Source organism: Sulfuriroseicoccus oceanibius (genome assembly GCF_010681825.2).
Lineage (GTDB): Bacteria > Verrucomicrobiota > Verrucomicrobiia > Verrucomicrobiales > SLCJ01 > Sulfuriroseicoccus > Sulfuriroseicoccus oceanibius.
In genome coordinates, this window is record NZ_CP066776.1 from 3,052,684 (window position 1) to 3,110,354 (window position 57,671).

General features: G+C 58.8%; 46 protein-coding genes and 2 tRNA genes (2 of these 48 only partly in view). 20 read left to right on the forward strand and 28 right to left on the reverse strand.

Translation table 11 applies throughout. The features are described 5' to 3' along the window. The 8 genes from G3M56_RS12335 to G3M56_RS12370 form a co-directional block, all read right to left on the reverse strand. On the reverse strand, positions 1-2,935 hold the 5' portion of the coding sequence (locus tag G3M56_RS12335) for a cadherin domain-containing protein (protein WP_164364326.1). Its footprint begins 1,025 nt before the window's first position; only the first 2,935 of its 3,960 coding nucleotides appear in the window; it begins with the start codon at positions 2,933-2,935; its stop codon lies off the left edge, out of view. Between the two features lie 292 nt (positions 2,936-3,227). Beyond that, the gene (folE2, locus tag G3M56_RS12340; RefSeq protein ID WP_164364323.1) at positions 3,228-4,013 is read right to left on the reverse strand and encodes a GTP cyclohydrolase FolE2; all 786 of its coding nucleotides are present in this window, start codon (positions 4,011-4,013) and stop codon (positions 3,228-3,230) included. 234 nt (positions 4,014-4,247) lie between these two features. After that, complete coding sequence (rpsR, locus tag G3M56_RS12345; RefSeq protein ID WP_164364321.1) at positions 4,248-4,487, reverse strand: 30S ribosomal protein S18; 240 nt, start codon at positions 4,485-4,487, stop codon at positions 4,248-4,250. 39 nt (positions 4,488-4,526) lie between these two features. Next, complete coding sequence (gene rpmG / locus G3M56_RS12350; RefSeq protein ID WP_164364319.1) at positions 4,527-4,700, reverse strand: 50S ribosomal protein L33; 174 nt, start codon at positions 4,698-4,700, stop codon at positions 4,527-4,529. An 83-nt stretch (positions 4,701-4,783) separates the two neighbouring features. Beyond that, complete coding sequence (locus G3M56_RS12355) at positions 4,784-5,365, reverse strand: TraR/DksA family transcriptional regulator (RefSeq protein WP_164364317.1); 582 nt, start codon at positions 5,363-5,365, stop codon at positions 4,784-4,786. A 272-nt stretch (positions 5,366-5,637) separates the two neighbouring features. Further along, on the reverse strand, positions 5,638-6,597 hold the full coding sequence (gene tal / locus G3M56_RS12360) for a transaldolase (protein WP_164364314.1): 960 nt from the start codon (positions 6,595-6,597) through the stop codon (positions 5,638-5,640). Between the two features lie 137 nt (positions 6,598-6,734). Continuing rightward, complete coding sequence (locus tag G3M56_RS12365) at positions 6,735-8,783, reverse strand: TonB-dependent receptor domain-containing protein (protein WP_164364312.1); 2,049 nt, start codon at positions 8,781-8,783, stop codon at positions 6,735-6,737. 299 nt (positions 8,784-9,082) lie between these two features. Then, positions 9,083-9,472, reverse strand: a complete 390-nt coding sequence (locus G3M56_RS12370; RefSeq protein WP_164364310.1) for a hypothetical protein — start codon at positions 9,470-9,472, stop codon at positions 9,083-9,085. 258 nt (positions 9,473-9,730) lie between these two features. Between G3M56_RS12370 and nuoB the strand changes: the two genes are divergently transcribed. The 6 genes from nuoB (at position 9,731) to G3M56_RS12400 (ending at position 13,670) form a co-directional block, all read left to right on the forward strand. After that, positions 9,731-10,282, forward strand: a complete 552-nt coding sequence (nuoB, locus tag G3M56_RS12375; protein ID WP_164364308.1) for an NADH-quinone oxidoreductase subunit NuoB — start codon at positions 9,731-9,733, stop codon at positions 10,280-10,282. 39 nt (positions 10,283-10,321) lie between these two features. Beyond that, on the forward strand, positions 10,322-10,885 hold the full coding sequence (locus G3M56_RS12380) for an NADH-quinone oxidoreductase subunit C (protein ID WP_164364305.1): 564 nt from the start codon (positions 10,322-10,324) through the stop codon (positions 10,883-10,885). A 57-nt stretch (positions 10,886-10,942) separates the two neighbouring features. Beyond that, complete coding sequence (locus tag G3M56_RS12385; protein ID WP_164364303.1) at positions 10,943-11,830, forward strand: glucosyl-3-phosphoglycerate synthase; 888 nt, start codon at positions 10,943-10,945, stop codon at positions 11,828-11,830. Positions 11,831-11,842: 12 nt separating this feature from the next. Continuing rightward, positions 11,843-13,186, forward strand: coding sequence for a glycosyltransferase (locus G3M56_RS12390; protein WP_164364301.1), 1,344 nt, complete (start codon positions 11,843-11,845; stop codon positions 13,184-13,186). Positions 13,187-13,325: 139 nt separating this feature from the next. After that, positions 13,326-13,397, forward strand: a tRNA-Lys gene (locus tag G3M56_RS12395). Between the two features lie 201 nt (positions 13,398-13,598). Then, a tRNA-Lys gene (locus G3M56_RS12400) sits at positions 13,599-13,670 on the forward strand. A 23-nt stretch (positions 13,671-13,693) separates the two neighbouring features. Here the strand turns inward: G3M56_RS12400 and G3M56_RS12405 are convergent. Continuing rightward, positions 13,694-14,209 (reverse strand): hypothetical protein, encoded by a 516-nt coding sequence (locus G3M56_RS12405; protein ID WP_164364299.1) that lies wholly within the window; start codon positions 14,207-14,209, stop codon positions 13,694-13,696. 213 nt (positions 14,210-14,422) lie between these two features. Beyond that, a complete protein-coding gene (locus G3M56_RS12410; protein WP_164364297.1) occupies positions 14,423-15,658 on the reverse strand; it encodes an LL-diaminopimelate aminotransferase in 1,236 nt (411 codons plus the stop codon). A gap of 366 nt (positions 15,659-16,024) precedes the next feature. Between G3M56_RS12410 and G3M56_RS12415 the strand changes: the two genes are divergently transcribed. Together G3M56_RS12415 and G3M56_RS12420 are read left to right on the forward strand one after the other, a co-directional pair. After that, entirely contained in the window at positions 16,025-17,803 is a 1,779-nt protein-coding gene (locus G3M56_RS12415) for a hypothetical protein (RefSeq protein ID WP_235203444.1), read from the forward strand. 21 nt (positions 17,804-17,824) lie between these two features. Next, the gene (locus G3M56_RS12420) at positions 17,825-18,556 is read left to right on the forward strand and encodes an alpha/beta fold hydrolase (RefSeq protein ID WP_164364295.1); all 732 of its coding nucleotides are present in this window, start codon (positions 17,825-17,827) and stop codon (positions 18,554-18,556) included. Between the two features lie 7 nt (positions 18,557-18,563). On the opposite strand, the gene G3M56_RS12425 is transcribed toward G3M56_RS12420, so the two are convergent. Continuing rightward, the gene (locus G3M56_RS12425) at positions 18,564-19,727 is read right to left on the reverse strand and encodes a transglutaminase-like domain-containing protein (protein ID WP_164364294.1); all 1,164 of its coding nucleotides are present in this window, start codon (positions 19,725-19,727) and stop codon (positions 18,564-18,566) included. A gap of 637 nt (positions 19,728-20,364) precedes the next feature. Here G3M56_RS12425 and G3M56_RS12430 point away from each other — a divergent pair. Beyond that, complete coding sequence (locus G3M56_RS12430) at positions 20,365-21,648, forward strand: NCS2 family permease (protein ID WP_164364293.1); 1,284 nt, start codon at positions 20,365-20,367, stop codon at positions 21,646-21,648. Positions 21,649-21,666: 18 nt separating this feature from the next. Here the strand turns inward: G3M56_RS12430 and G3M56_RS12435 are convergent, their stop codons facing one another. Next, entirely contained in the window at positions 21,667-21,984 is a 318-nt protein-coding gene (locus G3M56_RS12435) for a hypothetical protein (RefSeq protein WP_164364292.1), read from the reverse strand. 110 nt (positions 21,985-22,094) lie between these two features. Further along, the gene (gene hpt, locus G3M56_RS12440) at positions 22,095-22,637 is read right to left on the reverse strand and encodes a hypoxanthine phosphoribosyltransferase (protein WP_164364291.1); all 543 of its coding nucleotides are present in this window, start codon (positions 22,635-22,637) and stop codon (positions 22,095-22,097) included. Between the two features lie 109 nt (positions 22,638-22,746). On the opposite strand from hpt, the gene G3M56_RS12445 reads away from it, so the two are divergent. Both G3M56_RS12445 and G3M56_RS12450 read left to right on the forward strand, forming a co-directional pair. Continuing rightward, positions 22,747-24,132, forward strand: a complete 1,386-nt coding sequence (locus G3M56_RS12445; RefSeq protein WP_164364290.1) for a replication-associated recombination protein A — start codon at positions 22,747-22,749, stop codon at positions 24,130-24,132. 49 nt (positions 24,133-24,181) lie between these two features. Beyond that, positions 24,182-24,541 carry a hypothetical protein gene (locus tag G3M56_RS12450; RefSeq protein ID WP_164364289.1) on the forward strand — a complete coding sequence of 120 codons (360 nt, stop codon included), beginning with the start codon at positions 24,182-24,184 and terminating at the stop codon, positions 24,539-24,541. A 96-nt stretch (positions 24,542-24,637) separates the two neighbouring features. On the opposite strand, the gene G3M56_RS12455 is transcribed toward G3M56_RS12450, so the two are convergent. Continuing rightward, entirely contained in the window at positions 24,638-25,240 is a 603-nt protein-coding gene (locus tag G3M56_RS12455) for a LysM peptidoglycan-binding domain-containing protein (RefSeq protein ID WP_164364287.1), read from the reverse strand. A gap of 607 nt (positions 25,241-25,847) precedes the next feature. On the opposite strand from G3M56_RS12455, the gene G3M56_RS12460 reads away from it, so the two are divergent. After that, positions 25,848-26,942: a ribonucleotide-diphosphate reductase subunit beta gene (locus tag G3M56_RS12460; RefSeq protein WP_164364286.1), complete on the forward strand. Its 1,095-nt coding sequence runs from the start codon at positions 25,848-25,850 to the stop codon at positions 26,940-26,942. Between the two features lie 102 nt (positions 26,943-27,044). Continuing rightward, on the forward strand, positions 27,045-30,314 hold the full coding sequence (locus G3M56_RS12465) for a ribonucleoside-diphosphate reductase subunit alpha (protein ID WP_164364285.1): 3,270 nt from the start codon (positions 27,045-27,047) through the stop codon (positions 30,312-30,314). A 307-nt stretch (positions 30,315-30,621) separates the two neighbouring features. Here G3M56_RS12465 and G3M56_RS12470 read toward each other — a convergent pair whose 3' ends face one another. After that, a complete protein-coding gene (locus G3M56_RS12470) occupies positions 30,622-31,587 on the reverse strand; it encodes a glycosyltransferase (protein ID WP_164364284.1) in 966 nt (321 codons plus the stop codon). A gap of 27 nt (positions 31,588-31,614) precedes the next feature. Between G3M56_RS12470 and G3M56_RS12475 the strand changes: the two genes are divergently transcribed. After that, positions 31,615-32,859, forward strand: a complete 1,245-nt coding sequence (locus G3M56_RS12475) for a BaiN/RdsA family NAD(P)/FAD-dependent oxidoreductase (RefSeq protein ID WP_164364283.1) — start codon at positions 31,615-31,617, stop codon at positions 32,857-32,859. 431 nt (positions 32,860-33,290) lie between these two features. Here the strand turns inward: G3M56_RS12475 and G3M56_RS12480 are convergent, their stop codons facing one another. After that, positions 33,291-35,072 (reverse strand): cation:proton antiporter, encoded by a 1,782-nt coding sequence (locus tag G3M56_RS12480; protein ID WP_235203445.1) that lies wholly within the window; start codon positions 35,070-35,072, stop codon positions 33,291-33,293. 126 nt (positions 35,073-35,198) lie between these two features. Here G3M56_RS12480 and G3M56_RS12485 point away from each other — a divergent pair, with 126 nt between their 5' ends. Continuing rightward, the gene (locus G3M56_RS12485; RefSeq protein WP_164364281.1) at positions 35,199-36,758 is read left to right on the forward strand and encodes a phospholipase D family protein; all 1,560 of its coding nucleotides are present in this window, start codon (positions 35,199-35,201) and stop codon (positions 36,756-36,758) included. 41 nt (positions 36,759-36,799) lie between these two features. Then, positions 36,800-37,801 carry an ankyrin repeat domain-containing protein gene (locus G3M56_RS12490; protein WP_164364280.1) on the forward strand — a complete coding sequence of 334 codons (1,002 nt, stop codon included), beginning with the start codon at positions 36,800-36,802 and terminating at the stop codon, positions 37,799-37,801. 64 nt (positions 37,802-37,865) lie between these two features. Here the strand turns inward: G3M56_RS12490 and G3M56_RS12495 are convergent, their stop codons facing one another. The 10 genes from G3M56_RS12495 to G3M56_RS12540 form a co-directional block, all read right to left on the reverse strand. Further along, complete coding sequence (locus G3M56_RS12495; RefSeq protein WP_164364279.1) at positions 37,866-39,065, reverse strand: FtsW/RodA/SpoVE family cell cycle protein; 1,200 nt, start codon at positions 39,063-39,065, stop codon at positions 37,866-37,868. Between the two features lie 121 nt (positions 39,066-39,186). Then, complete coding sequence (locus G3M56_RS12500) at positions 39,187-40,011, reverse strand: LysM peptidoglycan-binding domain-containing protein (protein WP_164364277.1); 825 nt, start codon at positions 40,009-40,011, stop codon at positions 39,187-39,189. Positions 40,012-40,028: 17 nt separating this feature from the next. After that, on the reverse strand, positions 40,029-41,429 hold the full coding sequence (murD, locus tag G3M56_RS12505) for a UDP-N-acetylmuramoyl-L-alanine--D-glutamate ligase (RefSeq protein WP_164364276.1): 1,401 nt from the start codon (positions 41,427-41,429) through the stop codon (positions 40,029-40,031). A gap of 30 nt (positions 41,430-41,459) precedes the next feature. Continuing rightward, a complete protein-coding gene (gene mraY, locus G3M56_RS12510) occupies positions 41,460-42,560 on the reverse strand; it encodes a phospho-N-acetylmuramoyl-pentapeptide-transferase (protein ID WP_164364275.1) in 1,101 nt (366 codons plus the stop codon). Positions 42,561-42,575: 15 nt separating this feature from the next. Continuing rightward, a complete protein-coding gene (locus G3M56_RS12515; protein WP_164364273.1) occupies positions 42,576-43,949 on the reverse strand; it encodes a UDP-N-acetylmuramoyl-tripeptide--D-alanyl-D-alanine ligase in 1,374 nt (457 codons plus the stop codon). A 40-nt stretch (positions 43,950-43,989) separates the two neighbouring features. Beyond that, positions 43,990-45,465, reverse strand: coding sequence for a UDP-N-acetylmuramoyl-L-alanyl-D-glutamate--2,6-diaminopimelate ligase (locus G3M56_RS12520; RefSeq protein WP_164364272.1), 1,476 nt, complete (start codon positions 45,463-45,465; stop codon positions 43,990-43,992). Positions 45,466-45,505: 40 nt separating this feature from the next. Next, a complete protein-coding gene (locus tag G3M56_RS12525) occupies positions 45,506-47,347 on the reverse strand; it encodes a peptidoglycan D,D-transpeptidase FtsI family protein (protein ID WP_164364271.1) in 1,842 nt (613 codons plus the stop codon). Positions 47,348-47,393: 46 nt separating this feature from the next. After that, positions 47,394-47,780 (reverse strand): hypothetical protein, encoded by a 387-nt coding sequence (locus tag G3M56_RS12530; protein WP_164364269.1) that lies wholly within the window; start codon positions 47,778-47,780, stop codon positions 47,394-47,396. Between the two features lie 45 nt (positions 47,781-47,825). After that, positions 47,826-48,860, reverse strand: coding sequence for a 16S rRNA (cytosine(1402)-N(4))-methyltransferase RsmH (gene rsmH, locus G3M56_RS12535; protein WP_235203446.1), 1,035 nt, complete (start codon positions 48,858-48,860; stop codon positions 47,826-47,828). A gap of 221 nt (positions 48,861-49,081) precedes the next feature. Then, positions 49,082-49,531, reverse strand: a complete 450-nt coding sequence (locus G3M56_RS12540) for a division/cell wall cluster transcriptional repressor MraZ (protein ID WP_164364268.1) — start codon at positions 49,529-49,531, stop codon at positions 49,082-49,084. A 342-nt stretch (positions 49,532-49,873) separates the two neighbouring features. On the opposite strand from G3M56_RS12540, the gene cls reads away from it, so the two are divergent. Beyond that, positions 49,874-51,310, forward strand: a complete 1,437-nt coding sequence (gene cls / locus G3M56_RS12545; protein ID WP_164364267.1) for a cardiolipin synthase — start codon at positions 49,874-49,876, stop codon at positions 51,308-51,310. Between the two features lie 217 nt (positions 51,311-51,527). Here the strand turns inward: cls and G3M56_RS12550 are convergent, their stop codons facing one another. Both G3M56_RS12550 and G3M56_RS12555 read right to left on the reverse strand, forming a co-directional pair. Beyond that, positions 51,528-52,031, reverse strand: a complete 504-nt coding sequence (locus tag G3M56_RS12550) for a hypothetical protein (RefSeq protein ID WP_164364265.1) — start codon at positions 52,029-52,031, stop codon at positions 51,528-51,530. Between the two features lie 17 nt (positions 52,032-52,048). Beyond that, a complete protein-coding gene (locus G3M56_RS12555; protein WP_164364264.1) occupies positions 52,049-52,951 on the reverse strand; it encodes a hypothetical protein in 903 nt (300 codons plus the stop codon). A gap of 187 nt (positions 52,952-53,138) precedes the next feature. On the opposite strand from G3M56_RS12555, the gene kdsB reads away from it, so the two are divergent. From kdsB to G3M56_RS12570, 3 genes are all read left to right on the forward strand, one after another. Then, positions 53,139-53,942 (forward strand): 3-deoxy-manno-octulosonate cytidylyltransferase, encoded by an 804-nt coding sequence (gene kdsB, locus G3M56_RS12560; RefSeq protein ID WP_164364262.1) that lies wholly within the window; start codon positions 53,139-53,141, stop codon positions 53,940-53,942. 56 nt (positions 53,943-53,998) lie between these two features. Continuing rightward, the gene (gene pyrG / locus G3M56_RS12565; RefSeq protein WP_164364260.1) at positions 53,999-55,606 is read left to right on the forward strand and encodes a CTP synthase; all 1,608 of its coding nucleotides are present in this window, start codon (positions 53,999-54,001) and stop codon (positions 55,604-55,606) included. A 245-nt stretch (positions 55,607-55,851) separates the two neighbouring features. Further along, a protein-coding gene (locus G3M56_RS12570) for a M16 family metallopeptidase (RefSeq protein WP_164364259.1) crosses the window boundary here: on the forward strand, positions 55,852-57,671 show its 5' portion. It continues 1,081 nt past the right edge of the window; only the first 1,820 of its 2,901 coding nucleotides appear in the window; its start codon is at positions 55,852-55,854; its stop codon lies beyond the right edge, outside the window.

Here is a 57,671-nt window from a genome sequence, read left to right on the forward strand (position 1 = left end):
CGCCATCGGTCTCACCGTAGTAAACCGTCACTGCCGGAGCGTCGCCACCGTCATCAGTGACGGAGTAAGCCACGTCCGCTGAGGTCTGGGTGATCGAACTGGCACTGCCGGTGGCAATCACAGGCGCGGTCACTTCCACCACATCGGTCACATTCACCGTAACCGCCGCGGCATCGCTGAGCGATGGGGTTCCGTCATCGGTCACCGTCACAGTGAGCGCATAACTCGTGGTGGTTTCATAATCCAGGGGCGCAGCCGTGGTGATCTCACCAGTGCTGCTGTTGATGGCAAACTCACCACCGGCGTTGCCTGCGGTAATGGCATAGCTCAAGGTATCACCAGCATCCGGATCGGAAGCCGAGACCGTTCCTACCGTGCTACCAATCACCACATCTTCAGCCACTGCGAAGGTCGCATCGGAAGCAACTGGCACCTGGTTCACAGGGCCAGCTGGACGAACGGTTACCAACTTGAAGTTATCGAACTCGTTCCAGTTTCCACTGTTCACACGGAGTGCCAGCTCTTGACCAGCGTACTGTGACGCCACCGTATAGTCCAAGCGGATCGTGCCCCAGCTGCTCCAGCCGATTGGCTCCGTGGTTTCAGCCATCAGCTGATAACTTCCACCGCTCTTTGCGAGCAACTGCACACTGCGCACATAGCTTCGTGAGCTGTCGTAAGTCAGAGTCAAAGCCTCCCCAGCGGTCAAGGTATATCCAAGATCCTGAGTCAGTTCAGAGCCCGTCCCCATATAAACAAACTGGGAACCATGGGAACCTCCTGCACCAACACCCAAACCGGCACCGGCAGCAGTAAGTGTCCAGCCCGTCGGCGCACCCGAAGTTGCCGGCCCATCTTCAAAGCTCCGGTTCGCGATAGGAACCAGCGCTTGCTCATTAGTCGTGAACTCCCAAACGTCGCCGGCAAGCGTCCCCGAAGAGGTCACCGAATCCACACGCCAGAAGTAGGTCGTGTTCGGATTGAGAATAGGGTCCGCGAGTGACGCGCTGGTCACCTGCCCCTGATACTCTGGCGAAGCCGTCGTCGCATTCTGCACCGCAACTTCATTGGTTCCGACATACACATCATAACCGGTGGCTGCCGCGTACGCATTCCAAGTCAAGTCCTGCGGAGACGTTCCATCGGCCGTATCAAATGGGCTCGGACGCGACGCCCCCTTGATCGACGTGATCTGGAAGTTATCGAACTGGTTCCAGTTGGCACTGATCATCCGCACGACCAATTCCTGTCCGGCGTACTGCGACTCAACAGCGTACTGCAACGTAATTCCGGTTGCCCATCCACCCCAGCCTGTCGCCTCGGTGGATTCCGCCATCAGCGTATAGCTCCCACCACTTTTGGCGAGCAGCTGAATGTTACGATCGTAGTTCCGATCACTATCATAGGTCAGGGTCAACAACTCACCCTCGGTGAGAGTGTATCCCAAGTCCTGGGTCAATTCCGCCCCCGGGCCCATATACAAGAAATAGGAGCCATCCGAGCCACCTGCCCCAACACCAATTCCCGACCCCGCAACCGTGTGTGACCACCCATTCGGCACTCCACCAGTTGTACCATCCTCGAAGCTGTGGTTCGCGATCACCACCTGAGGATCGCTATACTGAATCGTTACATCGATCACGACCACGCCGGTTGCTGTGTTACCAGCCGAGTCGGTGATCGTGTACTTGAAGTAGTCCGCGCCGAGATAAGCGCCTTGGGCGGTGTAAACGAGATCGTCTCCCTGGCGAGTTACCGTACCGCCTCTTGCCGACACACTGTCGAAGCTCGAAAGCACCAGAGACTGACCGTTGGCGTCGTGGTCATTATTAAGCACACTGACGCTGACCGAAGAGTCGACCCGCTGGACAAACGTCCCCACATCCAAGCTCGCGTACGGCGGCAATTCCACAGAAGAATACGTCCCCTCTGCATCCAGGATTCCCCCGGCCGAAATCTTACTGTTACGGTGATTGAGAATTCGGTAAACCTCGGGTCCGCTCATGCGACCGGTACCATTGCCCCCCATGAAGCCAGTCCCCTCAGGAGAACCTCCAACATAGTGGCCGCAGTTCCAGTTGTGCCCCATCTCATGACGGAACACCACGTCAAACAATCCAGAACTACCACTATCGTTTACCGAATAGCCGCTGGAGGTTCCTACCACCCCGACCCAAGCCAAGCCCCCTCCGACCTTACCCGGAGTCACGCCAGCCACCAAGTCACTGTTCGAATCAGCATGATTGGCATTCCAATGAGTTCGCAGCGCACTGAGATAATCGCCTGCCCCAAAAGCTGTGTATGGATCCTGAGTCTGATCGGTTCGAACAATCACGCGCCCGAGATACGGACGAAGCAATGCGTCGCGCATATACTGGGCACGAGTAACGCAGATATTATACTCGATTAGCTCAAATGCCTTCGCCACGGAACTCCCTCCGGGACCGCTGTAGTAACCGTACTCAGCATCAATCCCCAAATCGAAACCGTAGGTAATCACCCCCGCCTGTCCCGCGCTCACACTAGGTGCCGACGGCACACTATAGGATGTAAAAGACTCCGGAGCATAACTTTCCGCTTGTGTTCCTACAACGGAACTCCCAAGCGTTCGCCAAGTCACCCCGCGATCGAAGAATACCGCTCCACGAAAGGTACCGTCGTCTTGCAGAACTCCACACGAAACCGCATCAGGATACTCGTCGACTGTCCCAAGGTACGACCGCTCCGCCACGGGCGTGATCACATCGTATCCTCCTGAGGCATTCTGAGCCAGCAGCTCAAAGTTGGAACCTCGAAGATCCTCTCTCGTCAATCGAAGGGTGATCGTTTCGTCGTTCCGTGTCACCGATTGCACCATGCTCTCAGGAGCACCTGTCACCACATTTGCCATCGCAGCAAATGCCGCAACAGCCAACGTCATTATAGCTCTAATCATTGTTATTCAGGGGTTGTTGTCCTGCCTTGGCAGCAATTGCCACCAAAGCCCCCCTCGACAAACGCGACTCAGCAGAAGCTCCATCAACAGCGAGGGGGTGAGGCTTAGGAATGACCTCCGAACCGTCCACCCGCTGTTTAAGCAGAAGAAAGTAGAGCGGCTCTAAAGCAATATTTCAAAACCCCGTAATCCGTTAACAATCAGGAACAAAAAAAACCACCACGTCAGAACAAAACACAAAAAAGCCCGTCTCCGCTAACTCGCAGAGACGGGCTCAAGATCAAATAACAACTTACTCGCCGCGGGTCCACTCGACCTCTGCGAATGCGTTGTGGTTGTGGATCGACTCGAAGTTCTCCGCCTCAACGCGGAACCACTTGATGTTCTCATCGCCCTGCGAGCGGACGGCGACATTACGCACGAGGTCTTCCACGAAAACCGGATTGTCATACGCGGTCTCGGTCACAGCCTTCTCGTCGGGACGCTTGAGTGCTGCGTACAACTCACAGCTCGCCGACTGCTCGACCAAGCGGATCAAGTCCTCGATCCAAATCGGATCACCGAAACGGACGGAATACGTCACGATACCACGCTGGTTGTGAGCACCACGCTCGCTGATCGCCTTGGAGCACGGGCAAAGGGTTGCCACAGGCACCGCCACGGTCAGCACAAAGTCCATTTCATCTTTGGTCGCATCAATGGTGAAGGTCACCTCGTAGTCGACCATGCCTGGAGCACCGGTCACCGGTGCCTTCTTCTCCACGAAGTAAGCGAAGGAAAACTCAACGTGCGCACGCTCGGCGTCCAAGCGGGTGAGCAGCTCATTGGGAATCGCACGCAGGTCGCGGACACTGAGCTCCGGCCCGTGTTGATTCAATGTCTCCACGAAGCGGCTCATGTGGGTGCCCTTATACTGGTGCGGCAAATCCACGGCCAACGAAACGGTTGCCACCGTGTGCTGCACAGCATCCTGCTTGTCGCGGATACGCACAGGGAAACGCAATGCACGCACGCCAACTCGCTTGATTGGCACGCCGCGGGGATCGATTTCGTTCTGGGTATCCTTCAATTCTTTCATGACTCCGGTGTCTGGCTGTTTAAAGCGAACTGATCCACCCTCATGCCCCGTACGTCAACCGCTGGAAGCCATCAATTGCCCTACTTTACGGGACTTGGAACGTCCGCCACGTCACCATGAAGGCACAAAAAAATCCAGGCCCGCGGAGAATTCTCCACGAGCCTGGATGGTAAGATTATTGAGCTCCCGTCGCTCGGCAACCGTTGGCACAGGGCCAAATCAGTTGCTCAATAATTATGGAAGGAGATTGAGCGCGCGGGCACGCTTGATCTCACGGGTCACCTTGCGGTGCATCTTTGCAGAAACCCCGGTCACACGACGAGGGAGGATCTTGCCGCTCTCGGTGGTGAACTTCTTAAGAATTTCGGTGTTCTTGGCCTCGATCAGTTCGACTGGAAGGTCGATACGACGACGAGGCATGATCTTGTTGGCACGACGGAAATTTGCGCGGCGCTCTTTGGTCTTTGGTTCCATAGGAATCTAAATAGGTTCGATTTGCAGGTTCAGACGCAATTAGCGCAACTCACGATGGAGTGTGCGGCGCTGGAGAGCCGGGTTGAATTTCACTTTCTCCAAACGACCAGGGGTCAGGAGGCTCTTCTTATTACGCGTGGTTACGTATCGCGAAGGGGATTTCCCTTCAGGACGTGCTTCCGTGCATTCGAGAATGATAATATCGCGAGGCATACAGGAATGGTGGTGTGTGATTAATTCGGTTGCACTCCGACCGATGATCGGATGCGACGGGTCGGCACCATAAGCGCAATTTCCTAGTCTTCAAGTATCCTCTCAAAAGTTTCTTGCGGAGCGGACCCTCCGTAGACCACACCACGCCCACCATTGCCATTGAGCGCACTCTCACGTTCCAGCTGGGACTGGCACTCCACGGTCAGCCGCGCAAAGGGAATCGCGACCAGCCGCTCCTCGGGAATCGCCTGCCCCGACATCTCACAAATCCCATAAACACCTCGCTCCAGTCGCCCGATCGCCTCGTCGATCTCATACAACGAGTCCTGCTCCTGCGAGAGCATGTTGAGCGCAAAATCACGATCGTAAGCATCACTTCCCGCGTCCGCCTGGTGCTGGCCGAATGCCGAGCCTCCTTCGGTCGAGTTGCGCAGATTGTCGCGCTGCACTCCATTCATCGCATCCACCAACACATCGCGCAGGTCTGCCAGACGCTGGCGCTGCGCCTTGAGGAACGGCGCCTTGAATGGCGATTTCTGGGCAGCCCCATTCGTCTTGGTCGCCTTGTCAGCAGTGGTCTTCTTTTCCGAGGAAACCGCTACTTTCTTCTTCTTTGCCGCAGCCTTCTTGGCCACCGCCTTATCTTCTGGGTTTTTATTCGCCATGATGTTTATGCGTAACAGCCAACCAACGAGCAACTTACGATGATCAGCCAGAGAGATTAATTCGCTCCTTCCGGAACGGCGGCAACTTTTAACGGTTGACCGTTCCCAGAGCAAGACGGAAATCGTCCGCCCCCAATACGCATCAGGATTCATCAGGACCACAAAAAATTTCGCTTATTTCGAACAGCGTCCAACTCGTCACAAAAAAGCGGCTCACAGGATCTCCCCGTGAGCCGCTCTGAAATAAGCGAATGCTTCATGCGAGCCGGCAATTAGCCAAGCATGCCGCGAATGATGCCTTCCAGCTTGATGATATCCGCCGAGAACTTGCGGATCCCTTCTGCAGTCTTCTCAGTCGCCATTGCATCGTCGTTGAACAGATAGCGGAAGCTCTTCTCATCGGTTGGAAGCTTCTCGATATCGGCGTCCTTGACGGCCTCTTTGTCCAACTTGAGCTCCACTGCGCCTTCGGTGCTCTGAAGTTCTTCGAGCAGGTTCGGGCTGATTGTGAGCAGGTCACATCCAGCCAGCGACAAAATCTGACCACTGTTACGGAAGCTTGCGCCCATCACTTCGGTCTCGTAACCGAACTTCTTATAGTAAGTGAAGATTTCACGCACGCTGAGCACACCTGGGTCGTTGTCGCCCACGTACTCTTCGCCGGTCTGCGCCTTGAACCAATCGTAGATGCGGCCCACGAATGGCGAGATGAGCTGAACCTTGGCTTCGGCACAAGCAGCTGCCTGGATCAGCGAGAACATCAAAGTCAGGTTGCAGCGGATCCCCTCTTTCTCAAGAATCTCAGCCGCGCGGATCCCTTCCCAGGTGGAAGCAATCTTGATCAGCACGCGATCGCGGGACACGCCCTCTTTTTCGTAAAGCTCGATCAACTGACGCCCCTTGGCGACGGTCCCCTCGACATCAAACGAAAGACGCGCGTCGGTCTCGGTCGAAACGCGGCCCGGCACGATCTTCAAAATCTCAAGACCAAAGAGAATCAACACACGATCGATCACCGCATCGACCAAGGCATCGCCGGTGAGATCGGAATCTTTGAACTCTGCCACGGCCTGCTCCAGCAGGTGACGGTACTCAGGCTTTTCGGCTGCCTGGAGGATCAGCGACGGGTTGGTGGTCGCATCCTGCGGCTGGTACTCCTTCATCACGGCAAAGTCGCCGGTGTCGGCCACCACGGTGGTGAACTGCTTCAGTTGATCGAGTTGGTTGCTCATAGGTGGATCATTGGTAATGCGAAATTATCCAGTGGTCAATCAACCACCCGGTCACAATCCACACGCCCAGCAGATAAAAACGCCCGCCCCCGGATTCACTCCGAGGACGGGCGCTCACGAACCCACTTTAACAGCGTCTAGAACCGCAAGGTCGCCCCGACATAGAGCGAACGACCGGCCGCCGGGAGCTTCTCCCCAACCGCCACATCGCTGCCCGCCACCCGATTGACTCCGCTCAGGTGATTGGTGTAGCGCTCGTCGAGCAGGTTCTCTACACCTCCTTCAATCTTCAGGTTGTCACTCACCTCATGCTGCAAACGCAACGCGAGCGTGGCATGACCATCGCTAGGCAACTCCCCCTGCACCCCGGAGACGCGGTTTTGATCCGCGGCCCAGTCGCACGCGAGCACGGCTCGCGTGGCACCATAGGTGTACCCCAGCGCGACGGTTCCATTCCACGGAGCGAGGCGGTACAAATCATCGCCATCCGTCCTACCACGGGTGTAGCTCGTCAAAACCGACGCATCCCAAGAGTCCGTCACCTGCCAGGCAAAATTGAGCTCAGCCCCAAACAGAGTCGCCGAATCAAGATTCTGGAACTGCAGCACGGCCAGCCCATTACGATCCACCCGGCCAACCGGCTGTCCCTGGATGTAGTTTTCCACGTAGCGGAAAAATGGCGTCACCGCGAGATCAAGCGAATCTCCAGCATATGCCCACGTCACCGCTGTCTCATACGTGGTTTCAGGATCCAGCTCCAAGTTCCCGAGGTACGTCCGCCCATCGGCACGGCCGGAGCTTGCGCTGATTGGTGTCCAGATCGAACGCTCTACCAGAGACGGGGCACGGTTCTTGCGAGCCAAGCCCAGCTCGAGGCTCTGGCGATCGCTCAGCGAATACGCAAGCGAGCCCACGGCATCCACCAGCCAGTCACTACGCTCACGGTCCGCCGCGTTGAATGCCATTGCATCCGCCATCACCATTGGCCCGCCAAATCCGGCGACCACCGCGTCGGCATCCGTTGACACGTAGTCGGCCCGCAGCCCGACCACACTCGTCCACTTCTGCGACCATTGGTTCTCCCACTCAGCGTAGGCGCCCGCCCGGGCACGGGTGGCGTCGGCAAATGTGTCGCGACGCGCACCAGTCATCGGCCCACTGACCAGCACCTGGTCCGCATCAAGCTCGCTAGCCAGCAAATCCACGCCCCAGCGCCACGTCGAATCCCCACGATCCAACACAACGTCAGAACGCCAGCCCAGATCCTGACTCGAGGTCGGAGCCTCCATCGCCATCATCCCGACAGGACGCAGCGTGAAGTTGTCCATCAAGTGATCGACTCCATGCGCGAAGAGCCGGTTTTCCAAGCTTCCCCACGCCAGTTCCTCGAACTGATGAAGATCCACCGACCAGGAATCATCCTCGATCATGTCCATCCCGAGTGCTGGTGTTCCCGCTTCCCGCGCTTGAGCGATCCCTCCGGAGATTGCCACAAATCCACCGCGAGTCGCCGCGGCGAGGCGCAACTCGTGATCCTGCGTTTCATAGCCAGTGGCTCGCACGCGACCACCAGGGAAATGCAAGTCACCGCCCTCGGCCGCATTCCCGCGATAATCAACCGCCAGCCTGGATGATGCCACCCCGGCCTGCAGCCCAACGAAGAACCCATCGTGATCACCACGCCAGCCGCCATTCACCACTCCACCAACCGCTACGGTCGCGTCCCCTTCCGCAAACTCAGGCTCGGCCCGCGAAACACTCACGAAGCCCCCCATGGCTTCCGCCCCCTCGCGCACCGGCACCAACCCAGCAAAATAGCGCACCACCGCATCCTCGGTCAGACGCGCATAGCGCAGCGGCGGGTCCATGTGGTTCGGGCACGCAGGAGTCAGCGTCGCACCATTCACCCGCACCCCGATCTGATCGCCAGTCAGGCCGCGCGTTTGCACGATTCCTGTCAGCGGACCATTTCCGACACGACTTGCCCCGGGCAGATAGCCAAGAACTTCACTCGCATCGCGAAAAGTCTCAGGCGCTGGCCCAGTGTAGCCAATCCACTGCGCCCACGGGGCATCACCCGATGCCCCCCGCACGCTAAGCGGTGGCAATTCGCCATTCACTTCCTCCGCTCCTGCGGAAACCATGCTCCCCAGAAGGGCAGCCCAACCAATCGAAATTGCTTTCATCTAAGTAAAATAAATTCATGTGGCACCGGTGTGACGGGCGGTCATCGCCACGCACCGGCAAATCAAGCGCGCCTGCTCATCAGCAAGCACGCGACCACGGAGCACCGACATCAGGCTCAAGCCGCAATTCATGCAGCGCCCCGCATTCATCAACCACCGGAGCAAATCACTCTCGTCCGGTCGTTTGGTACAATTAGAAGCCATCCCCACGCAGGCTGGTCATTACGCCAGCGCGTTCCCACCAGCGACACACGTCACCACGCGCCGCCAGGAGGTCAGTCCACAGCTTCATGAATTAGTCAAACCCGAGCGAACCGCGGCGGCGGCACATCAGGGCGGCCGCGACCACATCCATCGCTCCACAGAGGTTCGACAAATGCGAGCCCCGCATCCTTGGCGGCCGGAACGACCACTGCGTCGTCATTCTGCACGACGCGCCACAATGGCGGCTGCAACGCTTCGTCGCGACGGTTCTTCTGCGGCGTTTCCTCATCCTCCTTCTGGGCATCCGCAGCCGCATGACAGAAAGCACAGGGGCGAGTTCCATCAAAGGTCTCACGCACCCCTTGGACCACCCCGCCCTCAGCGGAGTAGCGCACCACCATGTTCACCCAGCCAACCTGCTGCAATAGCAACGGAAGCCCCTGCGCATGCAGCGCAAGCACCACCGCCACGCAAAAACGCAGCACAATCAGCAATCTGTGAATCCCCCGGTCGATCGCGTACCATGCTACCGATCGATGCCATCTCAAGCAAAATCCCCGCCGCCGCGTACGCGGAATCAGGGAATAAGCACCCCGCCTGAAGCCTCGGTTTTCCAATGCAACCTCGCCAGTCGGCTACAACCGGACGCGGGTTAGGGATTATCGCATCTTTCCCGCAAATCTGCTTGTGCCCCCCGCCATGCCTCGTAACGTACCCGATACTGGCACTGACCACACCTGATCATGGCTACTGAAATCATCGACTCCGGCACCGACCAGCTCACCCACGCGGCCTACGACTCCAAGGTTGAAGGAAACGTTATCTTCACCCGTTTGGATTCGGCCATCAACTGGATGCGCAAGAACTCGCTCTGGCCAATGCCTATGGGCCTCGCCTGCTGCGCGATCGAACTCATGGCCACCGGCGCCTCGCGCTTCGACATCTCCCGCTTCGGCGCCGAGGTGATGCGATTCTCGCCACGTCAGGCCGACGTCATGATCGTCGCCGGAACCGTCACGTACAAAATGGCGCTGGCTGTGAAGCGCATCTACGACCAGATGCCCGAGCCAAAGTGGGTCATCGCCATGGGTGCCTGCGCCTCATCCGGCGGCATGTACCGTTCGTACGCCACCCTTCAGGGCATCGACCGCTTGATCCCGGTCGACGTTTACATCTCGGGTTGCCCACCACGCCCGGAAGCGCTGCTTGAAGGCCTCATGCGCCTGCAGAAGAAGATCGAAACCGAAGAGTCCTTCGTCGCTCAGAAGAAAGAGCTCCTCGACCAAATCGGCTAAGCTTCCACCCGTCCACTCACCCTTTCCCGCATTCCTCCCATGAACGCACCTCTTGCAGCAGAAAAGCTCCAGGCCAAGTTCGGCGAAGCCATCACCAAGGTTAACGAGTTCCGCGATGAGACCACCGTCTACGTGGACCGTGCGAAAATCGTCGAGATCTGCAAATCCTGCCGCGACGACCTCGGCTTCGACCACTTGGTCGATATCTGCAGCGTCGACAACATGGGCGAAGACCCGCGCTTCGAGGTGGTCTACCACCTTTACTCCTACGCGGACCTCTGCACTCTCCGCATCAAGGCCCCCGTCCCTGAGGACGACGCCACGATCGACTCCATCACCAGCCTTTGGGATTCCGCCGACTGGCACGAACGCGAGACCTACGACATGATGGGGATCAAGTTCAACAACCACCCGGAACTGCGCCGCATCCTCATGTGGGACGGCTTCCCATTCCACCCGCTGCGCAAAGACTTCCCGCTCGCCGGCAAGCCAAGCGAAATGCCAGACGTCGCATTCTCCAATGCAGCCCCTCTCGAAGGCGGACCATTCGTCACCTGCAGCGGCGGCGATACCAAGAAGCGTGAACCACGCTCGCGTGCGTAATCCTCAGGGCAACGGAACATCGTCCGTTGCCCATTTTCTTTCCCGTTTTTCCGAGCCATGTCGTCCCACGGCTCAATACGACGCTTTGACTCGGCGGAACCTGCATTCTCCGCGGCCGCCCTTGTAGAGAACAAAGCGCTCACCGACACGCGTATCAGCGTGGCCATTCCAACGCTCAACGAGGCCTCCACCATCGGCGGGATCGTCTCGACCATCGTTCGAGAACTGATGGAAGCCACCCCGCTCGTCGATGAGCTCCTCGTCGTCGATTCGGATTCCGATGACGACACCGCGAGCATTGCCACCGCAGCGGGTGCCCAAGTTCTCCAGGCCAGCGCGATACAACCAGCCACCCCGGCCGTCCGCGGCAAAGGCGAGAACTTATGGCGCGCCACTCTCGCCACCACTGGCGACATTGTCTGTTTTGTTGACGGAGACCTGCGCGACTTCTCCCCCCACTTCATCACCGGCTTGATCGGACCGCTGCTGCAAGACACCTCGCTTCAGTTCGTCAAAGCCACCTACCACCGTCATCTGGCCAGTCCATTCGGCGCAGGTGAAGGCGGACGATCGAACGCACTCTTCGCCCGCCCATTGCTCGCGCTCTTCCTCCCCGAACTGAGAGACCTCGACCAACCGCTCGGCGGCGAATACGCATTCCGCCGTGATTTGCTGGAAGCACTGCCATTCGCCACCGACTACGGAGTGGAAATGGCGCACCTCGTCGATATCGTGGACCAGGTAGGTTCTGAGGGAATCGCCCAGTGCGACCTCGGCGAACGCCACCACCGCAACCGATCGCTCGACGACCTGGCTCAGATGAATGACACCATCGGTAGAAGGTTCTTCACCCGCCTCGCAGCTACCGGCAGAATGGATCCTGCCACAGCTCCAATGGACACCGCCCCGTGGCGCCCACCTCCGGGTTCCATTGCCTGCTGCTAACTGCCCGTCCTCATGCATATCGTCATCGCCCATTACCACCTCAAGCCCGGCGGCGTGACATCTGTAATCCTCGCCCAGTCCCGCGAACTCACCGAGGTCGGCCACCGGGTCACTATTGCAAGCAGTTGCCCGGCCACGGAAGTGAACCAGACGGCTCACACCACGGTTCCTGAGCTCGCCTATGCAGAGCCCTCAAGCGAATCCACAGCAGCCGGTGACACCATCGCACAAGGCCTACTCGCAGCCCGACCGGATCTCGTCCATTGGCACAACCCACTGCTAGGGAAAAACCCGGGCACTCTCGAAGCCATCGCCAAGATCCACCGCGCCGGTGTCCCACAGTTGCTTCATTGCCACGACTTCGCCGAAGACGCCCGTCCCGCCCTGCTCGCCGCACTTCGCGCAGTCCAGCCAGCCACGCTGCCCCTCGCCAACAACATTCATTTCGCCGCCCTGACAGAGCGCGACCGCGGGTGGCTCGCTCAGTGCGGCGTCCCATCCGCGCGCATCCACGTGGTGCCCAACCCACAAAGCGAGCATCCTCCTGCGCACCTAGTTTGCGAGCCGGAATTCTCGCCCCCGCACCTCGTGATGCCCGTCCGCGGCATCCGACGCAAGAACCTGGGCGAAGCCGTGCTTTGGGCCCGCGAGCTAAAGCCGCTCGGTGGCAAAGTCACGGTCACTCTTCCACCAACCTCGGAGGTGGACATCCCCGGCTACAACGCATGGCGCACATTCGCCAACGCCCACGCCATCCCATTCCACGCACCGCCAACCGGTGAGGTAAAGCCCCGCCCGATCGCCACGATTTTCAGCGAAGCCTCCGCCGTATTGTCGACTTCGGTTCAAGAAGGGCACGGCTTCGCACTGCACGAGCCGTGGCTCTACCAACGTGCCGTCATTTCCCGCACACTGCCGAACGTTCCACCGATCGCCCCCGCCCTGAGCTACCACCGCATCCCAGTACCACGAGAGCTACTCGACCTCGACGCACTTCGAGTTGAAATCACACGCCGCACCGGCCCGCGTGCCGAGGCAATTTGGCAATACCATTACGCCGGCGAATCGATCGACTTCGCCCAGCTCCCGACAACTGCCCAACAATCACTTCTCGAAAACCCCGACTTCACGCCTGTATTCGAAACCGAATCCGGCGACCCCGTGACGGCACGCGAGCTCGTCCACCGCGCCCAACATACTGCTCCACCGTCACTCCCACCGAGGGATCGCTGCGCGCTACTCGACGCCTTGGAAAAATGCGCAGAGTCTCCAACGTCCGACCTTCACTGGGCATCGAGCGCCCCGCTCGCGAACGACCTCTTGAAGCCCAAGCACTTCCGCATTCTCACCAGCTAAAAACGACTAAGCTCAGCAGCGTTCCGGCCTGGAAAAAAAGTGAAAAACCAGCGACAAATCAGTTGCACCAAATTCAAATCAGAGGTAATGGGGACGCCCGCACCGCAAGCGGCGAAGCAATTCGCTCGCGATGCAAAATGCGCAGATAGCTCAGCGGTAGAGCAACCGGCTTTTAACCGGTTGGTCCTGGGTTCGAATCCCAGTCTGCGTACTTCTCTTTCCTAAAATCCACGTCCTTCTTCGGACGTGGCTTTTTTTGTTGCTCCTGAATCTGACAGTCTCAGGCAGCCCGAGGCATTTTGTCCAAATTCCCTCCCATTATCGTCCACAAACCAGTTGCACGGACCAAAAATCGAGGGTAAATAGACGCCCGCACCGCATGAGGCGAAGCGATTCGCCCACGATGCAAAATGCGCAGATAGCTCAGCGGTAGAGCAACCGGCTTTTAACCGGTTGGTCCTGGGTTCGAATCCCAGTCTGCGTACTTCTCTTTCCTAAAAGCCACGTCTATCTCAGACGTGGCTTTTTTCGTGTCTCCGCCGCGCCACGATCATTGGCCGGAACCAGAACGGTGCTCCCACGCTCCGCGTCGAACAGAAGGAAGTACTCAACCGGCACACTGGGATCAGGCGACGCCCGTCCGCGCCCCAGCGCACAACTCCACGGCACCAAGCGAGTCGGTGCCACAAGCACTTTGCCCACCACCCGCAGGTTCGCTCCAGTCAGTCCGCCCGCCCCATTTGAAACTAGGTACTCCAACCTGTCCTGCGGTGCGGGGATCTCGACCTGCACACCCGCCGGCACGTGGCAGCACACCCAATACTCAATGTCATGCAGCCGCGCATAACGATCGATCGCATTGCGACCGGGGACCCGCGTGTCACCGAGCGGGAATTCTCCCAACTCATCTTTCTCGTAGCTGACCACACCACCGCTCCGGTTGCGCCCAACCCACTCGGAATTCCTCCCCGCCCAGTTCAACACAGCATCCCCGACCGGCACCGCCCCGGAGGGCCCGCTCATCGTTCCACAACTACAACACAAGAGCCCGATCAGGACATAGAGGCAAAAATGGTAACACCAACGCTCCATACCCAATACATCGATCGGGCACTTTAAAACGTTAGATTACACATCCCAGCCACGCATCTGCGCCTCCGCAACGAGCCACAAAAAATCCGCCCGCTGCCAACCATGGGCAACGGGCGGATCAGAATCATTCGCAAGCTGGTGGGATTACCACTTCAACTCGGCGATGCGCTTGGCGACTTCTTCCACGTTCGCACGCGAGTTGAACGAAGAAATACGGAAGTAACCTTCACCTGCCGCACCAAAGCCGGCACCTGGAGTCACCACCACGTTCGCTTCGTTGAGGAACTTGTCGAAGGCATCCCACGAACCGACGCCCTCTGGGCAGCCAACCCACACGTATGGCGCGTTCTCACCACCGTAAACAGTCAGGCCGCATGCCTTGCAAGCGTCGCTGAGGATCTTGGCATTGCCCATGTAGTGCTCGATGAGAGCGGCCACCTCGGCCTTACCCGCTTCGCTGTAAAGCGCCTCGGCACCACGCTGAACCGGATAGGATGCGCCGTTGAACTTGGTGCTCATGCGGCGGTTCCAGAGGCCGTGAAGTGCCACCTCCTTACCGTCCTTGGTCTGGGCGGTGAGTTCTTTTGGCACGATGGTGAACCCGCAACGGACACCGGTGAAACCACCGTTCTTCGAGAACGAGCGGAACTCGATCGCGCAGGTGCGGGCCCCTTCGATTTCGAAGATCGAACGTGGCACGCTGTCGTCCTGGATGAATGCCTCGTAAGCGGCATCGTAAAGCAGGATCGACCCGTTCTTGTTCGCGTAATCCACCCAAGCGGCAAGCTGCTCGCGGGTTGCGGTGGTACCGGTTGGGTTGTTCGGGTAGCAAAGGTAGATGATGTCGACCTTCTCCTCAGGGATCGCTGGCACGAAGTCGTTCTCAGCGGTGCATGGCAGGTAGACCAGACCTTCGTATGAGCCGTCTTCACGTGCGTCGCCGGTGTTGCCAGCCATGACGTTGGTGTCGACGTAAACCGGGTACACAGGGTCGGTGATAGCGATGGTGTTTCCTTCGCCAAAGATCTCAAGAATGTTGCCGGTGTCGCACTTCGATCCGTCGGACACGAACACCTCATCATCAGCCACATTGAGACCGCGCTCGCGGTAGTCGCCGGCGATCGCTTCGCGGAGGAACGAATAACCCTGCTCTGGACCGTAACCACGGAAGGTGTCGCGGTTGCCCAAATCATCCACAGCCGACTTCATCGCCTCGCGCACAGCCAGTGGAAGCGCTTCGGTGACATCACCAATACCGCAGCGGATCAAGCGCTTGGCGGCTTCCGGGTTCTCCTCGCAGAACACACTCACACGACGCCCGATCTCCGGGAACAGATATCCCGCCTTCAATTTCAAATAGTTCTCATTGACGTATGCCATGCCTCAATGAAGAGCGGATGCGACAAGAGGCAAGCGACGAGTCACGAGAAAGTTCATGCTGGGAATACCAGGTGAACGGCTAAATCGGCGGAATGGCGGAGAGCTTTTTCGAGTGAGGCAAGGCGCGATCGGCGATGCTAGCGGGCTACCAGAGCGGAGAGCAACACGGCATCACTGAAAAAGATCCCGCCAAGATCACATCATCCAATCCTGATCCTACTTATTCACTCCCTATCGGTTCCGCCTAGGTAGCCGTTCATCTGGTATGAATTCACCCAAAACGCCAATCACGCACGATTTGCCTTCTCAGCGAACACCTCATCACTAGGATTCTCCTAGCAGATTTAAGATCCGAAACCGACTCCCATGATGCTCCGCCATACCCTCCCCGCTCTCGCCGCGCTACACGTGGCCACAGCCGCCACAGCCGCCACAGAATCCCCCGCTCTTCCGGTAAAGGAAGTCACGATCTTCAAAGACGGCCACAGCTTCGTCCTCCATCAGGGAGAGCTCGCGGTGAACGCCGACGGATCCGCCACACTCGATTACCTGCCATCACCCATCCTCGGCACCTTCTGGCCCGCGTCCACCGACAAGCGCGCACAGCTCGTCTCGGTGACCGCCGCCAGCCACGAGATCAAAACCAAGCAGGACGCGGTGACACTTCGCCAGCTACTCGAAGCCAACATCGGCGACACCGTTCTTGTCCAAGAAAAGCCCATATCCCCCGCGGCAAACACCAGCCCGAACCCCTACAAGGCGACCATCCTCTCTCTGCCACAGCGTACGCCGGACACGCCGACTGCCCACCATTCAACCGATCCGTTCAATCCTCGCCCCTTCGTGCGCTCGGTTCAGCCAACTCCTGAGCCACCCGTAGAATCAGCCACCGACCTGGTGCTCCTGCAAACCGCCGCAGGGACAAAGGCGGTACAGATCAGCCGCATCGCCACAATCACATTTCCAAACGACCATCAATCCCTGATCGAAACACCCGAGTCCCGCCATCAGCTGACCTTCAACCTGAAATGGCAGGACGCCCCGCAGGAGACCGCCAACCTAAGCATGGCCTACCTTCAACATGGCCTGAAGTGGACGCCGAGCTATCACATCACGCTCACCGACGACCACAAAGCGGTGGTTAAGTTGCAAGGAACCCTCACCAACGACTTGATCGATCTCAACGACGTCACCGCCAACCTCGTCGTCGGTGTACCGTCCTTCACCTTCAGTGGATCGCTCGACCCAATCTCACTCCAGCAGGACATCGCGAACCTACAGTTCACCCCAGGAACCCACACACCTCGCATTTTCTCCAACGCGATCCAGACCCAGGCAGTCGGCGGTATGTATCGCCACAGCACAGCAATTCCCGATTCCCAGCCAGAGGTCACCAACGGTCGGAAAAACGAGGATCTCTTTGTCTTCACCGTCGAGCACGTGTCACTCAAGACGGGCCAGTGCATGGTGATTCCAATCGCCGAGTACACACTCGATTACCAGGACGTCTTCGCGCTCGACATTCCATTCAGCCCGCCAGCCCACATCCTGCCAAACCTCAACCAACAACAACAAACCGAACTGCTGCGCCTGTTGGCCAACCCCAAGGTCGAACACAAAATCCGGCTGAAGAACAACGGCCAACACCCACTCACCACGGCGCCGGCACTGATCGTCAAGAACGACCAAGTCCTCGCCCAGGGCATGATGACTTACGCTGCGGTCGGCGGCTCCTCCGACATCACGCTCACCCCGGCCATCGATATTCACATCAAGTCCACCTCAAACGAGACCAAGCGTACGCCCAACGCCGTCCGCTGGAATGGCGACGACTTCACACGGATCGACTTGGAAGGGAAATTGAGACTCACCAACCACAAAACCGATCCGGTCACCGTTGAAATCACACGCAACGTCCTCGGCAACCTCGACGAAGTCGGAAACGACGGCACCATCACGAAGGTCAATTTGTTCGAAGACGCCTCCTACCTCCCTAACGGATCCGCCCCACGCTGGTGGCACCATTATTCATGGCCATGGTGGTGGCACCACTTCAACAGCGTCAGCAAGGCAAAGTGGACAACGACACTTGATCCCGGTCAGTCCGTCGTTCACGATTACAGCTGGCACTATTTCTGGCGTTGAGCCAAACAGCCCGCCATCGTCATGCCCCGCTCCGCACTCGTTCTTCTTCTCGTGATCCCGCTCGCCCAATGCACCACGCCCCGACCTGTCGCCGAACCCAACGGTGAAGTCGTTGTCTTGTTGCACGGTCTGGCTCGCACCTCGGGATCGATGAAGAAAATGGAGAAAGCGCTCCGTGCCGACGGCTACCAGACGATCAACCACGACTATCCATCGACGAAAAACGAGCTACCGGAACTGGCCACCAATTCGCTCGCTCCCGTGCTTGAACGCGACGACGTCGCTCAGGCAAAGGCCATCCACTTTGTCACTCACTCGATGGGCGGGATCCTCGTGCGGCAATATCTTGCCACCCACCCGAAACCTCCCAACCTCGGGCGCGTCGTAATGCTCGCCCCCCCCAACAACGGCAGCGAAATTGTCGACAAACTCGGTGCCCAGGGATGGTTCAAAGCCATCTTCGGGCCCGGCGGATGCTCGCTCAACACTGACCACAGCAACCCGCCGAAACAACTTGGCCCCGTCGACTACCCGGTCGGCGTCATCGCCGGCGACCGCGTGCTCAATGTGATCACCACATTTATGGTCCCTGGTCCTGACGACGGCACGGTCTCTGTGGAAAGCAGCAAGCTCGATGGAATGCACGACCACCGCGTGGTTCACGCAGACCACACGTTCATCATGATGAAGCGTCAAACCATCGACCTCACCCGCAACTTCCTCAAGACGGGGTCGTTCGAAGGCATGGATTAGCAGCTGCTCACTCTTCCACACGCTTGATCGCCACGCGCTCGAAGCCGCGTTGCTCGGGTGCCTCGCCCCGAGCCAACACATCACCGCCTTCCTTTGCTCGCACCTCGAAGGCAGCGCCACGCTTCACCGGCACGGTCAAAAACTGGTTCATATCCGCCGTCGCACCTGGAGTCTCTCCGCTCGCGACCACCTCACCATCGACCACCACATACACCGCGACCGCTTCACGCTTTTCTCCATCGGTCAGGTCGATGCGCAGGTCACACAGCGTCGGGTCCTTGGGCTCTTTGCCGGCCAATTCCTGATAACGTGCGGTCAGCTTTACCGCCGCCACATCGCGCCGCGAAAGATCCCACACCAGCGGGAAATAATGCCCGGTGTGTTTCCACGACGACGCATACACCGCGTGGTACAAACTCGTGTCGTCCGCCATCGCCGCATCGGCGAGCAGCCACCCGTGGTCCACGCCCTTGGCATCCATGTAGTACTCGGTGAAGTGCCACTTCCCGGTCTCTGGATCATAGAACTCCACCCAGTTGTGGTTGCCCTGCTTAGTCGTCCACGCCGGAGTTCCCGCCACCCGCGCCGGAATCCCTACCGAACGCAACGCGTCCACCAACAAAATCGACAACCCGGTGCAAGACGCCATCTTGATCTCCATCGATTCAGACGGCGACTGGTCCGCCCGCTTGCGCTTTGTGTTGTAGTCCACCTCGACCGCGTCGCGCAGCTTCTGGTTCACCGTGATCATCGCATCGCGCAACGATGCGCTCTCCTCCACCATCGGCGCAAACTTGGCGTAAAACCCCGTGCGCCAGTCCTCACGCGATTCGCTCAAGCTCGCGTACGGCAGCACGTCATTGAAAAAGATCTCCTGCGGCACCTGCTGCGCCCACTCGTGATCCTGCCGTGCCTGATACCCAAGCTTCACATTCGTGACCAACAAATCCGCATCGAGCGCACTGAGATCCCTCTCCGGCATATAACGGATCAAAAAACGCATCCCCTCGGCCCGCTCATCATCAAATGCCGCCAGCGCCTCCTCCATCTCGGCTCGGTTCTCCCCAGCAAGCTCCAGAGCCTTCTCCAACGTCCGCTCGGCAGCCGCCGCAGACAGCACCACCACACAGGACACCACCAAAACCAAACTTTTCAAAAATCGCGCGTTCATCACATTCATCATCAATCAAAGGTCGTAACGGGATAAGCGCCACTGGCATACCATGCCCACGCCTGGCGCAAAAACAAAATCGGACGGCCCGCCTCAGCGAACCGTCCGATCCATTTCACATCACCGGCAGGAGCCCCCGCCGGCGGTCGTGTATTCAATCACCAATTACTTGGCTGGAGCCACGATAGGAGCACCAATGGTCTCAGCCTGTGGCTGGCTCTGCTGGCAAGAAGCAAGAAGACCAACAACAGCAACAGCAGCGATAGCAAGAATAGCTTTCATATCTTTATATAGTATTTTGATTATTAATCAGTTAGCGCGCCTAAACGCGACCCAGAGACTTAGCAAAGCCCCAGTAGGACACCTTGCGGAAATCCCCCGCAGATGTCCACTCAATCGTTTCCAAGCGCTACTGAAAAGTACGGATACACGAAACAAATCGACACATTTTTTCATCAATCTTCCCATACCTTCAGCGAGCCACCGGACACCGCTACCCGGCACGGGATCTGCCGATCCGCACCCTCCAACGCCCCGACGCACGTAACCTCTTTTGCCGCCCGATGTCACCCTCCCGCGTCCCTACCGTCGTGCTAGCACTCCTCCTCTCCTAAAGCCACCCACCACCGCCCGCTCCATGTTCAAGCTGAGAGAAAACAAAACCAATGTCCGAACGGAGGTCATCGGAGGATGCACCACCTTCCTGACGATGGCTTACATCATTTTCATCAACCCGCTGATCATGAGCGACGCCGGCATGGACAAGCCGGCACTCATCACCGCCACCTGCCTGGCGGCAAGCCTGAGCACACTGGTCGTTGCACTGTGGGCCAACGTCCCCTTTGCCATGGCCCCGGGGATGGGACTGAATGCATTCTTCACCTACACACTGGTGATGGGCCAGGGCCTCAACTGGCAAACCGCACTGGGCGTGGTCTTCATCTCAGGTGTCGTATTTCTCGTCCTCACCCTGGCAGGAATCCGGGAAAAAATCGTGGCCGCCATCCCACTTTCACTACGCATTGCCACCGCTGCCGGCATCGGACTCTTCATCACCTTCATCGGACTCAAGAACCTCGGCCTCGTGGCCCAGCATCCCGCAACCTTCGTCTCCATCGGAGAACTGACACGGCCGGTACTCATCGGCCTCGGAGCTCTCTTTTTGATCACCATCCTCGAGATCCGCAAAGTGAAGGGCTCGATCCTGATCGGCATCTTCGGTGCCACCTTGACCGGCATCCTCACCGGTGACGTTCATCTCAACGGCGTGTTCTCAGCACCACCGAGCATCAAGCCGCTACTGTTCCAACTCGACATCATGGGTGCGCTTCAATGGGGACTCGCCGGCGCGATCTTCTCGTTCATGTTCGTCGACCTCTTCGACTCCATCGGCACCATTGTCGCGTGCTCCTACGAAGCGGGCCATGTCGAACCCGACGGCACCATCAAGCGCATCGACCGCGTACTCGAAGCCGACGCCATGGCCACCGTGGCAGGCTCGCTGATTGGCACTAGTACCACCACCACCTACATCGAATCCGCCTCAGGCATCGCCGACGGAGCACGCACGGGACTTGCCTCGGTGGTCACCGGTTGCCTGTTTCTTTCCGGACTCTTCTTTGCTCCACTCATCGGAGCCGTTCCAGCATTTGCCACGGCGCCGGCACTCATCATCGTCGGCGCCTTCATGTTCAGGAACGTGAAACAGATCGACTTCAAAGATCTGAAGACCGCAGTCCCCGCGTTCCTGACGATGATCCTCATGCCGCTGACCTTCAGCGTCTCCACCGGACTCACCGTGGGCTTCCTATCCTACGTCTTGATCGCCGTTTCCTGCGGCGAGCTCAAACGAATCTCATCGGTTATGTGGGTCGTAGGCGTTCTCTCCGCCATTAACCTCTTGGTCAGTACGACCAACTGACACCACAAGTCCGCCGCATCAGCGCTTCATCTTCGCCACCCAGTGTGGTCGACGTTTGCGGATGACATCTTCCATGTGGGCGCGCAGGTTCTTCTCGATCCAGAAAAACCCGGCCTCCAAACCCTCGGCGGCGTATGCCCGGCCGATTTCAGCTTCCACCGCTGTCGGGTTCCCCACCCGTGAAAGGAAATGGTTGGAGCTCATCAGATTCATCAGCTCCCCGTCCATCTCACCAAACTCACGGAGGATCCACTCCCGGGTATAGAGAGCCAACACGGCATCTCCGGTCCACGCTTGTTCGCGCAGAACGCGCTGGCTGTCTTTGTCTTTAGGCATCTTCAGATTGTGTCTGGATTGTTCAGGAACCGCACGAGCCACCAGAGTCGGCGCTAGCGCCACCGAACGGCTCCAAACCGCCGAATCCACCTACCTACCGTCTTCCGGCGTCAGGCGTCCGCGTGGGTTGGATCCAGCACCCCGATAAAGGGCAAGTTCCGGTACCGCTCCTGATAGTCCAATCCATAGCCCACGACAAACTCGTCCGCCATTTCGAATCCGACATACTCAACATCCACCTCATCGGCACGCTTCTTATCCTTTGCCAACATCACCGCACAGCTCACCGCCGTCGCCCCCATCTCCTCCAGCAATTTGCGCTTCACCGCCGCCAACGTCCGCCCCGTATCGAGGATATCGTCGATCAACAACACATGACGCCCCTCAACATCCGGCAACGCCCCCTCCCCGAAACTCACCTCACCACTGCTCTCGGTGCCGCCGTAATAACTGCGCACCGAAAGTGAATCAATCGTCAGCGGGATCTGAACCCGCCGCAGCAAATCCGCCGTAAAAATAATCCCGCCGTGCAGGATCACCACGGCACTCACCTTTTCGCCCCGCAGGTCTTCGGTGATCATCGCCCCCAACTCGTCCAAGCGGGCCCGGATGTCCGCTTCGGAAAACAACACCTTCTCAATAGCACCATGCATAATGGTCAGTGTAAGGGCAGCGGCCCACCAAGAGCAAGCACGCCAACACTCCAGCGAAAGCCCCCCTTCCAGATTTCCACTTTCATCCCCGAGGCATCGCGGGTTATCTATGCCAACTGTGGCTGATCTCTTTCCATCCGATCCCGATACCGACGCCCCGACACCAACCCGCGAGGCTCCGTCTGCATCGCAACCGCTGGCTGCCCGCATGCGCCCGCGCACGCTCGACGAGTACGCCGGCCAGCGCCACATTCTGGGAGAAAGCAAACTGCTGCGGCGAGCGGTCGAGGCAGACCGCTTCTCTTCGTTGATCTTCTACGGCCCTCCGGGCGTGGGCAAAACCACACTTGCCCACCTCATCGCCACCCGTACCGCTTCGCGCTTCGTCAACCTCTCCGGAGTGGAAAGCAATGTCGCCCAACTGCGCGCCGCCATTGAAGAAGCCTCGGTACGCCAGAAGCTCCACAACAAAACCACGGTGCTTTTTGTCGATGAAATCCACCGCTTCAACAAAAGCCAGCAGGACGTGCTGCTGCCGCACATCGAACGGGGCACGATCCGCTTCATCGGAGCCACGACTCACAATCCATTCTTCTACGTCAACAGCCCGCTGGTTTCGCGCTCGATGCTCTTTGAACTCGAGCCGCTTTCGGTTGCCGACTTGGAATGGCTGATCGACCAAGCGCTCAGCGATGCAGAACGCGGCTACGGCAACGAGCGCATCACCATTGCGGACGACGCCCGCACCCACATCGCCAGCCAAGCCGACGGCGACGCACGCAAATGCCTCACCGCACTTGAGCTCGCCGTGCTCACCAGCGACTCCATGCGCGACGACGACGGCGCACTCCAGATCACCATGGAAATTGCCCAGGAGTCGGTGCAGCGCAAAGCGATCGTCTACGACGGCGATGGCGACGCCCACTACGACACCATCAGCGCGTTCATCAAATCCATCCGCGGATCGGATCCGGATGCCGCTATTTACTGGCTCGCCAAAATGCTCGTCGCCGGAGAAGACCCGCGCTTCATCGCACGCCGGCTCGTCATCGCCGCCAGCGAAGACATCGGCATGGCCGACTCCAATGGCCTGCGCGTCGCGATGTCCACGTTCGACGCGGTCGAGAAGATCGGGATGCCCGAAGCACGCATCAACCTCGCCCACGCCACCGTCTACCTCGCCACCGCCCCCAAATCCAACCGCGCCTACGCCGCCATCAACGCAGCAATGAGCGATGTCAAAAAGGGCGCAACCCTCGCGGTGCCTCCCCACTTGCGCACGAAGACCCGCAAGAAAATCGCCCAACAGACCGGCCACCTCGACGACAAAGCCACCCAGTACCTTTACAGCCACGACAGCGAGGAAGGCTACATCCCGCAAGCCTACCTTCCCGAAGGCAAGCGTTACTACGAACCCACGGAAAACGGATTGGAGAAACGCGTGAAGGAACGCCTCGACTACTGGCGCTCGCTGTTTGACGCCTCACAAAAATAGTCACCTCCACCGTTCGGCAACGTAACCCTCAGGAACCCTGCCGATTACCATGAACGATCCCAGCGTAGACGAAATCATCATCAAGATGATGCATCAGGAGCGCTCGGAGAACGAGATCATGGAGGCACTTCGAGAGGCCGGATTGATCGATCGTTTCAACGCCTACGATATTCATCTGAAGATCGCCGACTACCGCCGCGCCAGCGACATCATCCCCCCGAAGCCCAGCATCCTGTCGCGGATCATGACACGCGCGTTCGGACTCGTCGCCCTCGCCGTTGGGATCCTTTTTCTGGCCTGGGGGCTCGGAGTCATCGGCGACCCGGTAGTCCGCCCACTCTTCGCCATCTTCGGGGGCGGCGCACTCGTGCTCGCCGGCACGAAGCTCACATTTGGCTCGCCGGACTGATCGGCACACCCGCCAACGCTCCAATCCTCGATACACAAACGGCCGCACCGAGACTCTCGATGCGGCCGTTTGGCGAATGAACTCTCAAGCTTCCGTTTAAGGAATCTGCAAGCTCTGACCGATGCGCAGAGTGTCGCTGCTCAGGCCATTGGCGCTCTTCAGCTTCGACACGGTCACACCATACTTGCGGCTGATGCCCCACAGGGTTTCACCCGAGCGCACCGTGTGCACCGATCCGCTGCTGGAAGAAACCACGGCACCACTGCCCGAGGACACACCAGGAATCTTCAATGTCTGACCGATCTGAATGTTGCTGCCGCTGATGCCGTTGGCTCGCTGAATAGCCCCCACACTCACACCGAACTTGCGGCTGATCTTCCAAAGGCTGTCACCACGCACCACGGTGTACGAAGTAGACTGGGCTGGTGGCGAATAGCTTGGTGGTGTGGCCGGCGGGCTGTAACCACCGCCATCGTTCGAAGCAAGATCCGTGGTTGGCTGGTAGGTCCCACCCGATGCACCATCGGTGCCCCAACCGGCAGCGTCGCTAGCTGCGTCGTCGATGTAGTTACCGTTCTCATCAAACGGGTACACGATATCGCCGTCTGCCACATCGTTGCCACTACCGGTCCCTTGGCAGGAAACCATCACCATCGCGGCGGAAACCGCACCAACTGTCATCAAAATAGGGTTCTTCATGATTCGATTCGGGGAATGAAGGGTCGCGGATGAGATGCCACATGCTCCTCCACTTGTAAATGCCAAACCCCGGAACGGTTTGTCACAACGCGGATTAGCAGGCAAACGCCCTCGTCAGCGCCTCATAACGCCAGTCACAACGCCATCCTTTTATCCCAATGGCACAATTTTCTTTTCTCCATCATCCCGCCCCAATATCTTGTGCCCCGGCGGCCCGAGCCAGCCCATCATCAGCTCGCTCCAGAGACCGCACACAGAACGTCGATCAACGCCGGACACCACACGCCCGCGGGCCCAACCCCGTGATAGTCAAGGCTCTGCCTAACCTCGTAAAATCGACGTCATTTTTCTTACGGAAAAGTATTGCCGCAAACACGAGAGCACAATATGTTGTGGTCGCTCTCGACGAAAAAGCCCAAGATACGGCGTTTTTGACGAATTATTGAGTTTCCTCTCAAATCGAGCGCGAGCCCCGTGTAAACAACGTTTACCGGCTCATTTCAGCGGCCCTGGCGCGATGCCACGCCCATCCCATTGCGGTCTAACTTCTTGCGTGGAAGCCCTACTGGACCGACTCTCTCCATCCCCAAAAATCACTCTGATCCAGATGTCCAACACGACCACCATTACCATTGGGAACCGCACGTTTGTCCTCGACCGCGACAAGGCGGAAGAAGCCTACCGCCAGAAGCTCGTCATCAACGGCAAGGAGACCATGTTCTTCAACATCCTGCCGCTGAAGTACCAGTGGGCCTACGATCTCTACAAGACGATGAAGGCAAACCACTGGGAGCCAGAGGACATCCCGATGCAAAAGGACATCGAGCAGTGGCGCGACACCACCGCGGTCAACGACATCGACCGTTGGATCATCAAGATGGGTATCGGCTATTTCTCCGCAGCCGAAGGCATCGTCGGCGACAACATCCTCCACGTCGTGCGTGAAGTGGTCACCGCTCCCGAGCTCAAGCTCGTGCTCGGCCGCCATGCCCACGAGGAAAACATCCACGCAGACTCACTCGTCTACATGCTCTCCTCACTCGGCATCAACCCACACGAGTGCGAGGCCATGTTCGAGGACGTCGAGACCATCAAGGCAAAGAACAATTTCGTGGTCAGCAACTCGCGCGCCCTGCGCCGCGACATCGACCTCACCCTGACCGAGAACAAGCAGGCGCTGGCGAAAAACATCTTCATGTTCGGCCAGATCATGGAAGGCACCCAGTTCTATGGCCTGTTCGGCATGATCCTTTCGCTCTACCGCCAGGGCAAGTTCCCGGGCATTGGCCAGATGTTCCGCTACACGCTGCGTGACGAGTCCAACCACATCGAAGTCTTCCGCAACTTGTTGATGGATCTCGTCGATGAGAACCCGGATGTGTGGACCGAAGAGTTCAAAGAAGACCTCCGCGCCACCATGAAGGAAGGCATCGAGATCGAGAAAGCTTTCATCCGCGACTGCCTGCCGGTGGACTCCCTTGGCCTGACCCTGGACGAGTTCCTCACCTACATCGACTACATCGGCGACCGCCGACTCGAGAGCTGCGGCCTCAAGCCACTCAACGAGAACAAGCTCGAGAACCCACTGCCATGGCTGGCGGAGATGATGGACATCAAGAAGGAGACCAACTTCTTCGAAGGTCGCGTCACCGAATACCGCAAGGCCTCGTCGCTCGACACCGTCGACGACGACGAACTTTAATCCGGGCACACAACCCAACCTCGTTTTCTTTCCGCGGCGGGATGCTCCGTGCATCCCGCCGCACTTTTGCCAACAAAACAACCCCCACCCTCTCACTGAATCATGATCCGCCGTAAACCGACTCTCCACGAATCCTTAGAAGAGGACATCGCTCTTAAACGCCTCGTTTCCACCCCGACCGACCAAAAGCCAGGCTTCGCTTGGCGCGACGCTCTCGGCCAACAGAAAGTGGAATCGCTGCCTGACATCAAAATCACCCGCGGCGGGATGGAGTCTGAGTTCAAACTGGCGGACGTGGCCGACACCATCGGTAACGCTCTCACCGACCTCTTGCTCTCGCGCAAGGAAGAGGACATCTACAACGAAGAGAACCGTGACTTTGTCGCCAACGTGGCCCACTCGGTGGCACGCCGCCTGATCGACCAGGTCCGCGACGGCCGCTCGCTGCGCCTGTCGGAGAACGACCTTTACCTTCTGATCGAGAAAGCCTTGATCGAGAACGACGCCCACGACATCGCCAAGAGCCTGGTCTTCCGCCGCTCGGTGGAGCGCGGTGACGAAATCGAACTCGCCGGCAACAGCGACCAACCACCGGTCACCGTGCGACTCATCCGCCGCAACGGCAACGTCGTGCCATGGAACCCTGCCAAGATCGAAGCAGCGGTCCGTAAATCGTTCCTCTCACTCAAATTCGACGCCGACGGCGCCACTGAAGTTGCCCAAGCCGTCACCGAGCGCGTGCGCAACCTCGACCAGGCATTCGTCCACATCGAAGACGTCCAGGACATGGTGCAGGAAGAACTCATGCGCCACGGTCACTTCAAAGTCGCCGAGTCCTACATCCTTTACCGCGCACACCGCTCGGAGCTGCGCGAGCGCGAGACCGAAGCGTCCGCCAACACCGACGAGCAGGAAAGCATGATCGTCGTCCGCACGTCGGACGGCCAGAGCATCTTCTGGGACGGCAGCGACCTGCGCGCCCGTATTCAGTTCGCCTCGATCGGACTCGACCTCTGCTACGACGAACTGCGCATCGAACGCGAACTGCGCCGCTCGCTCTCCGCTGAAATCACCCGCGAGAACCTCGACAAAACCATCATCCTCAACGCCAAGTCGTTGATGGAGCGCGACGCGGACTTCGCCAAGTTCGCCGGCCGCATCCTGCTCTCGTACATCTACGAAGAAGTGCTCGGGTGGGACATCGTGCGCGACGGCGTGGCTGGCCTCAAGGACGCCCACAAGCTCGCCTTCAAGGCCTACGTCAACCACGGCATCAAGATCAAGCGCCTCAGCGAGAAGCTCCTCGAGTACGACCTCGACAAACTCTCCGACGCCCTCGACCCAAGCGCTGACCTGGACTTCGACTACCTCGGAATTCAGACACTCTACGACCGTTACCTCATCGTCGACAAAACCGGTGCCAAGCCGCGTCGCCTTGAGACACCTCAGTTCTTCTGGATGCGTGTCTCTATGGGGCTCTTCGGCGAAGAGCCAACCGACAAAGAAGACTGGGCGATCAAACTTTACTCGCTCTACAAGGGCCGCCGCTTCTGCTCGTCGACCCCTACGCTCTTCAACTCGGGCACCAACCACAGCCAGCTCTCGAGCTGCTACCTCTACAAGGTCGACGACTCGATCGAGTCGATCATGATCCGCGGCATCTCGGAGAACGCCTTCCTCTCGAAGTGGGCAGGCGGACTCGGTGGCTCGTGGACCGCTGTGCGCGGCACCGGCGGCTACATCCAAGGCACCAACGGCGAAAGCCAGGGCGTCATCCCATTCCTAAAGCTCCACAACGACCAGCTCGTTGCGGTCAACCAGGGCGGAAAACGCCGCGGCTCCGGCTGCGCCTACCTCGAAACCTGGCACAACGATATCGAGGACTTCCTCGAACTGCGCAAAAACACCGGTGACGACCGCCGTCGTTGCCACGACATGAACACCGCCAACTGGATCCCGGACTTGTTCATGCAGCGCATGGAAGCCCGCCAGAACTGGACGCTCTTCCGCGCGAACGAAACTCCAGACCTCCACGACCTCTACGGCCAGGCATTCGCCCTGCGCTACGAGGAATACGAGGCAGCCGCTGAGCGCGGTGAAATCTGGAGCAAGCAGATCCCGGCGATCGACCTGTGGAAGGCGATGCTCAAGATGCTCTTCGAGACCGGCCACCCATGGATCACATTCAAGGATGCGTGCAACGTGCGCAGCCCACAGGACCACGCCGGTGTCATCCACTCGTCCAACCTTTGCACCGAGATCACTCTCAACACATCGGACGAAGAAACCGCTGTGTGTAACCTCGGCTCGGTCGTGCTCGACTCGCACATCCGCGAAGACGGCAGCCTCGACCACGAGATGCTCAAGGAGACCATCGACATCGCAGTCCGCGCCCTGGACAACGTGATCGACATCAACTTCTACCCAACCGAAGCAGCACGCACATCGAACACACGCCACCGCCCGATCGGCCTCGGCGTGATGGGCCTGCAGAACGCTCTGTTCAAGCGCAACATCTCGTTCGCCTCGGATGAAGCCATCGAGTTCAACGACGAGTTCATGGAAGCTATCGCTTACTACGCCTACAACGCGTCGAGCAACCTGGCTGGCGAGCGCGGCACCTACTCGTCCTACAAGGGCAGCAAGTGGTCCCGCGGCATGCTCCCACAAGACACCATCGACCTCCTCGCCCAAGAGCGCGGCGAAGAAATCGACATCCCTCGTGGCGGCAAGATGGACTGGTCGTTCGTCCGCGAAAACATCGCCAAGAACGGCATGCGCAACTCAAACGTGATGGCCATCGCCCCAACCGCGACCATCTCGAACATCATGGGCACCACCCCATGCATCGAGCCGAACTACAAGAACCTCTACGTGAAGTCGAACCTGTCCGGTGACTTCATCGTCCTCAACCGCGCCCTGGTCCGCGACCTCAAGGCCCGCGACCTCTGGAACGATGAAATGATCGACCAGCTCAAGTACTTCGATGGCGACCTTGATAACATCGACAGCATCCCTGCCGACCTGAAGCAGAAGTACTCGACCGTCTTCTCGATCGAATACAAGTACTTCATCGACGCCGCGGCCCGCCGTCAAAAGTGGATCGACCAGGCTCAGAGTGTGAACCTCTTCATCGGATCACCAGACCTCAAGATCCTCTCGCACATGTACCGCTCGGCATGGCGCAAGGGCCTCAAGACCACCTACTACCTCCGCTCACTCGGTGCCTCGAACATCGAAAAAGCCAGCGGCAACGCTGCCAAGGAGATCAAAGGGGTCATGGGCGGCAAGAAAGAGTACAGCGAAGCTGAAAAGCAAGCCTGCTCGATCGACGCCATGATCAACGGCGGCACCTGCGAAGCCTGCCAGTAAGCGCCCGCGCTGATTCCTAAACCAAACCACAAGCCCGTCGGACCACCTCGTCCGGCGGGCTTGTTTCGTTTTCACCCCACACCAGCCGCAGATACATCCTCGACAGGCGATCCGGGATTTATCTTTGGCCCCTAGCTTCTCGCTGAAGGCGAGCCTCATAGCAGCCTGGGGTCAGCGAGCCTCAGGCGAGCGCCACCCCAGGTAAATCGGTCTAATTGATCCGGCCGAGCCAGTGACGTAAGCAAGGAGGCAAGCGATCCCGATGGCCGCCGGACAACACGCCGCCGCACCTTATGCTCCCCCCCCGCTACCGGACCAACTCATCCACCAACGCCTGCCATCCAGCGCGTTCGCTCGCGCGCGAAAAGAACGACTGACGCCGCACCGAGGCGTCGTGCAGTTCATCCACGAACGAGGCATCCTCAACCGCCCGCCGCAGCAACGCTGCGAGTTGATCCACGTCTCCGGGAGAAAAAAGCCCGGGATGCCCGTCCCCGAGCTGGCCCCGGTTGGGCTCGATCGACGATGCGACTACCGGCACACCACAAACGATCGCTTCGGCGATGGCGTTGGCGCCGCCTTCCACCCGCGATGTGTTCAAAAACAGATCACCGTTACCCATCGCTTGCAGCACGTCCCTCTGCGGCAGCTCGCCATGCCAATGATAGCGAGGTTCCCGCTCGGCATGCTCGACAGCAGTGGCGCCGTAGTCCTCGGCCCGTGAATCACCATAATGGTGCACCTCGAGCTGCGGGAGGTCCGCCAATCGGCCCAGCGCCCCGACCACCAAAAACGGATCCTTGGTCGCCCGCAGGTGGCTGACCTGCGACACCACAAAGCGCCCGTCATCGGTTGGACGCGTCCGCTCCGGCACAGCGACCTCCACACTCTTAGGCACGACACGAGCCATCGCACGCAGCTCCTCCGGCAGAGACTCCAGCGAGCTTTCCTGATAGACCACGAGCCGGTCGACCCGCCGCAGGGCATCCCATTCCCCGCTCTGAGGCAGGTCACGGTAAAGGTCCGTCCCCGTAAGCAGAATTGCGGTCTTGCCGCCTTCGCACTTTTTGAGGAACCCATCAATCGCGGCTCGGCTGCGCACCGCATGCAACGCCAAATGCACATCGGCGCATTGCCATTCATCAATCGTACCTGCGGTAACCCGATACCCGAGTTCGGTCATCACACCGATGATCCGTCTGGCCGACACGGCATTCCCCTTGGTCGAGTCCAATGGATATGGGCAGGTGATATGAATGTGTGGCACTGGCATTCGGCGATTCTCGTGACATGGTAGCGCATGAGCACTGAGCTGTCGCAATATGATTTGATCGTGATCGGAGGAGGCGCTGCCGGAATTTTCGGCGCGATCACAGCTGCCGAATCCATGTTCGGCGGTGGCCGTGTGCTCGTGCTCGAGAAGTCGTCGAAGTTCCTCGGTAAAGTGAAAATCTCCGGTGGCGGACGCTGCAATGTCACTCACGATTGCCACGACCCGAAGGAACTCGCCACCCGCTACCCGCGCGGCAGCAAGTCGTTGATCGGCTCGTTCCACCGCTTCGGCCCGAGCGACACCATCGAATGGTTCGCCAGCCGTGGCGTCGAGCTAAAGGTGGAATCCGACGGCCGCATGTTCCCCACCACCGACAGCTCACAAACCGTCATCGACTGCCTGATGCAGGCCATCGACGATGCCGGAGTGGAACACAAAACCGGTGCCGCAGTCACCAGCGTCGAGCGCACCGACGACGGGTTCTGCGTCGAACTCAAATCCGGCGAGTCACTCTCGACGAGGAACGTACTCGTCGCTACCGGCGGCACCCGCTCGAGCGACGGCGGTCGCATTGCCGAATCCCTCGGCCACACCTTGGCGCCGCCCGTTCCTTCCTTGTTCACCTTTCACATCGAATCCCCGCTGATCGATGGTCTCCAAGGGCTGTCCGTTGATCCCGTCGCCACCGCGGCAGTGGGCACCAAACTCAGCGCTACGGGCCCGCTTTTGATCACACACTGGGGCATGAGCGGCCCCGCCATCCTCAAGCTCTCGGCCTGGGGCGCGCGCGAACTCTCCGATCAGGACTATCAATTCACGCTCGAAGTGAACTGGCTGCCAGGCGCTGATGCGGCAGCGGTTTTCTCTGGTCTGCGCCAATCCGCCGGCAAACGCAGTGTCACCGGACGCTCGCCATTTGCCGCCATCCCAAAACGACTGTGGGAACGCTTCACCGCCGAAGCCGGAATCGCCGCCGACACCACGTGGTCGCGCCTGTCGAAAGACCAAGCCTCCACGTTAGTGGAGAGCCTCCACCGCTGCCGCTTCGAAGTCACCGGCAAGAGCCTCAACAAAGACGAGTTCGTCACCTGCGGTGGCGTCCTCCTCAAGGAAGTGCAGCTCAAAACCATGGAATCAAAAGTCACACCCGGCCTCTACTTCGCCGGCGAAGTGCTCGACGTCGATGGCATCACCGGCGGCTTCAACTTCCAACACGCCTGGACCACCGGCTTCCTCGCCGGCAACGCCATCGCCACCCGCTGCGGGTATTGATGCGCCTGTAGCCATTGATCCGCCCCCCTCTCGGGCAGACACGATACAACCGCGAAGTCCAGGACTACTCGAATGGCACTAACTTAGGGTACCTGTTCGTGTCGGGAGCGGCCATCGGGGAGGGTGCTGCGCCTTGGCGGTATCGCACGCTCGGCCGGGGATTGGTGGGCGTGTTTACCTAGGGTGGCGCTCGCCTGAGGCTCGCTGACCCTAGGCTGTTATGAGACACGCTTTCAGCGCGGAATTGACGCCGCTGAGGCTGTGGTTAGCGCCATTCATGACTACTCCCCGCCACACGCACAGCCACCGGACCGCCGTTCTCCAGTACGGCCCCCAAACCCGCCGAGCGCAGCGAGCAATACCTCGCCCGCCCTCGCGCCTCCAATCTTCGAGTCTTTGCGTAAGACCAAAGCGACCAACGCAATGGCTCACTAATCTTCCGTTCCCGTGCGGTAGCGGATCAGTCGGCCTTCGTCCATCACGATATCCTCGCTCACGCCGAGCTCCCGCAGAGAACGCCGGACCACTCGCATGGCCGACTCGGTCTCGTCGTGGACGATTCCCTCCTCGCCCATCGATCGCAGCATCGCCACGTCGCTGGCGAAGCGCGCACGGCAAAGAATCGCGATATGTGGGTTCAACTCACGGGCACGATGCACCGCCACCCGGCTCACTTCGATCGCAGGGAAGGTCAACACCAACATCCGCGCGCGATCAATTCCGGCCAATGCCAAGGTGTCAGGTTGTGCCACATCGGCAAACAATGCCAAGCGCCCAAGTTTCTTGAGATCCATCACAGTTTCCGCGTTGAGTTCGATGATCAGCCGCGGCACACCAACCCGCTCCAAGGCTTCATCGAGCTGACGCCCGACGGGGCCGTAGCCGCAGATGATCACGTGGTCTTTGATCTCGTCCAGCGTGTGCCCGTGCTCGTGCACCTTGGCTCGGCTTGAATCACCAAACAAATCGCGCGCCTCCATCCAGCGGGCGATTCCGGGCCAGAAGCGCATCCAGATCGGCACGCTCGCCATCGTCAACGCAGTGGTGACGAGGAAGAACTGCTGCTCGGAGGCACCCAACCCCCCAAGATTCAGGATCTGGTTCACCAGCACCAGCGAGAACTCACCAATACTCGACAAACCAATCGCCGCCTGCACGGTCGGCCGGATCGGAAACCCGAGAATCCGCCCAACCCCCACGACAACAAGGAACTTCACCAACAGGATCACCAGCCCCCAGCCGACATACACGTACCAGTTCTCCAGCAGCATCTCGACGTCGATCATCATTCCCACCGACACGAAAAACAGCGTCAGGAACAAATCCTTGAAGGGCAACACATCCGCCAAAATCCGGTGACTGTAGACCGATCCACTCACAACCAACCCCGCGACAAACGCGCCCATCGCCAGGCTCAAGTCCATCAAATAGCCCACTGTCGCCACCCCCACACACAGTGCCACCACCGTCAGAGTGAAAAGCTCACGACTGCGCACCGCGCTCACCAGCTTCAGCGCCGGCGGCACGACAAACATCGTCATCACCCAGCCAAAGCCGAGGAAGACCACCGCCTTGATCGCCGCCCACAACAACTCAATCGAAAGTGCCTCACGAGCACCTCCATCCCCACCCGACAACAACGCCGGCAACATCACAATAACCACCACCACCAGAATGTCCTGATAGATCGCGATCCCGATCGTCAGCTTCGCGCCCTTGGTATTGAGCTGGCCGCTGTCTTGGAAAATCTTCAACCCCAACGCCGTCGATGACAGCGCGATCATGAACCCGATCAATGCCGATGGGATCAACGGATACCCCATCAACAACGCCACACCCATCGCCAACAGGTTCACGCTTGCCACCTGCACCGCGCCCCCTAGCAACGCCACGCGCTTCAACCGCCGGATCTCGTTGAACGAAAACTCGATCCCCAGTGTGAACATCAACAACACCACGCCGATCTCCGCCAGGGAGTCGATGATCGGCCCCGCATCGTTATAGCCGGACGCAGCCAGCACCCCGCTGTTGGCGATTACCAACCCCACCAGGAAATAGCCGGTCAGCAACGATTGGCGGAAGCGGTGGAACAACAACGCCACCACCACCGCAAAACAAAGCACCAGCGCCAACACGCCAAACACAGGTGCGACATGGCTCGCACCCGCTGCTATCACATCTGGATGATCAAAAATCACATGGTCATCATGCACGATTCCCTCCCGCGTTGCCAACGTGATGGCGCAACTTTTTCTGCTTCCTTGGGGCAAGAATCCCCCTAACCTCAAAAAGCTCCCTCGTTCTCCATCCCTCTGAAGCTTCCATTTTCACCACCTGTCATGACCCGATCCGCCCGGTTTCTCCCGCTCGCACTCTCTGCGGTTCTGTTACTATTCACCACCGGCTGTCACACGCTGAAGCCAGTCGGCGATCAGCCGCAGGTCGAAGCCCTCGCCCCAGCGACATCCGGCGAACTGGCACGCCTCACCAAGGCATTCTCAAGCCGCACCGCGGGCCGATCAAATGCATCGGGCTTCCACCTCATCACCAACAACCGCGAAGCCCTGATGTGGCGGCTTGCGCTGATCGACGAAGCGACCACGTCGATCGACGCCCAGTATTTCATTTGGCAAAAAGACGAGGCGGGACGCCTGATGATGGGCCACATGCTCTCCGCCGCCGAGCGCGGCGTCCGCATCCGCATCCTCGTAGATGACATGGGCATCGCCGGCAGCGACAAGAACATCGCCCGTCTGTGCCAGCATCCGAACATCGACATCAAGTTGTTCAACCCCGGCAAGGTTCGGTCCGGAAAGCTCGTCCCAACCCTCGAGTTTCTCCTCTACCTCAAGGAGCTCAACCGCCGCATGCACAACAAAGCTCTGATTGTCGACGGCCACGCCGCCATCATCGGCGGCCGCAATGTCGGCAACAGCTACTTCGGGTTGAACAAAAAGTATAACTTCAGCGATCTTGATGTGCTCACCTGCGGAGCGGTTGTCCCCCAAATCTCCGATGCCTTCGACGAGTTCTGGAACAGCGACCCTACCTACCCAGGGAAACTCCTCGCAGATGACATCTCCGACGCCCATCTAGACGAACTCTTTGCCGCCTTCCGCAGCGACCTGGAGAAAGACCGCGACACCGTGGCCGCAGCCGGGCTTCCCATTGCCACCGCCGACTGGCGTCCCGCATTCACCCAACTCCCCGCTCGACTCCACATCGGCGAAGCCTCGATCCTCCAGGACGAACCCGTCCTCCACCGAGGCGAACAACGACGCCTCCTCGACACCCTCAACCGTTTGGCGGATCAAAACGAATCCGAGCTGCTGATCGTCTCCCCCTATCTCATCCCGCGCGGCACGTTCCTCCCTACCCTCAAGCGCATGAGTGACAACGGCGTCTCGGTTCACATTCTCACCGGATCGCTGGGCTCGAACAACCACACCATCGTTCACAGCCACTACAAGAAGTACCGCAAGCCCATCCTGGAGACCGGAGCCGAGCTGCATGAGTTCCACCACCATCCCGGCGAGGATGTCCGAGCACAAGCCGACATGCCGCAGATCCGGGCAAAGTTCATCTCACTTCACAACAAAGTCCTCGTCGGTGACCGACGCCAGTGTTTCATCGGATCGCTCAACCTGGATCCCCGAGCAATGGAGATTAACACGGAAAACGGACTACTCATCCACTCCCCATCGCTCGGCGCCGAGCTGGCCGACTACATCCACTCCCTCAGCTCTCCTGAAAATGCCTGGCAGGTCCAATTCAATGCCCGGGGCAAGCTGATCTGGACCTCATCCCACGGCGAGCAAAAGCACCAGCCCGCCCGCACATTCATCCAGCGCATCAGCGACGCCTTCCTGCACCTGCTGCCAGTCGAAGACCAAGTGTAGAAGCCAAGTCGGGCTGCACCCTCACGAACCCGGGATTCCCTATGAGAAAACCTGCCGCCACCTTATTGTTGGGCCTCGCTCTACTCACTGGATGCACCGTCAACGAAGGTGTCACCCCGTTGATGGTTGCTTCGAAACAAGGCAATCTAGATGAAGTAAGTGCTTTGTTGGCATCGGGCTCCCAAGTAAATCAATCCTCAACGTTTGGGTGGACGCCTTTGATGTTCGCCGCGAACGAGGGGCACATTGACACCGTGTCCGCACTGCTGAACAAGGGAGCAGATCCCAATGTCTCGAGTAGTGAAGTTCCGTCCCGCTTCGAAACGGTTTCTGGGTACCCGCCTTCGAATGCACTCGCTGAAGCTGTAGCCGGCGGCCATTTTGATGTGGCCTACCTTCTAATCGAGCGAGGTGCCAAAATCGATCCGCTCTCTGTTGCTAAAGCCGGTGGTACTGGAGAGATCAATCTTCTTGCTCATATGAAGAGCAAGGGGGCTGACTTCAACCTCTATTCGAACAACGAGTTCTGGCCAACGGCACTCTGCTGCAGCTGTAAAAAAGGCCATCTTGATGCCGTCCGCTGGCTGTGTCACAACGGAGCCAAAATCAATACAGTCCAAGGTCACTCACTTCCCTTAAAATCTGCAATCAGAGGGCTCCATCCGGAGATCGTTGCCTATCTTCTGCAAAATGGTGCCGATCCGAACATCCCGACCGGCAACCCTGAATATCACCACAACTTCGCTTTAGGAGACGCTGTGATGGAATCCCCTTCCACCGCCGAAGAGAGCCGACGGCTCTTACGGATCATCCGGCTTTTACTGGACCACGGAGCCGATGTACACCGCAGGGACAACGGGAACGATTCGATCCTCGACCGGAAACTCGTTCAGCGTGAGAACGGGCGTAAGTACGACGCAAAGCATCCTACAGCAGATCAGCCACCAAAAGTTCAAGAACGGCGCCGGATATCTAACCAGCATGACGACAGGGTCATCTCAATGCTAAGTGCGCATTTGTCGAAGAACTCAGGAAAACCGTAGATGGTCCGGCGCACTCCGCCATTCGGCGACACACATCAGCCGGGCATCTCGTTCACGCTCCAACCTACACACGGGGCGTGACCCTTTTGCGGCGGACGGTCACTTTCTTCGGATCGGGCTCTGTGGGGTCGATACCCTGGCGGTAGATGTTGATCAGAATTCCTACCGCCATCAGCGTGCACAGCATGCTCGATCCACCGTAACTCACGAAGGGCAGAGGCAAGCCTGTGTTCGGCAGCGTCGCGGTGGTCACGCCGATGTTGAGAGCGGCTTCGATTGCGATCAGCGCGGCAATGCCTGAGCCCAAAAGCATACCAAAGCGGTCAGGTGCGTTCATCGCGATGGCAAAGGCAGCCACAGTGAAGAGAACAAACATAAAGACAACCGACAGCGTACCAATCGCGCCGAGTTCCTCGCCAATCATCGGGAAAATGAAGTCGGTATGGGCATACGGCATGTAGAACATCTTCTCGCGGCCATTACCCAAGCCGAGCCCCCACACCCCGCCGGAGCCAAGTGCTAGCAACGCCCGCCATTGCTGCAGTCCCTCATCTGCCTTGAAGGCTTCCAGATCCGCGATTGCCAGGAAGCGGCGTGCTCGGTTGGGGATCATGATCACCATGGCCGCCAAGGCCCCGGCGCCCGCCACAAACACACTGCTAAGCCAGAACCAGTTGCTACCCGCGATAAACAACATCGCCAACACCACCGCAAACAAAGTTGCCGCCGAACCGAGGTCCTTTTCGAACAAGATCAACAACGCGGGAACCGCAGCCAACACACCGGGGTAGACAAAACCTGGGAGAAACTTCTTCTCCAATGGCTTGGCATTCTTCATCAAGTTGCCATTCATCTCGGCCAGCCGGTCGAAGTAGAACGCAACGGCTATAATCGTCACTACCTTGCCCAACTCGGACGGCTGGAAGCGCAGCCATGACAGTCCGACGAGCCCCGCATCGATCCAGCGCCTTTCACCGTTGATCTCTCTTCCGATCCCCGGCACATAGCACAGCGCCAGCAACACACAGGTTCCGATGAAGATCGGCCAGAACCACCTCTTCAGTTGGTGGTAGTCGATCATCGCCATCACAACACAGACGCCGATGCCCAACCCCAGCCACATGCCCTGCTGGCGCAGCCCTTTGTAGTTCTGAGCCATGCCGTCTGTGGCATACGCGCTGGTACTCGCGAGCATCACGAGCCCGATCGAGATCAGAATCACCATCGCGAAGATGAGCAGGTACAGACTGTACTTCCGGTTCATCCCAAGAGATCAATAAATGCGCAGCCGATGGTCGACGTCACCATACGGACCAGAGCCCGCACCACCGAGTGAAAATACAAGATGCGCGGAGTGCTAAAATCACTCCGCGCACCGGGTTCGATTAACTTTGCGGGATCTTAATCACCGCTCCGGCACGCAGGAATCGGGCATCCTTGATCCCATTGGCCTTCATGATCTGATCCGGAGTCACGCCATAGCGCTGGGAGATGGCCCAGAGGGTTTCTCCCTTGCTGACAGTGTGGCTTTTGGTCGCGTTCGACTTGGAGGCGACCGCTTGCGGACGACGACTCACCGGTTTTGGTCGGCGCACTTCGACCTGACGCTCCGGCTGGCTGACCGCAGCAGGTTTCTCTTCGGCAACCACCGGCTTGGTCACAGGTGCCTCTTTGGGCGACACCGCACGGATCTCGCGGCGTGGAATCATCAACTGAGCCCCCCGTTGCAACGGCTGGTCAATCCCGATGCCATTGAGCTCGCGGATCGCCGCTACCGATACGGAATACTCCTGGGCAATAGAATCAAGCGTCTCGTAAGGACGCACGCTGTGCGGAATGTGATCAACCGAACGCGGAGCTGGAGCGGGCACTGTTTCAACCTGCGACGCAGCCCCGGACGAAGCTGATGAACTTCCAGATTGAACCTGCTCTTTCGCGTCCACCACGACGGCGCCTTCGCCTTCGACAGCTCCACCATAGCGTTTGAACACCATCACCCCTGTGACCAACGCCACGTGCAGGGCAAGGATTACGAAGAAGGCCGTGGACAACTTGATGCTAGGCACATCACTGCCCCAGTCATGTTCTTCGGTCGCGGTAGCGGACAACCGATGGGTCTTCTTCGTTTTGGCTTCGAGTTTCAGCAAGCCTGTCTCACGGCCGCGCCGGGCCGGTGCTTTACGCGTTCTCTGAGTGTAGGTTCGGCTCATGGGTGTTGTGGGGGTGATTAGTTGATGGAGACGGCGGCGTTGCCACCGTTGGAACTGCCGATAGCAGCAGCACGGTTGAGGACCACGCGACGGAATGCTTCGCCCCGCTCCTCGTAGTTGGAGAACATGTCGAATGAGGATGTGCCTGGTGAAAACAGGACCAGCCCTTGATCGCCAGCCATTTGCGATGCCTCGGCAACGGCCTCGTCGAGACTTTGCGCGGTCACCACCGGCACGTCGTCTTGCCAAATGCGGGCCAGTTCGTCGCGGATCTCACCGATCGCCACCACGCCACGTGCACGGTTATGGACCAAAGGCTTGAGCACACTGAAATCGAGTCCCTTCTGCTTTCCTCCGGCGATCAACACAACCTTGGACGCCTCGGCGTGCAGAGCGGCATCGAGCGAGTGGATATTAGTGGACTTGGAATCGTTGACGTAGGTGATGCCATCGATGGTCGCCACCACTTCAAAGCGGTGTGGGTGACCGGTGAATGACATCATCGCCTCGAAGCAATGCGCTTCGTCCAGCCCAAGTGCCAGGCACGCCCCCAAGGCTGCCGCCGCATTGGCGTAGTTGTGGCGTCCGCGCACATTCCAATCGTTCACGTTAGCCGCCTTGCGCCCGCGGATCGCGAGCGTCCCCTCAGCGTCGACGGTGATGTCGGCATCCGTTGCGTGGCCAGGAGTGACTGTGAACGAAGTGAGCGCGAGATCCCGCAGCGGCAAGTCATCGGCTTCGGAGACCGGTGCCACGACTGGATCGCCGTCGCCCAGGTTTTCAAAGATGCGCTCCTTGGCGAGCCGGTAGTCCTCGAGCGACATGTAGCGGTCGAGATGATCCGGGGCAAAGTTAACCCAAACCACCACGTCCGGACGGAAATCGATAATCGTCTCCAGTTGGAACGACGAAAGCTCCAACGCCACCAACTGAACATCCGGATGATCGAGCACCACCTCAGCCAGAGGCAGACCGATGTTTCCCGCTTCCACGGCGACCAGGCCATTCGCACGCGCCATGGCACCGACCATCGAGGTCGTCGTGGTTTTGCCGTTGGTTCCGGTGATGCCCACTACTTTGACGTGCGGAGGCAAGAAGCGCCAGGCGAGCTCGATTTCGCCCATCACCAGCGATGCGCGAGATGCCACTTTCATGCCCCATCCTTTGTCGAGACGGATGCCAGGGCTCGTCACCAGCAATGCGTGATCGACATCGTAATTTTCCGCAGCGTCGCCGGTTACCAGCGTGCAATTGGCGGGCAACTGATCAGCGGCGCGCTTCTCAATTGCAGCCGCCTGGTCACCGCTCGCGGTGTCAAGAACCACCACGGACGCGCCACGGGACGCAGCAAGGCGGGCAGCAGCAAAGCCACTACGCCCGGCCCCGAGCACGACGACATCTTGGTTTTCAAGGTTCATAATAAAATTGATCAGGAAACGGTGGAGGAATTATCGGATCTTGAGAGTGGCGATGCCGATCACAGCGAGAATAGCCGAAAGCACCCAGAAGCGGGTGATCACTTGGTTCTCGTGCCAGCCCTTGAGTTCGAAATGGTGGTGGATAGGAGCCATGCGGAAGATGCGCTTGCCGGTGAGCTTGAACGAACCCACCTGCAGAATCACGGACACCGCCTCCAGCACGAACACCCCGCCAATTACCACGAGCAAAAACTCCTGACGGCAGACAATCGCGATCGTGCCCAAAATCCCGCCAATCGCCAACGACCCGGTGTCGCCCATAAAGACACGCGCCGGGTGTGCGTTGAACCACAAAAAGCCCGCAGCAGAGCCAACCAGAGCGGAACAGAAAATCGCCACTTCTCCCAGTCCCGGGTGCGTCGGAATCAACAAGTGCTTGGCAATGGGCGCGGTGGCACTGATGTACGCCAGCAACCCGAATGTCGACACACTGGTGATGGTGCACCCCGCTGCCAACCCGTCCAAGCCGTCGGTCAGGTTCACCGCATTGGAGGCGCCCACAATTACAATCGCGAAGAATGGAATCGCCAGCCACCCCATGTCGGCGAGCACCGGCTCATCGAAAAACGGCACGTGCAACGCACGGATGAACTCACCCGTTGCTGGAGAAAACGCGAGGAAGCCCCCCACCACGGCAGCGGAAAGCACCTGGCCAAGCAACTTGGCTCGTGCGCTCAGCCCTTCGGATTTGCGCCGCTTCACCTTGAGGTAGTCATCGGAAAAGCCCAACGCCCCGGTCGTCACGGTCACCACAATCAGCGCTTGGATAAACGGATTGTCGAGCCGGCACCACAACGCCGCCGACAACAACAAAGTCCCAATGATCAACACCCCGCCCATAGTCGGCGTGCCCGCCTTACCACCGTGAAGCTCGTGCAACTTATGCACTTCCTCGGCGGTGCGGATGGGCTGGCCCACCTTCATCGAAATCAGCTTGCGGATCACCCGCTCGCCCACCAAAAGGCTCAACAAAAAGCAGGTAAGAAACGCCATCGAGGCGCGGAACGAAATCGATTCAAAGACCCGCATCGGGCCGAAGTAGTCATCAAGTTGGTGGAGGAAATACAGCATTGGATAAGGTTCTAACTAGGCTCTGATTGGCTCGATCAATGCCTCCATGCGGCTGGAACGGCTGCCCTTGACCAGCACGACATCGCCCGGCTGGTAGGCAAACGCCCGCAGAGCATCAGCCGCGGCGTCGATGGAGGGGAAAAATTCAACGGGGAAGGCAGCGCCCGAGGCTGCCTCGACAATCTTTTGCGCGCCGTCACCGACAACCACCAGGCCGTCGAGATCCAGCGATGCGGCGTGTGCTCCCACCGATTGGTGGCCACTATCGGAAAACTCACCGAGCTCGCCCATCGCACCGAGAGCGGCAAAGCGCCGTTTGGCGCCCGGCCAAGTTGCCAGCACATCCAGCGCGGCGATCATGGAGTCTGGGTTCGCATTGTACGAGTCGTCGATCACGACCACGCCGTCAGCGTCATCCGCCCCCAAGCGCCCACTGGTCAACGCTACGGACTCGATGCCCGCAACCACTTCATCCATGGTCAATCCACAAGTAAAGCCTACCGCAGCGGCAAGCACTGCGTTGCCCACCATGTGACGCCCGGGAATCGGCATCGACACACTGCGCCGCTCGCCATCAGGTGACACCAGGTCAAACTCGGTTCGCGCGCCCAGTGGCTTCAAGTTCTCTGCCCGCACGTCGCCACGGTCGATGCCTGCACGCACCACCTGACCGTCACAGCGGAAGGCGAGCGTATCGGCAAAATCATCGTTGGCGTTGATGACCGCCACTCCGTCGCCATCCAATGCGGTCACCAGCTCGCCCTTTTCTTCGGCAATCGCCTCGCGCGACCCGAGAAACTCGATGTGAGCGACGCCGATGTTCGTCACCACGGAGATATCCGGTGCGGCAATTTTTGCCAACGGAGCAATCTCGCCAGCATGGTTCATTCCGATTTCGAGCACCGCGTGGCTCTCGCGTCCGGAAAGTCCGAGGATGCTCGCTGGCAGTCCGATGTGGTTGTTGAAGTTTCCGCGTGTCGCACCGACGACGAAACGTTCTCCGAGCACCGAGCGGATCAAATCCTTGGTGCTGGTCTTGCCGTTACTCCCCGTCACGGCGATCACTGTAGGGTTGAGCAGCTTTCGGTAGCCGGCCGCCCAGCGGTGCAATGCCTCCAACGTATCATCGACCAAAACCGCCGCGGCTCCGGCCTCGGAGATCTCATCGACCACATCATCACGCGAAACCAAACACGCCACCGCCCCACGACCGAGTGCGGTCGAGATGAAGTCGTGACCGTCACGCTCCGCCACCAATGCGACAAACACATCGCCCGGCTCACAGGTGCGCGAGTCGAAACTCAGGCCACGACAGATCGTCTCCTTGTCACCGCATGCCAATCGGCCGCCGCTCAAGGTCACAATCTCATCTACTGGGGTTAGTTTCATCGGTTTCTGCTTGGGAGTGAGGGTTCAGGATGGACGCGAACTACTCGCGCAAACGATCAGCAGCGAGCACTTCGGCACGATCCGAGAATGGGAACCGCTCGCCTTTCACCTCTTGGTAGGTCTCGTGACCTTTTCCTGCAATCAACACGATGTCGTTCGGCTTGGCGGCAGCTACTGCGGTCTTAATGGCTTCGCGACGGTCCACGATCTTCTTAAAGTTCGCCTGCACCACACCGCGAGCCATCTCGTCGATTATCACTTCCGGCTCCTCGCTGCGTGGGTTGTCAGAGGTGAGCAACACAATGTCACTCCACTGGCTGGCGGCCCGCGCCATCATTGGCCGCTTCATCCGGTCGCGATCCCCGCCACAACCGACCACGGTGATCAATCGACCAGGGTTCAAACCTTTAAGCGTGGACAGCACATTCTCGAGCGCATCCGGCGTGTGGGCGTAATCGACGAACACACGGTATGGGCGGTTATCCAACACACTCTCCAATCGACCCGACACCTGAGGCACGCTCGCCAAGGCTGAGATCGCCTCACGGAAGTTCATGCCCATGCTGTCCGCCGCAGCCAGCGCGGCCAGGCAGTTGTAAACATTGAATCGCCCGATCAATGGGGTGCGGACCAAGTACTCGCGCCCCTTGGCTTTCATCTTGAACGACGTGCCGCGCATACCGAGGTCCGCGCTCGTCGCACGGAAATCCGCCGTTGCACTGAAGCCGAAGGTCACCACGGTCACTTCATCTTCCAACGCACGTGCCATCTTCTGGCCGTGTACATCGTCCACGTTGATCACCATCACCGGCTTCTTGCTGCCACGCTGGCGCGCCATATGCGTTCCAAGTGACAACTTCGCGCGATAGTAATCATCCATCGTCTTATGGAAGTCGAGATGGTCGCGGGTCAGGTTCATGAAGACCCCCACGTCAAACTCCACCTTGCCCACACGGTGCTGGACCAACGCGTGAGACGATACTTCCATCGCAGCCCCACGGCAGCCATTGTCGACCATACGCGAGAGCAATCCGTGAACGTCAGACGACTCGGGCGTCGTCCGTTCGCCGGCTGCCATCCCGGTGCCATCGTCCGCCCCAAGGGTGCCGATCAACCCGGCGCGATGCCAGGCATTGGCCATCACGTGCTTGCACACGAAGGCCGTGGTCGTCTTGCCGTTGGTGCCGGTAATACCTACCACGCGCAAATGCTTCGATGGATTGTCGTAATAGGCGGCCGCAACATCAGCCAATGCCTTGCGCCCGTCTTTCACTTGGACTCCGGCCACCGCCGAGTCACCGGTTTCCACCACGCCTTCGGCAACGATGGCCACCGCGCCTGCCTTTACCGCAGCCGGAATGAAGTCACGGCCATCCACTGTCGCCCCCTGCATGGCAACAAACACAAACCCAGGTTCGACCTGGCGCGAATCATAGGTCACCCCCTTGATCTCGGGATCACCCGCAAGCGTGGCGTCCACGTAATCAATTTGTTGGAGAAGTTCTGACAGTTTCATAAGACATTAATGAGGTAAAATTCGTTGGATTGGGAATGACTCAGCGGGTCGCAACCCCTGCGGGCACCTGGCCATCCACCGGAAGCGTCGGCGGCACATCACAATAAGTCAGCACCCTCTGCATGATACGGGCAAATACGGGCGCGGCGACCGTGCCTCCATACGCTGGAATATCATCCCGGGGGCGCGGATTGTCTGCGACGACGATGCAGACCATGCGCGGATCTTCCGCCGGAGCAAACCCGCAGAACGATGTTATATAGCGTTTATCATAATAGCGACCGGTCTCCATGTTGAGCTTCTTGGTCGTCCCGGTTTTGCCTGCCACGTTGTAGCCCGGAATCGCCGCACGCTTCGCCGTCCCTTTCTTGGTCACCACGGTCTGCAAGATCGCCCGCATCTGGGATGCCGTGCGCTCGGAAATGACCCGCTCGATCACCTGCGGCTTGGTCTGCCGGATCACTTCGCCATCCGCATCGATGTAAGAGTCAATCAAGCGCGGGCGCATCAGGTTGCCTCCATTGGCCACCGCCGCGTAGGCCATCGCCACCTGCAACGGCGTGGTCGCCACCGCATAGCCATAGGACAATCGCGAAAAGTCGATCAAGTTGCCCGTCTTACGCACCGAGCCCGATGCCTCCGCACTGAGTTCAATCCCCGTGCTGCGCCCGAAGCCGAACTTATCGACGTAATCGTAGAATCGATTCATGCCCAACATCGACGCCACCTTGTAAGTGCCGATGTTGCTCGATTTCATCATCACCTCGGAAACCGTCAAATCTCCGTAGGGATGGTGGTCTCTTATTCTCAGCTTTCCGCTGCGGTAATACCCATGATGGCAAAAGATCGACGTCCGCGGGGTGACCACCTTCTCATTCAACGCACCAGCAATCGCCAGCAACTTGAACGTCGAGCCAGGCTCGTACACATCCGTCAGCACGTTGTTCTTACGCTCACCTTCGCGTGTGTTCGGGTCGAAGCCCGGCGTGGTCGCCATCGCGACCACATCCCCGCTGAACGGCTCGATCAACACCGCCATGAAACGATCGGCGCGGAACTCCTCCTGTGCACGCTGCAACTCCTCTTCAACAATCACCTGCAGCGAAAGATCCACGGTCAACTTCACGCTTTCACCCTTTACCGCGTCCTTGGTCTCACCGCGGTACTCGGCAATTTCATTGCCACGCCGATCCACTTGAATATAGCGGTAGCCCTCTTCGCCGGAAAGCACCTCGTCGCACGTCCGCTCGATCCCCTCCTGCCCTTTGAGCTCGTGGTTCACATAACCGAGCACGTGGCAGAGTGATTTGCCGGACGGGTAATAGCGCTCCTCACCATTCTCCATGCGGATCCCGGTGATACTCTGTTCCCTCAAAAGCTGCTTCAGATCATCGGCCTGCGCTTTGTTCAGCGACCTGGCGATCACCACCTCACGACGCTTGTCGAAACGCAGCATCCCCCGCAACTCGGATTCTTCCATCCCCAACGACGGAGCCAAAGTGCGCGCCACATGGTCCAGATACTCGGGAAACAAGACATCCACCGCCTCGTCGCGGGTGCCATACTCCTCAATCACCGCATCGCGATCCATTCCCTTGGCTTTCGCGACACCACTCACCATCACGCGGTAATCCGACAGTTGATACCAGTCGGCCACCACTTTGCGCACCGGTCGGTTGTACACCAACTGATGGTCATTGCGGTCGTAAATCACACCGCGCTCGGTCGGCACGATGACCTTGCGCTCATAGTCCTTCTCCGCAATCTCGGACCAGTGCTCGTGCTGGAAAACCTGAACGAACAGAAGACGCGTCGACAACCCACTCAGTGCCAATACCAGCACCAAAGTCAGGAAGACCGCACGCTTCTTCAGATCATTCATTCGCTATAATTCCAGTCGGATTGTTCGATCCATCACGAGCGACAGACTACGGCAGGTTCAAATCCACAGTCGACGCCAAGCCCGTCGGGTTGGTGCGCAATGCCGGGTTGGTCGGCACTTGGTCGATGTAAAGTACGTCGCCGGCTGGGATCTCGACCAACATCGAGTTCATCGAAGCCAATCGTTGCTGCAACGCGGAGTGGCTGAGCATTGCAGCCTGCTGGACTCGCTGGTCTTGAATCTCTTGGCGCAAGTTCTTCATCTCTTCCTCCAACTTGGAGATTTCCGCCTGACGGTCGGTCTCGCGGGTATCAAAAACCACGGAAGAGACAAACGTCGCCAGCGCGATCAACGCGATGAAGACGAGAAAGAAGATGCCCGAAAGACCTACTTCGTTGCGGTAGGCGTTTTTAGTAGAACGTCTGGTAGCCATGAGGGGATCAGAGGTGAGGGATTGATAATGATTGAAAAGAGGGAATTACTTGCGGGGCAGACGCTCGGCAACACGCACCTTGGCGCTACGCGAGCGTGGGTTGACGCGAATTTCTTCGTCGGTTGGAAGGAGCGGCTTGCGCTTTACCAAGCGGTAGGCGTAGTCCGGGTTCGGGCGCGGCTCGGGCCAGCTCTCATGGTCGAGCATTTCCTGCGAACGTTTGCGGAAGTCGAGCTTCACCATCCGGTCCTCAAGCGAGTGGAATGTAATGATGGCCAGGCGCCCGCCGTCGCCAAGCATGCGGGGCAGTGCATCCAGCGTCTGCTCGAGCACACTCATCTCATGGTTCACTGCAATGCGCAGCGCTTGGAAAACCCGCGTCGCCGGATGCTTCGGCCCACGCTTCGGCACCACGCGCTCGATCAAATCAGCCAACTCCAAGGTCGTCTGGAAGGGATGAAGTGAGCGGTACGAGACGATCTCACGAGCGATCTTGCGCGAGAACTTCTCCTCGCCGTACTGGAAGAAAATACGCGCCAGCTCCTCTGCCTCCCATGTGTTCACCAAATCGGCTGCAGTTTGCATCGTCGGATCGTTGGCATCCATGCGCATGTCCAACGGCCCCTCACGCATGAACGAAAAGCCACGCTCGGGAGCATCCAGCTGGCGCGAACTCACCCCAAGGTCGATCAACACGCCATCCAAATGCTCGACCCCACGCAAGGTCAACTCGCGCTCGATCCCACAAAAGTTGGAGTGCACCGGAATGAACCGACTACCAAACCGGGCCAAGCGCTCGGACGCAAATTGAATCGCCTCGAGATCCTGGTCGAAACCATACACCGTCGCCCCTGCTTCCAATAACCGCTCGGTGTGACCTCCGCCACCCAAGGTCAGATCAGCAATCACCTTTCCCTCGGCCGGCTGAAGCGCGGCGATACACTCGTCAGGCATCACCGGCGCATGATAATCCCCCATCGGCGTGATGTCGCCCGCATCCGAAGACTCGCTGGCCACGGCGGTCGGATCGGCAGCCCAACTGCGACCACGCCCCGCTCCCACGGCACTCCAAAAATTCATCACGGACTGAGGCAGAACCTCTCCCATCGACGGCACACGAAGCCGCATCGTATGACTGGAGAGCCGGACGCTGTTGGCAATAGTACCCATTTGATATCTGTGTTTGAGGTTGTGAGGAAGTGAATGGTGAGGAGAAAAGGATCCCCGCCCCTAACCGCGATCGGGGACGCAGCCAGGACGGGCTCAAGCAAGAGCCTGGGGGGATTTGAAAATGTAAAAGATCAGATTCCAAGGGAGTCGGCCATGGCATCGAACGAAGCGGATTCGTCCTCAACCAACTTGGTCCAGTTGGCCGCATTCCAAACCTCGATGCGCGCTCCCACTCCGAGAAGCACCACGTCGCGGTCGTCGCCTAACACGCCAACCATCCCCTGCGGCAAAAGAACCCGACCTGACTTGTCGATCGGGCACTCCTTCGCCATGGCGAAAAACATGCGTCGGAAACGCTGCGCTTCCTTCGCTGACAAATTCTTAACCGAGTCATCACCCAATCGGTCGAACTCGTCCTTGGGCATCAACACCAGGTAATTCCCGTCATCCCCTTTACGCTGAATGGCATACAACGAAGGAACCTCGCTACTGCGCCAGCACGACGGAACCGTCACTCGATTCTTATCATCGAGTGTTCGCGGGTAGTCCCCGCTGAAACGGTTGACGGCTCTTTGCTCCAAGGTGTTGACGGTGAGATCTCAGCGCGGAGGAGTGGGTGCACTCCACATATCCCTCCACGGCGCCCCATTTATCCCCACTTTGCCCCACACGGTCAACGACATTCTCCACAAAACACGGAATTATCAGGGACTTGTACTTGGATCATCCCCACCGCCTTCCCGCACCCTCTGGTCAGGCCCCACCGGCCTACCCACTCCGCCCCACTCTTTTACACTCGCCAACCCAGCAGAACGGCAGGCACACTGGACCTTGAGATGACCTCCAGCCGTGCCAAACAAGCCCGATCCTCTATCGCCCGATGGATAGGTAACACGCCTGTGCTCGGCTCGATCACCCGCTGGATGTCCAAGAAGAGGAAAACCGTCGCGACTGCCATCGTGATCACATTTCACATCGCCGGCGCCCTCTCGTCGGTAAATGCGATCATGACCACCCGCACCGCACAGGGAGCCATCGCCTGGGCAGTGGCTCTCAACACATTCCCTTACGGAACAGTGCCGGCATATTGGATTTTCGGCCGCGATGAATTCAAAGGCTACGTGGTAGCCAGGCGCGACGACACCTTCGCCACCCAACCTGCCGCAAACCAACTCATGGAAGCGCTGCGCAGCGAAGAGCTCGCGGCACGCAATGTCGGCCCCCGAGGCGCCATTCTTGAAAAGCTTGCGATGCTCCCCTTCACCCGCGGCAACCAAGTCGACCTCCTGATAGACGGCGAGGCAACCTTCGACGCGATCTTTGATGCCATCGACAACGCGGAAGACTACATCCTGGTGCAGTTTTACATCCTGCGGGATGACGAACTCGGCACCCAACTAAAGAACAAGCTCCTCACCAAAGCCAAGCAAGGCGTACGCGTCTACGTTCTATTCGACGAGATCGGTAGCTACGGCCTCCCGGAGAGCTATCTCACCGACCTGCGCGCAGGCGGAGTGAAGATCTCGCGCTTCCACAGCCAAAAAGGCGACACCAACCGATTCCAGCTCAACTTTCGCAACCACCGTAAGATCGTCATCGTCGACGGTCATGTCGCCTTTGTCGGCGGCCACAATGTAGGCGACGAATACCTCGGCAAAGACCCCGAAATGTCCCCGTGGCGAGACACCCACGTAGCCGTTCGCGGCCCAGCCGTTCAATGCATCCAGATCCCATTCGGCGAAGACTGGCACTGGGCCACTGGCGAAGCTCTCTACGACCTGAACTGGACTCCGGTCGCAGCTCCCGATGGACAACAGGAAGTCCTCTCGCTCGCCACCGGCCCGGCAGACCCGCTGGAGACCTGCACACTCTTCTTTCTCGACGCCATCAACTCGGCCACCGAAAGACTGTGGATCGCCAGCCCCTACTTTGTTCCGGACGAACAATTCGTCTCAGCCCTCCAACTGGCATCGCTCCGTGGCGTGGACGTCCGCATCCTCATCCCCGAGGAAGCCGACAGCACGCTGGTATGGCTATCCTCCTTCTCCTACCTCGACGCGATGGAGAAAGCGGGCATCCGTACGTTCCGCTACCAACCCGGATTCCTTCATCAAAAGGTGCTGTTAGTCGACGACGACTTCGCCAGCGTCGGCACCGCCAACTTCGACAACCGATCGTTCCGGCTCAACTTTGAGATCACCATCGCGGTACACGACAGCACCTTCGCTGCACAAGTTGCCACCATGCTAGAGACCGACCTGGAGAAAAGCGTCGAGGCCTCTGCGGCGGACTTCAACGAGGCGCCCTTTTACAAACGTCTCGCCTCCCGCTTCGCACGCTTGCTAGCCCCCGTGCAGTAGCACTGCCACCAATGACCACCATTTAAAGGCCGGATTGGAGGAACCTTGACGAGCTTTTCCTGATGAGGACGGGCGTACCAGCAGGCAACCTGAGCCCCTCAACCCCGTGCATCAAAAACAACCGGGCACCGCGTATTGGACGGCACAAAAAATCCGGGCACCCAACGGAAGCTCTCCGCCGGATGCCCGGATGATGATTCATCAGCCCTAAGCTCGCTCACTCGTCTTTCTTCACCACACCGCCGGTCTTATATCCATAGACCAACGCCCAGTTGAACCCCTCCATATCCTTCACCACACCAGAAATCCTAACAGCCACCAACATGGTACGTTCAGGCTTAAACTCGAACACCAAAGCCTCGCCCACTTTCTTCAACTCGCCCTCGATCACATTGCCATCCACATCGGTCACCTCCATCTCAAGAGCAGTCCCCTCTTCCGACGACCCGAGGAAGAACCAGTAACGATTGCCCCGGAAAACCTGGTATCCCACACGACTGGACTCCTCATTCTCCAAGCGGCCACTCGCATAGTCATAGCGAATCCGCACCCCTTGCTCCTCGACATAAGACTGCGCAGCCTCCAACGCGAAGCTATGGGCGTCATCGACCACCGCTTCCGCAGGACTAATACTCAACGCAGCTGCGGCGAGCCAACCGGCGCAACAAAGCGCCTTGGAAAAACCGTGAGATTTCGACCGTTTGTTCTGTTGTTTTATCATCTGATCAACTCCCGTGGTTATTGGTTGTCCGTTGTAGGTTTCCCCTCCACATTCTCAGCCGCAGCATCCTCCGCAGCTTCTTCGCCCCCCTTGGCTTCGCTCTTTGCACCGTAGATGGCAGCGACCACTTCATTGGAGATGTGCTCAATCTGAGCCACCTCGATATCCGTGAGCATTTCCTTGTTCATCAAAATGCGCAGCTGCACCAGGGCCTTCTCCATCGTCGGCACCCCGTCGACCCGGCGCGCCCGCTCGCCCATGTTGGACAACACTTTGGAAAAATGCACCGCCAAGTCCGGCTGTCTCAGCAACTCCGCGCGTTCGTTGGAATAGCTGTCGAGAATCACATGACTTACCGCCTCTGTTCCTCGTACCCATCCGCCCAAGCTCACAAACTGGGACAACTCTTCGTCCTGCAACTTTTCCATCGCGGTACGCACGGTCGTCTGTGTCTTGTCCAACTCAGCCCGAACCGAATCCCAGTCTCCCGCGTCCGATCCATCGACCATCGCCCGCGCGTGACCGGCAACTTCGTCCTTCACCCCCAGCATCTCGGCCAACTCCAAAACCTCAGGCCCCAAATCCTTGATCGCGTTCTTATCCGAAGCCTGAACCGCTAAAAACCCTTCCGCCACCACTGCCCCCATCACCAACGCCGCCTGCGGACGTGACAACCGCTGCGGACGTTTCGGCAATGGCGCCACGCCCTTCCAGTTGCGGATCCCCAGATCATCAAGCACCGCAAAAATCTCATGCGGCACCGGAATCACCACTTGGTCGAGCACCTGCACCGGCGCCATTTCATCCGGACTGTCCGCCGCGCCCATCGCTGGAGTCACGTTGGCCATCGCCGTTCCCACCACCGCCACACTCGCGACCACCACCTTCGCCCCCCGTAGATTCATCAATGAACGTAACATGCCCACCAGAATGTGGAGAATCGGACCAATTGGCAAGCCTAGGTCGCAGCGGATTTGGATGAATTTTGCACCCGATCCACCGAAGATTCTGTTTGTGCATCACATGGGATTCAGTAGAACTATGCGGATTGACTGAGTGCGGATCCCGCCGGATCCGCCACCCACGCATTGAATCGTATTTTCTACCATGACTGCTTCCCCGTCCGCCGCACCGTCACAAGCCCCGGGGACCATTGCCGCTGTGATTCCAGCGCGTTGGGCATCTTCCAGATTCCCTGGCAAACCGCTCCACCCCATTGCCGGCAAACCAATGATCCAACGCGTGTGGGAGCGTTGCCGACAGTGCCAGTCCATCGACCGCGTCATCATCGCCACCGATGACCAGCGCATCGCCGATGCCGCCACCGCTTTCGGTGCGGATGTCACCATGACCCGCGCCGACCACGCATCCGGTACAGATCGCATCGCCGAAGTGATGGAAAAGAACCCGGACGTCGACGCCGTCGTCAATGTCCAGGGAGACGAGCCGATGATCGATCCGGCACTGGTCGATGAACTCGCCTCATTGCTGCGCACCGATCCGTCGCTCCAGATGGCAACCGCGGCCAACGTCATCGACACCACCACCGAAGCCGGCATGAAGCGCTTTTTAGACCCAAATGTGGTCAAAGTGGTCAGAAATGCGACTGGCGACGCACTTTATTTTTCCCGCAGCCCGATCCCACACAACCGCGATGGCGCCGTCATTCCTGCCGCCAGTCCATTGCATCATAAGGGGATTTACGCCTACACCCGCAAGCTTTTGCTCGACTTCATCACGTGGCCACCATCGCCATTAGAGCAATCTGAGGCACTCGAACAATTGCGGGCGCTCGATCATGGCATTACCATCAGGGTAATCACGACCGACGATGAGTCTCCAGGAGTCGATACGCCAGAGCAAGTCGCCACTATTGAAGCCCTCATCGCAGCCGACCCATCCCTTTCTTGAACCAGGCCCCCTCCCGAACCATTATCACCTCACCAGCTCAGCATTCCGCACATCCCATGAAATACATCTTCGTAACCGGTGGAGTCGTCAGTTCTCTTGGCAAAGGCCTCGCCGCAGCAAGTCTCGGAACCCTCCTCGAACTCCGGGGCCAGCGCGTCATCCTTCAGAAATTCGATCCATACCTCAACGTCGACCCTGGCACCATGTCGCCATTCCAGCACGGTGAGGTGTACGTCCTCGACGACGGTGCGGAAACCGACCTCGACCTGGGCCACTACGAGCGATTCACCTCGTGCCGTCTCTCCCGCCTCAACAACCTGACCTCCGGCCAGGTTTACGAAACCGTTCTTAAGAAAGAACGCCGCGGCGACTACCTCGGCAAAACCGTGCAGGTCATCCCTCACGTCACCAACGAGATCAAAGACCGCATCCACGAAGTCGCCCGCAAAATGGAAGGCGACATCATTATCACAGAAATCGGTGGCACCGTGGGTGACATCGAAGGTCTTCCATTCCTCGAAGCGATCCGTCAGTTCCGCCACGAAGTGGGACCGGAAAACGTGCTCTTCATGCACGTCACGCTGATTCCTTTCATCAAAGCCGCAGGCGAGCTCAAGACCAAGCCGACCCAGCAGTCGGTTGCCAAGCTCCGCGAAATTGGTATCGCCCCGGACATCGTGGTATGCCGCTCGGAGCACGACATCGAGTTCGAAGTGCGTGAGAAAATCGCCATGTTCTGCAACCTCGAGCGCCGCGCGGTGATCGAGTTCCGCGACGTCGACCACTCGATCTACGAGTGCCCGTTGGCTGTACGCAACCAGCGCATGGACGACCTCGTCTGCGAGAAGCTCGGCATCGAGGCACCTGAGCCGGACCTCCGCGAGTACCGCAGCTTCGTCAACCGCGTCATCCACCCAAGCAATGCCTGCCGCATCGCCGTGGTCGGCAAGTACGTCGAACTCCAGGACGCCTACAAGTCGATCTACGAATCCATCACCCACGCAGGCGCCGAGCACGACACCGGCGTCAAAGTCCTGCGCATCGACGCCGAGGACCTCGAGGCCGACGGCGCGGAGAAGCACCTCAGCAACATCGACGGCATCCTCATTCCAGGTGGCTTCGGCGACCGAGGCACCGAAGGTAAGATCCTCGCCGCCCGCTACGCACGCGAAAACAAGATCCCTTACTTCGGTATCTGCCTCGGCATGCAGATCGCGACCATCGAGTTCGCTCGCAATGTCTGTGAACTTGAGGGAGCAAATTCCACCGAATTCGATCCGCACACCGAGCACCCGGTCATCTGCTTGCTCGAAGAGCAAAAAGAAGTCGAAGCCAAGGGCGGATCGATGCGCCTCGGAACTTGGGTCACCGACCTCAAGGACGGCACCATCGCTCGCAAACTCTACGGCACCGACACCATCAGCGAACGCCACCGCCACCGCTTCGAGTTCAACCAGAACTACCGTGAGCAGATGGAAAAGGCTGGCCTCGTCATCTCCGGCACCTCGCCTGATGACACGTTGACCGAGATCATCGAACTGAAGGACCACCCATTCTACGTGGCGGCTCAGTTCCACCCGGAATTCCTGTCGCGCCCGAACCACCCGCATCCGTTGTTCTCCGGATTCGTGGCGGCATCGCTCGAAAACGCGACCTCGATCTAAGCCATCGGCTGACAGATCCAAAACTCACCATGAGGTGCCTGACACTCGCTGTCGGGCGCCTCATTTTTTTTTTGCCACCGCACATCTCCGGAGTCTGAATCAGACAGAACCACAAGAATTTGAGACAATTTCTCTCATCATATTCGCCCCTAATCCGTTACGCATGAGCAATCGTACTTCCAATGCGTATCCCATTACTGCTAGACATAGCTTTGCTCTAGAAAGCCCCATTTGATCCACGATTTATGAACAGCCGAAAACGCCCGACCCCTCGCATCCTCAAGACACTCGCCGCATCCGCGGTCTGTCTGGTTGCGAGCACGCTCGCCTCACACGCCAACCAGCCGCCGCAGCCCCCTCTCTTCCCGCACGAAACGTCGGACCTTCAGGTCGATCCTGCGATCAAGTTCGGCAAACTCGAGAACGGCGTCCGCTACGCCATCCTCAAAAACACCGAGCCTCCAAACCACGTCTCGCTGCGCCTCCATATCGACGCAGGATCCCTCGCCGAAGCCGATAACCAGCAGGGACTCGCTCACTTCCTTGAGCACATGGCATTCAACGGCACGGAGCACTTCGGGCCAGACGAACTCGTCACCTTCCTCCAAAACAACGGCATCTCGTTCGGCGCGCACCTCAACGCCTACACCAGCTTCGACGAAACCGTCTACATGCTCGACCTCCCGGACAACAATCAGGAGCTCGTCGACAAGGGCATGCTGGTCATCGCCGATTGGGCCGACGGCATGTCCCTGATCGAAGAACAAATCGACCACGAGCGGGGCGTTATCCTCGCCGAAAAGCGCGACCGCGACTCGGTGGAGTTCCGCGTCATGGAACAACAGTTCAAGAACCTCCTGCCAGAAGCCCGCGTCACCAAGCGCTTCCCTATCGGCACGGAAGAAGTCATCACAGGCGCACCTCGCGAGCGATTCGTTGAGTTCTACGAAGACAATTACTCACCAGACCGCACCACGGTCGTCGTCGTTGGCGACATCGATGAAGCCAAGATCGAAGCCAAGATCCGCGAACTCTTCGGCAAAATGGAGCCGCTCACCGAACGCAAGCCCGATCCAGAACTCGGCCAAATCACCGTCTTCGAGAAACCGCAGCCGTCCGTGATCGTCGACGACGAGCTCAAGTCGACCAGCGTCGACATCACCTCGATCAAACCTTACCAGCATCATAGCGATAGCGTCGCGGACCGCACACGCAGGCTCCCACTGAACCTTGCCACCGCGATGCTCAACACACGCCTCGGCGTACTCGCCAAATCAGAGGATGCCGGCTTCACTTCGGCCTCTGTCTCATCGTACGAACTGATGGAAACCGCCGAGATGAACTCCATCTCAGTGACCGCCAAGGATCACGATTGGAAGCGCGCTCTGGAGGTCGCGGAGAACGAACTCCGCCGCGCGCTGGAGTTCGGGTTCACCCAGGCTGAATATGACGAAGTCGTGGCCAACCTCGGCCGCTCATTCGAAGATGCAGTAAAGAGCAAAAGCACACGTCACTCAGACTCGTTGGCGGTTGCACTCACCGGCTCGATCCACGACGGCAAAGTGTTCACCACCCCGGAATCCAACCTCGAATGGTTCAAGGCCACGATCGGCTCGATGAGTCCGGAAATCGCCCACCAAGCACTGGTCAAAGCATGGAGTGAACCAAACCTCGCCATCAACCTGACCTCACCAAAAGAAGTCGAAGGCAAGGAAGCTGCGCTGATGGAGCAATTCGCTGCCGTGACTCAAAACGAAGTCACCGCGCCAGCAGAGACCGAAACCTCGGCATTCGCCTACGATAACCTTGGCGAGCCAGGCACCGTCACCAAGCGCACGGAGATCGAAGACCTCGGCATCACCCAGCTCGAGCTCTCAAATGGCGTACGCGTCAATTTGAAGTCGACCGACTTCGCCAAGAACGAAGTCAATCTGACCGCACGCATCTCCGGCGGCTTGGTTGTCCAGCCGGAGAACAAGCCCGGACTCTCGATGATTCTCAGCGGATTCTTCAACGGCGGCGGTCTGGAAGCGCATCCCGTCGATGAGCTCCAGCGGATCTTCGC

Coding starts and splice junctions, on each gene's coding strand:
- folE2 (WP_164364323.1), bottom strand. CDS start 4,013: ATGAAAGAATTGAAGGATACCCAGAACGAAATCGATCCCCGCGGCGTG.
- rpsR (WP_164364321.1), bottom strand. CDS start 4,487: ATGGAACCAAAGACCAAAGAGCGCCGCGCAAATTTCCGTCGTGCCAAC.
- rpmG (WP_164364319.1), bottom strand. CDS start 4,700: ATGCCTCGCGATATTATCATTCTCGAATGCACGGAAGCACGTCCTGAA.
- G3M56_RS12355 (WP_164364317.1), bottom strand. CDS start 5,365: ATGGCGAATAAAAACCCAGAAGATAAGGCGGTGGCCAAGAAGGCTGCG.
- tal (WP_164364314.1), bottom strand. CDS start 6,597: ATGAGCAACCAACTCGATCAACTGAAGCAGTTCACCACCGTGGTGGCC.
- G3M56_RS12365 (WP_164364312.1), bottom strand. CDS start 8,783: ATGAAAGCAATTTCGATTGGTTGGGCTGCCCTTCTGGGGAGCATGGTT.
- nuoB (WP_164364308.1), top strand. CDS start 9,731: ATGGCTACTGAAATCATCGACTCCGGCACCGACCAGCTCACCCACGCG.
- G3M56_RS12380 (WP_164364305.1), top strand. CDS start 10,322: ATGAACGCACCTCTTGCAGCAGAAAAGCTCCAGGCCAAGTTCGGCGAA.
- G3M56_RS12385 (WP_164364303.1), top strand. CDS start 10,943: ATGTCGTCCCACGGCTCAATACGACGCTTTGACTCGGCGGAACCTGCA.
- G3M56_RS12390 (WP_164364301.1), top strand. CDS start 11,843: ATGCATATCGTCATCGCCCATTACCACCTCAAGCCCGGCGGCGTGACA.
- G3M56_RS12405 (WP_164364299.1), bottom strand. CDS start 14,209: ATGAGCGGGCCCTCCGGGGCGGTGCCGGTCGGGGATGCTGTGTTGAAC.
- G3M56_RS12410 (WP_164364297.1), bottom strand. CDS start 15,658: ATGGCATACGTCAATGAGAACTATTTGAAATTGAAGGCGGGATATCTG.
- G3M56_RS12415 (WP_235203444.1), top strand. CDS start 16,025: ATGATGCTCCGCCATACCCTCCCCGCTCTCGCCGCGCTACACGTGGCC.
- G3M56_RS12420 (WP_164364295.1), top strand. CDS start 17,825: ATGCCCCGCTCCGCACTCGTTCTTCTTCTCGTGATCCCGCTCGCCCAA.
- G3M56_RS12425 (WP_164364294.1), bottom strand. CDS start 19,727: ATGAACGCGCGATTTTTGAAAAGTTTGGTTTTGGTGGTGTCCTGTGTG.
- G3M56_RS12430 (WP_164364293.1), top strand. CDS start 20,365: ATGTTCAAGCTGAGAGAAAACAAAACCAATGTCCGAACGGAGGTCATC.
- G3M56_RS12435 (WP_164364292.1), bottom strand. CDS start 21,984: ATGCCTAAAGACAAAGACAGCCAGCGCGTTCTGCGCGAACAAGCGTGG.
- hpt (WP_164364291.1), bottom strand. CDS start 22,637: ATGCATGGTGCTATTGAGAAGGTGTTGTTTTCCGAAGCGGACATCCGG.
- G3M56_RS12445 (WP_164364290.1), top strand. CDS start 22,747: ATGCCAACTGTGGCTGATCTCTTTCCATCCGATCCCGATACCGACGCC.
- G3M56_RS12450 (WP_164364289.1), top strand. CDS start 24,182: ATGAACGATCCCAGCGTAGACGAAATCATCATCAAGATGATGCATCAG.
- G3M56_RS12455 (WP_164364287.1), bottom strand. CDS start 25,240: ATGAAGAACCCTATTTTGATGACAGTTGGTGCGGTTTCCGCCGCGATG.
- G3M56_RS12460 (WP_164364286.1), top strand. CDS start 25,848: ATGTCCAACACGACCACCATTACCATTGGGAACCGCACGTTTGTCCTC.
- G3M56_RS12465 (WP_164364285.1), top strand. CDS start 27,045: ATGATCCGCCGTAAACCGACTCTCCACGAATCCTTAGAAGAGGACATC.
- G3M56_RS12470 (WP_164364284.1), bottom strand. CDS start 31,587: ATGCCAGTGCCACACATTCATATCACCTGCCCATATCCATTGGACTCG.
- G3M56_RS12475 (WP_164364283.1), top strand. CDS start 31,615: ATGAGCACTGAGCTGTCGCAATATGATTTGATCGTGATCGGAGGAGGC.
- G3M56_RS12485 (WP_164364281.1), top strand. CDS start 35,199: ATGACCCGATCCGCCCGGTTTCTCCCGCTCGCACTCTCTGCGGTTCTG.
- G3M56_RS12490 (WP_164364280.1), top strand. CDS start 36,800: ATGAGAAAACCTGCCGCCACCTTATTGTTGGGCCTCGCTCTACTCACT.
- G3M56_RS12495 (WP_164364279.1), bottom strand. CDS start 39,065: ATGAACCGGAAGTACAGTCTGTACCTGCTCATCTTCGCGATGGTGATT.
- G3M56_RS12500 (WP_164364277.1), bottom strand. CDS start 40,011: ATGAGCCGAACCTACACTCAGAGAACGCGTAAAGCACCGGCCCGGCGC.
- murD (WP_164364276.1), bottom strand. CDS start 41,429: ATGAACCTTGAAAACCAAGATGTCGTCGTGCTCGGGGCCGGGCGTAGT.
- mraY (WP_164364275.1), bottom strand. CDS start 42,560: ATGCTGTATTTCCTCCACCAACTTGATGACTACTTCGGCCCGATGCGG.
- G3M56_RS12515 (WP_164364273.1), bottom strand. CDS start 43,949: ATGAAACTAACCCCAGTAGATGAGATTGTGACCTTGAGCGGCGGCCGA.
- G3M56_RS12520 (WP_164364272.1), bottom strand. CDS start 45,465: ATGAAACTGTCAGAACTTCTCCAACAAATTGATTACGTGGACGCCACG.
- G3M56_RS12525 (WP_164364271.1), bottom strand. CDS start 47,347: ATGAATGATCTGAAGAAGCGTGCGGTCTTCCTGACTTTGGTGCTGGTA.
- G3M56_RS12530 (WP_164364269.1), bottom strand. CDS start 47,780: ATGGCTACCAGACGTTCTACTAAAAACGCCTACCGCAACGAAGTAGGT.
- rsmH (WP_235203446.1), bottom strand. CDS start 48,860: ATGAATTTTTGGAGTGCCGTGGGAGCGGGGCGTGGTCGCAGTTGGGCT.
- cls (WP_164364267.1), top strand. CDS start 49,874: ATGTCCAAGAAGAGGAAAACCGTCGCGACTGCCATCGTGATCACATTT.
- G3M56_RS12550 (WP_164364265.1), bottom strand. CDS start 52,031: ATGATAAAACAACAGAACAAACGGTCGAAATCTCACGGTTTTTCCAAG.
- G3M56_RS12555 (WP_164364264.1), bottom strand. CDS start 52,951: ATGTTACGTTCATTGATGAATCTACGGGGGGCGAAGGTGGTGGTCGCG.
- kdsB (WP_164364262.1), top strand. CDS start 53,139: ATGACTGCTTCCCCGTCCGCCGCACCGTCACAAGCCCCGGGGACCATT.
- pyrG (WP_164364260.1), top strand. CDS start 53,999: ATGAAATACATCTTCGTAACCGGTGGAGTCGTCAGTTCTCTTGGCAAA.